This window comes from Microcoleus sp. B5-D4, assembly GCF_036705145.1.
GTDB lineage: Bacteria > Cyanobacteriota > Cyanobacteriia > Cyanobacteriales > Microcoleaceae > Microcoleus.
In genome coordinates this window covers 66,467-122,935 of sequence record NZ_JAUBTV010000011.1, presented here as the reverse complement: position 1 = coordinate 122,935, position 56,469 = coordinate 66,467, and the positions used below count along the sequence as shown (strand labels likewise).

The window sequence follows — 56,469 nt, the reverse complement described above, 5'->3', positions numbered from 1 at the left end:
GCCCGTCTTTTTTGGACGGGCGGGACGCCCATCCCACAATAACAATTAAAATTGTAAGTTATTTAATTCGCGATCCTAACCACCCGCACTCAATCTATCCAAACTTCGTCAAGAATCGGAAAGCATCGAGTACATGACTCGCGCAAACGTAAGGCGAAGTATTGTAAAAAGCTTGCCAAGCCGCCGCTTTATCTTCGTCGTATTTATCCGCTCTTTCCGGGTGTTTTCCTTGCCAATTCAGCCGGACTGCGTGACCGACTAATACATCTAAAACGATGTATTCTTCTACTTGCAAATCTGGGTTACGCTGGGCGATCGCCGCCAACTCCATCAGCGCCTCAATATTAACTTGCCGATATTCCGGTGCGACAATCTTATTCAGCAAATGCTCAATTTGTAGCGCGAAATTCTTTTCCCCCGGCGTCATTTCCGATAAAATGATATGGCTATCTAAGCGATTGCGCCGCTCTAATTTGTCCCCAATAATCAAGCCTTTGCAGTGCCGCAGGAGTCCCCAAACACTCGGATAAAAATCCTTCGGTACGCGATTGACAGTACCTTCCATCTGCCGCTTCCGCCGCCATCCTCCCCCAGGCATTTGCGGTTCTTCGGAAACTGGCGCTACTACCCATTCAATATCTTTTTCCGCCTGTTTGACGCGCAGGGATTCTTGCTGTTTAAGGATTTGATTCATTTCCTCGTATTCTGTCAACACTTGGCGCAGGCGATTTTTGATTTCAAAGGGACTTAGCTGCATTAAATGTTCGTAAGCTTCATTTTGCGTAACTCCCAATTCGCGCGCCAACTCGCTTGTTAACAGCAGAATAAAGTAGCTAACTCTCAGTGTCAGCAAACCTTTAAATAAATGGGGTTCTGCTTTAATTAGCAAGCCGAGGTAGATCAGAACTTCTTGAGTTAGAACTCGATCGCGAATATCTTCTCCGCAGAATTGGCGAATTTTGTCCATCACTTCCGTGTAAGATCCGGGTCTCGCAATTATCGAATCTTCACTGTAAGCTTTCCCCACAGCAATCTGTTTTTGCCGCACCAAAATGTCTGTCACCGCATCGGATAAGCTGATATCAACCTTGTCCAGCAAACCTGCGGCATGGCGGATGACTGCCCATTGGATTTTTGATTGCGAACTTTCTCCAGCTTTGGTATAAACTTCGTTGAGCAAATCCACAACTTTAACTGTTTCTTCTGCACCTCCAAATCCTGTATCAAAATTTAATCCTTTGAGTCGAACTAACGTGTGCAGCAACTCAATTTGTTCGTACAGATTTTCTGAATCGCGCAGGCTAGTTAGCAAGAAGTGAGTATTAGTTTCACACTCTAATTTAAATTCTTGCGTGTGACCCAAAGGCCAAGTTTTTTCAGGATTGTAAGTTAGATATCGGCGCGTTTCTACTGCACCTGTCACCGGAGATTCGGTAAATTCAAAATCGTGCATGAAATCAATTCTTTCGGTGCCAGCAGTTAGCATTAACTGCTTAAGATTTCCGAGTTTAACGGGCGTGTTGTTACAGTGTCCATCCCGGAATTCCTTCATTAATTCTAACAACGCTTCCCGGCCGGTTTCCAGCATCGTGTGAGTCAGCATTAGCGTTACCGTAGGGCGTCCCAACTGATACCAGTGGCGGTGAATGTGAGCTATTTCGCTCTTGATTTGAGCTACTAAAAAATGGTAATCTAAAGTTAAATAAAACTCTTGTCTGTTGAGAAATGAGGGAAGAAATACGATCGCCTCTTCGCGAATTTTAAACACCCTAGAAGTTGTTAAACTCCGCAGACGGCGGACGGGGCGGCCGGTTAAGCCTAATTGGTCGTTGCGTCCAATTTGCGTGTAAATAGCTGATAATTCTTTAGTCTGGCGGACTTGAATTGGTTCTACCTGTTTTGGGGTTTGTGCGGCAATGCCGTTAGCGGCTAATTCTGCTTGCAAATCTTCGTCTTCAGCTAACAGTGCAATTTGCACTAAAGGTTCTCTGTGTTGGCCCACTGACAGGTGCCTTCCTAGCGGATCGATATCGCCAACTGCGATTAATCCTTCATTTAGCAATTGACCGAGAAAATACAAACTTTGCGCCCAAACTAGGGGAATATTTTCATTCGGTAAACGCTGCTGGCTGCTGGGATTCAGCTTTTCTGCTTCTATATTTTCGGCGGGGACGTAGTACAATTCTGGTAGTAGTGGCAAACCAGAGCGATCGACTGCTAAAGATTCCAAACGCTGCTGGTACTCTTGCACTTGGGCTTGATTTCCCTGAAATATGCCGTCCAAGAGCAAATAAGTGAAAAATAGCGGCCACTCGCATTCAATGTGCTCGAACTGCCTTAATTCTGTGGGTTCGTAGTGCAGGCGATCCGCATCTTCCAAAACTGTTTGGTGTCCGTCCCGCAGAAACCGCTTGCAGCCGTATTTTCCTTGCAATTTGTCAATAATCTTATTCCGAGTCCGTTCTATTAATTCTCGGTCTTCAACAGCAAAAGCCGGAAAACTAATCACGCTCAATAAAGCTGCATCTACTTCTTTGGAACTAGATTCGCGAGGCAAAAGTGATTCCAAAGTTATGCGACTTCTGGCAATTTCGTCGGGCAAAACGTGAATAACTGAGGCTTGAGAACCTTTAATTCCGAACAAATCTAACCCATTTATTGCTTCCAGGGCTGCTTTAGCCATGCCAACTGAACTGGCGTTCAATTCTGCATTGCCGCGATTAATTTTATGGCCTCTTTCCCAAATTCCGTAATCCGGAGTGCGGTAGGCTCTACCGATGTAGTAAACTAAATTTTGCACGAAATTGACTTCATCAATTGTAAAAATTACGTGCAGCCCGGAAGCCGTCATTTGAGCAAGAATTAATAAGAATATAGATGTAGCGTCTAACTGTAAATGTCCCCACTGGTCATCACCGACAACAATACTTCCAGTTTGAGTATTGTATTTAGCGTGCAGGGCATCTAGCGGCGACTGAGTATTTTTAAAATCTTCTACTTTGCTCGATTGCTGCATCATCGCAAACAGCAAGCCGCGCATTAGTTTGACTGTGCTGTGTTCGAGTTCAAATGTTCTGCCCTGATCGCCATCAATTTTGCGATAAGCTAAACCCAAACCCCAAACCGCGAGAATGCTGTACACGTTGTCGCGCACCCAGGCATCGGTGTAGTCGCCGTGAGCGTTAACGGCGGTACTCGCGGGCAGCAAACCAGTAATTGGGTTCTGGCGCTTGAGGATGATTGTTTTGATTTGCTCGTAGTAATAATCTAATCTAGTTTGCCGCTGGTTTTTTGCGATCGCCATTTCGTTTTCCTGCTTTTTCCTGATGCGAGTAGATTTGCTGTGAATAGACTTTTAAATATATCAGAGATTAGATCATTTCTCAAGTTATCTAAACACAAAAAGGTAATTGTCATGTCTACCCACAACCACAATAACAACAGCGTTCCTTTCGTAAAAGTTGTCTACTCTACAGTGAAAATTAATGGTAAAATTGAGCTAGTACCCATGGAATGGTACGCAGACGGCTCTGTCAAAAAAATCGAACGCTAATGCTCGATCGCACTTGGCTAGCAAACTCTAATGAAGTTGCGCGACTCGTCGCTTACAAAAACCCGGTTCCTGGGCCACAGAACGATGACTTAACAGACTCTTGGTGGCACAAACCGGGTTTTTTGCGACCAAAACTGGTCTAGCGTCGATCGCCAATCTAAGATAATTTAAATAACTAGGTGTGTAGGAATCTCAAAGAAAAAAATATGGATCGATCGCGCCCGCAATTTTCAGTGCTGGGACTACCAGTTCACATATTAGATGATTATGCAGGTTGGCTGATGGAGCGCCTGCATCAAGGATTAGGAAGTCACGTGGTGACTTTGAATGCTGAAATGGCCATGCAAGCCGAGCAAAATCAGGCTTTAGCAGATGTAATTCGCTCTGCTGAACTGGTTATTCCCGACGGTTCGGGAGTAGTCTTGTACTTGCGGCTGCGTGGCAAACCAGCCCAGCGCTATCCGGGGATTGAATTAGCAGAATCGCTGCTGCAACAAGCCGGAAAATTGCCTGATTCGGAACCACTATTTTTCTTTGGAGGTTCCCCAGGAGTGGCGGCTGCTGCGGCCAAAACTTGGCAGCAAAAAGTTAACGGATTGTCAATTGCTTCTCAACACGGTTATCTTTCCGCAGATGAAGAGAAAGACTTCCGTGAAACCCTCAAAAAAATGCAGCCCAAACTTATTTTTGTAGGCTTGGGAGTGCCGCGCCAAGAATTTTGGATTGCCGAAAACCGACACCTTTGTCCTGATTCGATTTGGGTGGGAGTTGGCGGCAGTTTCGATATTTGGGCGGGGACAAAAACCCGCGCGCCGGCTTGGTTTTGCGACAATCATTTAGAATGGCTGTACCGGCTTTATCAAGAACCTTGGCGGTGGCGCAGAATGTTAGCTTTGCCACAATTTGCCTTGAAAGCTTTGGGGGATTTTCGAGGGTAAGTTAATAGCATCAATCTTCTGTCTGATTCACAATCCTCTCGATCCCCCCTAACCCCCCTTAACAAGGGGGGGACAAGAATGTAGTCAAAATTTTCCTTATTAAGGGGGATTCGAGGGGATTTAGACTCGACTACAAGCGACATAAATCGTGTTATTTCTTCAGTCCGCGTAGGCGGACTTTGTTTGTGTAGTAGCGGTTTCAAGAGACTGTTGGCGAATGAAGAAAGGGTAATACCCCCTCATAGCTCAGAAGTACATAGTGTAGGTTGGGTTGAGGCTTTGCGAAACCCAACTCTTTCAAAATAATGTGTTGGGTTTCGCAAAGCCTCAACTTCGGACAGTTTTTTATTGCCAACGGTATAATAAGGGTTTTAAGGCGATTCAGCAATCGAGTTACCAACGGAAAATCCAGGGTTTCAGACTACGAACGGAAAACTGTCCGGACTATTAATTATTCTAGTGTTATCAATATACATACACCAATATATAGCATATCCTGCTAAGGAGAAAATATGGCTCGACGTAGTTACAAAGTTCGCGAATCTGACTGGACCGAACGATTTTTCCTAGGTCGTGGTGATTATGTTTGTGAGGGGAAAGAAGAAGGAGGTTTTTTTCAACCTAGCAAGTACGAAATAGGAGATGGAAACACTCCTAGTGCTGCCAAAAAGAAAGCTAGAAAAAAACTAGATAAGAACACATAATATCAATTCCGGCTGCACCGGAATGATAGGTCGGACACGGCACTGCCGTGTCCCTACCGCTATCAACCGATCGCCATTAGACAATATAAGGAGAATCGATCGCCTTTGCCCGATTAGTGGCCACCAAAGTCTGATAAATTAAAGCCGAAATCTCAGCGCGGGTAATGTCCCGCAGCGGCGAAAGCCAATCGCGGGAAGGATAATTAACCACAATCTTCAAAGCAGTTGCTGTGCCGATCGCACTCAAAGCATAATTAGGAATTTGAGAACGATCGGTGTAAACTTTCAAAGTATCAGGATTGCCGCCCTTGAGTTCCAAACCGTTAACCAAAGACACGATCGCGTCAGCCTTAGTCAAATTCTGATTCGGGCCGAACTTCAACCCCGGAAACCCCGCCAAAAACCCCCCCCGATTTGCCCGTTCGATCGCACTTCTCGCCCAAAAACTAGCAGAAACATCAATAAAATTTGTAGCCGGCACCCTCGGAATCGGACTAAACGCACTCACCAACAGCGCCGCATATTGAGCACGGTTTAAACTGTCATCAGGCCTAAAAGAACCGTCAGGAAAACCGCTAATTATATTCGCCGCAGCCAAAGCTTCAATAAACTTCTGTGCCCAATGTCCAGAAATATCACTGAACACCGCACCCCCGATATTTGGATTGCCGCCGCCCTTTCTCACCGCAGCTTGCACAGCTTTAAAAGCATTCACTTTCCCGTAACCAAACCAATCGCTGCAGCCGTTGTTAGGATCGTAATTTCCCATGCGATTGCCCAACTGGGGATCGGGATCGGGATCGACAATTTTTTCAGCAGTTTGTTCGAGAATTCCCCGCACTTCCCGCGCCGTCAAACGGGGGTTAGCCGAAAGTATCAACCCTGCAACCCCAGCGACTACTGGAGTGGCGCTGGAAGTACCGCCAAAAGTGTCCGTATAGTCCCCCCAGTCGTAGCCCCGATCGCCCACTCGATCGGCAGTAAACACCCCCAAACCGGGCAAATACTGCGTCACCTCCGGCGGCGTGGCGATAAATCCGGTTTCTGGCAACCAAGTTCCCGGCGGCGCGTTGTTGCTGGGGGCGCAAACCGAGATGCTGGTGCCCCAATTGCTGTAGGCTGCTTTTTTGTTGAGGGAAGTGGAAGCGCTGACGGCAATTACGTCTGGGTGTACGGCAAATCCTGCCAGCCATCTAGTTTGACCGCCCAGGATGTTGTTGGGCCAGCCTTTCTCGTTAATTGTGCCGTTGACTGGGCGGTTGGCATTGCCCGCCGCGAACAGAATAACGCAGCCTCTGCCGCCCCGCCCTTGGGTTGCTGCTTTGGTGATAACGGCACTCTGCCGCAGGGAAAGCGGATAGTAAACTGCCGCAGGCCCCCAACTGCAAGAAATGACGGCGGCCCCTTTTGCGATCGCCCAATTAAATATTTTTTCGACAGAATTGTCATCGAGAAAACCACTGGTACGGATGGGCATCAGGGCGCATCCGGGGGCGACGCCGACAATGCCTTTGCCGTTTTCTTCAGCAACGGCGACGCCGGCACAACTTGTGCCGTGGTTGTCTGAGTCGGCGACTGGCATCGGGGAGGTGTCGCCGTCTTTTAAATCGATGGGTGAGACGATTTTGCCTTGGCCTTGAAAATCTGGGTGAGTGATGTCAACTGAATCGTCGGCGATGGCAATTACGATCGATCGAACTCCGCGAGTCAGGTTCCAAGCTGGTTCTGCATAAATTTGAGCACCGCCGACAAGTTCCTTGCCGCCTTTGTTGTTGAGATACCACTGTTTGGGATAAAGCGGATCGCGGGGCGTGTAATGCTGCTGCGTCTCTACTAAAATGTTGGGTTCTGCTACCAGAACTTCTGGATATCTTGTCAGGCGGTTGGCAATTTTGATCGGGTTTTCTGTTGCTTGTTTGGTGACTTCGCAGACGAAGGTGTTGGGAATTCCTTCTACTGGCCGGACTATTTTTAAAGCTGCTGCATTGGCGATCGCAGTTCGCGATTGTTCGTCTACTTGTTCGCCAAATTGAATTGTAATTTGGTCGGTTAAATAAAAGAATGTACTGGGATTGTTCGCGGGGCAATAGACGTGGCTGGCAAAAGCTACAGCCTCGCTGGCGCGGGCTGTTTGCATTGCTGCTTCTAGGCTAGAGGGCGCCACGAGATATTCTTCGAGATTGCTTTGGCCGATGCGACGGGTGAATTTTGCCCCAGTTGTTGCAGCCCAATCGTTTGAGGCTGATGCTGTTGATGAGGGGCGGACTGTAAAGCGATCGTCCGCTTTTGACAGCAGCAATTCATCGCCGCCGCGTTGTAAAATCAGTGGGAGACTTTCATCGGGAACTCCGATACCTTGATAATTTTGTAAGGTATTTGCGGAAAGTTCGATCGGTTGTGTCATCAGAAATGCCTTTGTTTAATTTTAACTCAATTGGCGTAAGTCCCACGCTGTAATTGTACTCAATTGGGCGTTGGGATATAAGCTTTCGCAAGGTCTATGAAATAATCAAAAATTTCCTGATTTCTCACAAAAAGATGGTATGATATAAGTGGTTGCGACCCACCCACTCGGCTGCAAACAACAGGTCACAGTAGCAGTAGTATGCTTACCAAGGATAACTGCGAGAGAAAGGGGGAAAAGACAGACCGCTGGTTATTGGGATACCTCCTAATGTGAAATACAATCCAAGTTTGTCATACGGAATAGTTTTTTGCCTTGGGAAACAGGGTTTCTGCGTGGGTTCCCTACGAAGGGATAAAGGCTGCAACGCCAGAGATGCTGTGTAAGACTTGGATCGTCTTGAGTGACGAATATTCCGCAATGGATATCCCCAACAGAGCAACGGCAAATGAGACACGAAGCCTACACGCTCACCGCAAGGTTAGTGTTAGGTATTTCACTCCAGTCTTACTATATTCTCAAGAACAGGCAGGATGCCTGTTCAACAAAAACTGAATTTTCTTGTGGGGAGTAGGGGTTGGGCTTCTAGCCCGCCCGTAAAAGGCTTATTAACAATGATGCAGCAAATCCCTCAAACTCACATCTTGCACCATTGTCAATAAACCTTTTCTGAACAGGCAAGATGCCTGTTCCACAAGAAAATTTATCTTTTGTGGAACAGGCATCTTGCCTGTTCTTGAGAATGGTGCAACATCTCAGTCAGATAAACACACCAGGATTAACATTAAAAAATTCTCCCAGCGCCTTAGCTTGCGCCTTGCTAATCGCCCGTTTCCCATTAACCACCTCAGAGACTACTCCTTTGGAACCAATCACGCCCACTAAATCGGCTTGTTTGAGTTCGCGAACTTCCATGAGATGCAATAGAACATCCTGGGGAGTCGCTTCTGGAATTGGGTAATATTTTGATTCGTATTCTTCGATCAACAGCCCCCAGAGACTCAGTAAAGTTTCTTCTTCTACTGTTAATTCTTCCTTAGACATCAGAAAATCGACTTCTGCGAGGGCAAGATCATTATCTTCTTCGTTCAGGATTGGCTTAGGCTGAGATTTAGCCAGCAGTTGACCGTAAGCTGTTCTTTCAATTGCCATATTCATGGTGCGTTCGATTGTTGAATTAGATCGGGACTTACCCATCAAAACCATTGAAACCGGGTTTTCCACCATTTTTAAAGTCTCAAAGGCAGTATTTAGGTAAAAAAACCCCGTTTCTGCGTCCCGGACTAGATTGCCGGGATCTGTCCAATCCCCCGCGATTTCCTTGTTCAATCCAAAATCTAAAATCCAAAATCTAAAATCCAAAATCGATCGCACCCTTTGACATTTCAACAAATTTGGTTTACACTTAGCCGGTTGCGATCGCCAATGGTAAGATCGGCTCAAGCCAAATATTTTTTTAAAGCGCACAGGCGCAAAGTAATTTCATGGTATACTCTGGAACTGTTTGCTGGCTTCGCTCCACTGCCCGGATTACGATCGGGGCGATCGCAGCTTTTACCCTGTTGCAACCGCTCCAAGTCCAAGCACAACAACCTTCTGGGCCAGAGAACCAACCGCAAATCGAGCCCGCCGACGACCCCACAGACCCCAACAATCTTCGCCCTCTGACGCAAGACAGCAGCTTGCTGAGCGTCCCAGGAGGCCAGCGTTTGATGACAGAAGCCAGCAGTGCTATTTCCTCTCAGAATTACGCACTGGCTACTCAAAAACTCCAAGAATCCCGCCAAATTTTCAATCAACTGTCCAACTTCTACCAACAACTGGGTAGCAGTTTTGCCGGAATTGACATCCGCTTGGCGGAAAGCCACCGCACCAAAGCTGTAGAAACGGCCCAAATGCGCGACGAAGCTACCTATCGGCTGGCGTTGGTACACCGGGCGCAAAATAAGCCCGAACTGGCTGTGCCCCTGCTGATTCAGATTATTCGATCGCAGCAGCCAACTCGCGACTTGGGCAAGAAAGCTTACCAGCAGTTACTGGAATTGGGTTTTGTGGATTCGCCCTTTCCCCGGCCTGCCAGCAGTCAACCGAGCTCATCGACAAAATAGTTCCACTAAAATCTAAATTACAGCCGTTTATCAGAGAAACCAATGGTTACACCGTCTCAAGTAGCAGAAATGATTAAGGCAGGGTTGCCCGACGCTAAAATACAAGTTGACGATTTGACCGGTGGCGGTGACCACTACCAGGCGAGAGTCGTCTCTGCAGCCTTTGAAGGAAAAAGCCGAGTACAGCAGCACCAACTGGTATACGGCGCTCTCAAACAGGCAATGGCTAGTGAAGCCATCCACGCTTTGGGCTTGGAAACCTTAACTCCTGCAGAATGGGAAGCGAAAAGTCAAGCTGCTTAATTGTTGAGCGGCAATTGGGTATCACAAGTTTGTGCTTGTGTCAATAGTTGCTTGAAATACAACTGCTGCACTTACCCACAAAAACCAAAGAAACCGGGTTTTTTAACCGGAATCTATGGCTGTAACGAAAGATTTTCCTAAAAAACCCGGTTTCTGCGTCAGTCAACGTTGAAAAATTTTCAAACAATATTAGGACCTACCATGAGTACAACAGCACATCAAAGAATTGACGAGTTGGTTAAGCAAAACAAAATCATGGTGTTTATGAAGGGCAATAAGTTAATGCCCCAGTGTGGTTTTTCTAATACTGTGGTGCAAATTCTCAATACTTTGGGAGTGCCTTACGAAACTGTTGATGTTTTGGCAGACCAGGAAATTCGTCAAGGCGTTAAAGAGTATTCCAACTGGCCGACAATTCCTCAAGTTTATATCAACGGCGAATTTGTTGGTGGCTCGGATATTATGATCGAGATGTATCAAAAGGGCGAATTGCAAGAAGTTGTAGAAGTGGCTTTGGCTTCTTAAATTAGACAGAAAAAACATTTCCCCGACTTCTTAAAGAAGTCGGGGAAATAACAGCAATCGCGTTTTACGTTGAATTAAGTTAACTTACTTAATTATTCGTTATAGCAATACTAAATTATTTGTGAATTTCTTACTCCCTCCCTTTGGTAAGGGGAGGGTTGGGGTGGGGTAAAAAATTTACGACTTCTTTAGGATTGCTATACCAGGCAAAGCCTAGGAACGCAATGCAGTCGGCTAGGCATCGAATTTTTAGGCTCCCAAAGCGAGGCCGAGCCTGTGGACATCGGTTCCGAGGCATAGCCAGGGAACCCGTTAAAATTGCCAATTCCCAATTGCCAATTCCCAATTGCCAATTCCCAATTCCCACTTCCCAAATCATCAAGGGTTTATCAAACCGAATTTGCTATTTAATAGTAGTCTGATTCAGCCTGTGTCTGTGTCTGTGGCATTGCAAAATTGGAGGGGTCGTGAATGTAACGCGCTGCTTCTTCCTCTAGTCTGTGAATCAGATAGGGCTCCAAACTGTTGGAATGCCGCAGGGCTGCTAAATAGCCGTCTAAGTAAAGCCGTAGGTCATCAAAGCGATAACCTCTATTCCACATTTCGACGAGGGCGTCGGTGAGTTTTTGGTAGTGCCGGATTGTTTGGGTGTCTTGTAGCATGGTATGAGCTTGAAATCCTTTGTGGTTTGTATAATGACGGCGGGATTTAGGAACGGCCTCGATTGATGCTGAGTGGCTCAGCTTGAGGCTATTTCTAAATAAAAGTTTTTACCCTGCTCAACAGGCTACCCTCCATAAAAAATTTCACTCGTTGCAATGCAGTTGCTCGACTTTGTGCGCGCACCTAGATAATTCGCTGTGCGTTTAATAAAGTCGGGATGTTGCTGAATTTGGCGGTTAAAGTGGCTGAGTGTTCCGGCTACCGAGCGAACGGTTGGAGGAATTCTAGTTTCACTTGCGCGATTTGTCAACCTCCTGGGAATGGGGGCTGGGTCAGGGGGATCGCTTTTGGCAGGCGGTTGGGGCATGGGATCGATCGGCTTTACACTGTCTTATTTTCATTGTAAGCTTACCGCCAGAATGATTTCACCTTTCTGCAGGCTGACCCTGCCAAATTGACCAAATCTTTAAAATTCCTACCCTGGGTTTGTCCGCTGCTTTAAATGGAGCTAATGCTTGAGTAGCGATGGTTACAAAAGCTTGACAAAAGCTCTGTTAACCTTGTAGCAATTAGTGATATGGGAAGCTCGCCTCTGTGGAATCTGCAAGTATTTCAATTGTTGAAGGGAATCCGCACCTGCGATCGCTCTTGGGCTGGCATCTACAGCAAGTCGGTCACTGGGTGCACCAGTCAGCGGATATCAGTCACGCTAGGGAAATATTTTTCAGCCGCCAGCCAACCCTAGTCATTCTGGATGCCCAATTGCCGGATGGGGACGGTTTGGAATTTTGCAACTGGCTGCAACAGCAACAGCAGTCGCTGATTTTGATGCTGTCGGCGCGGAATTCGGAATCGGATATTGTTGAAGGTTTGAAGGCGGGGGCAGACGATTACCTGACTAAACCCTTTGGGATGCAAGAGTTTATGGCCAGGGTGGAAGCTCTGATGCGCCGTAACCGCACGATGCTACCGCCGGCGACGCTGGAGTGCGGGCTGCTGAAAATTGATTTGGTGCAGCGCCGAGTCAGGTTGTACGACGAACATATTGAGCTGACTCCCCAGGAATTTAGCCTGCTGTACGTGCTAGCTCAAGCTGGAGGAGTGCCGCTGTCGCGCTCGGATTTGCTGCGTCGGGCCTGGCCTGATGCGATTGATAACCCCCGGACGATCGACACTCACGTACTCTCTCTGCGTAAAAAAATCGAAATCGACCCGCGACAGCCGAGCCTGATTCAAACTGTACGGAATGTCGGCTACCGACTAAATCTAGAGTTGTTGAATAATGCCAATCAACCGCATTCCCCAGTGCCTAGGGCGGTGCTTTCTTAAACTACGATCGGGCTATAAGTCGGATTTTATTTTGGGAATTGATTGGCGATCGCATCGGTTTTCGCAGCCATAATAAAGTCATTGCGGTGCAGTCCAGAAATCTCGTGAGTCCACCAAGTAACGGTAACTTTCCCCCACTCGGTTAACAGTGCGGGGTGATGTCCTTGAGTTTCTGCTGCTTCGCCGACGCTGTTTGTAAAGGCGATCGCACTTTTGAAATCCGGGAATTCGTAGGTGCGTTCTATTTGGGGAATGCCATTTTTTTCGATCAAATTCCAGTCGGGAATTTGAGGTTTGAGTTGGACAATTTCGTAAGCTGTGACGCGGGCAGAGTTTGGGTGGCAGGCGGCACAGGGCTCTTTGGCTAAAGGTTCCATAAATTGCTTGTTAGCGATCAGATGCTAAAACATATTATAGACATTTCTAATGTGGATTGTTTTGGATGGGCAACTGTCCTTTAGGATGGACATCTTGCAGCATTTTCAATAAGCTTTTTATGGGCGGGTAGGATCCCCAACCCCTACTCCCCACAAGAAATTCACTGGGAGCATCTCAATGAAAGCAGTTAAGCTAGAAATTGGAGTTAGGAGTCAGGAGTTAGGAGTCAGGAGAAAAGAGTCAGAAGGAAGAAGTCAGGAGCCAGAAGAAGTGTTTTTACAAATATGAAATGCTCCCAATTCACTCTTTCTGGAAGAGGCATCTTGCCTGTTACTGAGAATGGTGCAAGGTAGACATTGCGATCGGAACCGTTCAAAAAACAGATGAGCAATCATTTAAAATTTATGGGAATTATCCTTCACCGTGGAATCGGTTGACCGATAATATCAGGAAGGGGCGGGTTGATTTGGCTATCTCGGTGATATTGTAAACGTTGGCGAACCCGCCCCTCCAAGTGCGCTCAACCGATAATTTTCTTAATCAACTCCAACTTACCCTTATAGGGAGCGTACCGCCATTTTAAGTCAAGTAAAAATGACTTTTGCAGCACGCTTTTGTAATGAGAAAAAGTATCAAAACTTGCTTTCGCGTGATAGCTACCGATGCCGCTTTCACCAACTCCGCCAAAAGGTAAATCTTTTACTCCCACTTGCATAACGGTGTCGTTGAGACAAACTCCCCCCGAAGAAGTTTCCCGCAAAACTCGCTCTTGTTTCTCTTTATTTTTGGAGAACAAATACAAAGCTAGGGGTTTGGGACGGGCGTTGATTTGGGCGATCGCCTCTCCGAAATCATCATACTCCAAAACTGGCAAAATCGGCCCAAAAATCTCATCTTGCATCACCGGCGAATCCCAGGAAACACGATCTAAAACCGTCGGTGCAATATATCTATCTTCCGGCTTAACTTCCCCACCGACGACAATTTCTCCATCTTTGATAAACGCACTCAAACGGTCTAATTGCCGCTGGTTGATAATCCGCGAATAGTCGGGACTTGTTTGCGGATTGTCGCCGTAAAATTCGTGAATTGCTGTTTTAATTGCTGTCATCAAAGCAGGTTTAACTTTTTTATCAACTAACAGGTAATCGGGAGCGATGCAAGTTTGTCCGGCATTGAGAAATTTGCCCCAAGCAATGCGTTTTGCTGTGTATTCAACCTGAATATCTGAGTCTACAATGCAAGGACTTTTACCACCTAATTCTAATGTGACAGGTGTCAGGTGTTTGGCGGCGGCTTCCATGACTATTTTACCGATTTTAGTGCCACCTGTAAAGAAGATGTGGTCAAATTTTTCGGCTAGCAATTGTTGGCTGATTTCGACTCCTCCTTCGACGGCGGCTATATAGGCGGGATCGAAGGTTTTAGATATCATGTCGGCGATAACTTCGGAGGTGTGTGAGGCGATTTCCGAGGGTTTGAGAAGTGCACAGTTGCCGGCGGCGATCGCCCCGACCAAAGGTGATATCATTAACTGAAATGGGTAATTCCAAGGCCCGATGATTAATACTACGCCCAAAGGTTCAGGGTAAATGCGGGCTGATGCTGGGAATTGATCGATCGAAGCAGGCACTTTTCTCGGCTTTACCCATGATTTGAGGTTTTTGAGGGCATAATTAACTTCGGCAATCGATGCGATTTCAAGATAAGCCTCGAATTCCGGCCGACCGAGGTCTGCCTTGACAGCATCGACTATTCGTGATTGATTAAGTTCGATCGCACTTTTAAGTTTTTTCAGTTGTTCAAGCCGAAAATCCACATCTTTCGTTTTCCCAGTCGCAAAAAATTGCCGCTGCTGCTGGATAATATCGCTGACGCTGATTACCATATTTAGTCCTCCATGTCTATAAATAAATGTTACAACAGGAAAACGGAACTTGGGTAAAGTGCGATCGGTGTTAGAGCCCCGACTTATTGAACAAGTCGGGGGTCTTGCCTTTACAAATCATTGAGAAATGCTATAAATTAGAAGCTGATAATTGTGTAACTAAAAAATGAGTTCGATTATGAAAATATCTAAGAACGATTTTTTTTTCTATTCCTGCTGGCTGCTTTGCTTGCTTGCAGTAGCAGGATGTACCTCTAAGCCCCAAAAGCAAGTTGTCATCTGCTCGAAAGACTTTACCGAACAAGTCATCCTCGCAGAAATTTTAGCACGCCATATCGAAGCTAAAACAGATATCAAAGTAGAACGAGAACTGAATCTCGGAGGTTCGCTTTGCCATCAATCCCTAACAGCAGGTAAAATCGATTTGTACGTCGAATACACGGGGACTGCTTACGCCAACCTGCTCAAACAAAAACCGATTTCTGACCCCAAAAAAGTCCTCGATTACCTCAAACAAGAATATCCCAAACAGTTTAAAGCAGAATGGACGGAACCGCTGGGATTTAATAACAGTTTTGCGATTATTGTGCGGGGAGACGATGCCAAAAAACTCAATTTACAAACTCTATCGCAACTTGGGAAAGCTGCACCTAACCTCCGGGCTGGTTTCGGCCCAGAATTTAACGAGAGAGAAGATGGATTTCCCGGATTAGCTAAAACTTACGGGATTAAGTTTCGAGGACAACCGAAGGAGTTGCTGTTAGGATTGCTTTATCAAGCACTGCAACAAAAAGAAGTAGATGTGATTGCTGGTAATACGACGGACGGTTTGATTCAAAGTTTAGGTTTAGTAGTTCTCACAGATGACAAGAACTATTTCCCGCCCTATGAAGCAGTTCCGGTTGTGCGATCGCAAATTTTGGAAAAATACCCCGAATTGCGTCCAGTGCTCGCAGAATTGGGCGGCAAAATCTCTGAGGAAGATATGCGACGACTGAATTATCAAGTTGATAAGCAACAGCAGGAAGCGGGACAAGTAGCGCAGGAGTTTTTGCAGCAAAAGTTGGGCGAGTCAAAGCCAGTAACTCCCGCGAAATAAAGGGTTTAAATTTTAGTAGATTCCCGCGTCAGCCTACTTTTCTTTCGTTGCAAAACAGCAGCTTTTATTGCTTCTATCTGCGACTCTGCAACTTCAACCGTAATTTCTTCGACATTGAAACCCTCTAAGCTATAACCATCTTCTTCACTTTCAGGCATCGGGTAATGCTCAACAATAGTTGCTGTAGCACCTTTTTTTAGATTGTATTTGGGGATGTCTTCGCGCAATGCTACCTCTGAAAAACATTCAAATTTCATGGGATTAACCTTTTGTTAGCGCATGGTAAGATGCCCCGCGCGCGCACCCTACAATACAGTTATATCGTTTCCGGTTGCATCGGAATTATTAGCCAAAATTAGGACACGGCTCTTGGAGTGTCCCTACAATATTATTTTCGGTAGGGACACTCCAAGAGCCGTGTCCTCTATATCATTCCGATGCAACCGGATTTGATATTAGACTTTCCTCTTAAGTCCCTTCGCTCAGCCTCCGCAAATTCAAAATATCGCTCATCTTTTTAATTTGCATACAAGTGCGCTCGAACTGTTGTTTATCCTGGATATCCATGCACAAGTCAATTAATGCCGGCAATCCGGGATATGTTTTGACTTGAGCGCTGCGGACGTTTACTTGGTTGTCCTTTAAATGCGATAAAACATCATTGAGAACTCCCACTCGATCGAGGGCTTCAATTTGAATGTTAACCGGATAAGTGTTGGGTCGAGATTCATTGCGGTTGCTGGAATTCCAACTCACAGGAACCAACCGATCCCCAGGTACGCTTTCAACATTTGAACATCCTTGCCGGTGAATCGAAATTCCGCGAGTGCGAGTCACAACTCCAATAATTGATTCCCCAGGAATTGGACAGCAACAGCCGGATAAATGGTACAGCAATCCCTCTACACCTGCGATCGGCGATTTGCTAGGAGACGAACTTGGTACTGGTTTCGGTGCCGTCGATGCAGGTATTAGCTGGGGCAATTCCTGTCCTCCGGCGGGGGCAGCTTCAATTTTTTGCTGCACTTTTACTAAATCTCGCAGTCGATTTACTACGAGATTTAGGGTGACTTCGCCATAGCCCAAACCGGCGATTAAATCCTCGACGCTGTGGTAGTTGCAGCGCTGAGCCACAGACTGCATGGGTTCAGATTTCAGCAAAGATTCTAAGCCGTTTTTACCTAATTCTTTTTCCAGCAATTCGCGCCCGCGAGCGAGATTTTCATCTCGGTGCGATCGCTTCAACCACTGCCGAATTCTGTTTTTTGCTCCGTTTGTCTTGACAAAATTCAGCCAGTCGGAACTCGGATGACCATTCTTTTGGGTCAATATTTCTACAATATCGCCGTTCTTTAAAACCTTATCTAATGTCACCATTCGCCCGTTGACTCTCGCACCGGTGCAGTGATTGCCAATTTCTGTGTGAATACGGTAAGCAAAATCTACGGGAGTTGATCCGCTATTGAGAGCAATCACGTCTCCGTTAGGAGTAAAAACGTAAATATCTTCGTCGAATAAGTTGTCCTTAATGCTTTGTAAATATTCGCGATCGTCTTTGAGGTCGCTTTGCCATTCAAGGAGTTGTCGCAGCCAAGTAAATTTTTCGTCATCGCCGGTGACTTTTGTGTTAGAACCGCCGGTTTCTTTGTATTTCCAGTGCGCGGCAATGCCGTATTCTGCAATGTGGTGCATTGCTACGGTGCGGATTTGCACTTCGATGGGGCGGCCGCTGGTTCCGATTACTCCGGTGTGCAAAGATTGGTAGCGGTTGGCTTTTGGTAAACCGATATAATCTTTAAAGCGGCCGGGAATTGGGCGGAAAGAATCGTGGACGATCGCCAAAGCGCGATAACAGTCATCATTGGTTTCTACTATGATCCGCACCGCCGCAATATCGTACACTTGCTTAAACCCTTTTTGGCGGCGCTGCATCTTCCCGTAAATCCCGTACAAATGTTTGGGACGGCCGCTAACTTCATAGCATTTAATGCCTAAATTGTCAAGCCTTTCTCGCAAACTATCTGTGACTTCTGCGAGTTGAGTTTCTCGATCTGCCCGCTTCTCGGCCACCAATTCCTGAATTTCGCGGTAAGCTTCCGGTTCCAGGTATTTAAAGGCTAAATCTTCCAATTCCCACTTAAAGCGGCCAATACCCAAACGGTTCGCTAGGGGAGCAAAAATATCTCGGGTTTCTAGGGCAATACTGCGCTGCTTTTCTTCGGACAAATGCTCCAAAGTCCTCATGTTGTGCAGGCGATCTGCGAGTTTGACCACAATAACGCGAATATCTTTAGCCATTGCTAGGAACATTCGGCGGAAATTTTCCGCAAGGCGCTCTGTTTTGCTGGAAAAATTAAACTTAGAAAGCTTGGTGACACCTTCAACCAACTGTCGCACTTCGGCGCCGAACCGCTGTTCTATTTCTTCGAGAGTAATATCTGTATCTTCAACAATGTCGTGGAGGAAGCCCGCGGCAATCATGACGTTGTTGCCGCCCATATACCGGAGTATTCCAGCGACAGCTACCGGATGGCAAATGTAAGGTTCTCCAGATTTGCGGTATTGTCCTTCGTGCAAGTCGCGGGCAAATTCAAAGGCCCGACAAATTAAGCTGTCGTCAGTCGAGCAATTCGGGTTAGAGCCCCCATCAGGCTCCGATCGAGTATTCAGACATTCTTGCAGCCAATCGGGAACTACAGCAGGATCGATCGAAGGAGAGGGAGTCAGAGTGTTCGCGTTCATGGGGTACACCTTTAAAACTTAGAAATACAAATGGTTAAAAGCCGGTTTCCGGTTGAATTGCCGAAATTATGTGTTTAGCTATACTAAACTAATTGAATGCCACAATTTGCAATTCAAAAAAATAGTCGATTTTTCTGTTAACTATACCTATCTAATTCCCAGTCGCCCCCCCTCGGAGGTAGGAAAATATAGTGACACCACTGCCACCGCCGCAGTCTGTCGATCGGGGAAAATCGGGTAAAATAAGCATATTTTGGCGGTAGCAGTTGAGGTGGCGGGCGATCGGCATTTACCGGCAACGCTCAACTAAAAGCAGCAGCCACAAGGGTAGAGTCAGGGCAGAAAATCAAAAAAAGTTCTCACAAAACAGGGAATTGCTCCAAAAACGCACCGCTTCCCTCCAATATGAGCAAACTTAAGTAAGTATCTACTTTGATTATAAATACAAATTTGTTTACAAAATCATGATATTGTCCGAAGACCGCCGCCAGTGCTACCAAGAATTACAGCAAGCACTAGAACAACTACAAACAACTGCTGCACAGGATAATCTGGATGGGGCCGCGCTGGCGATCGAATACAGAAAAGTGCAACAATTTTTCGGAAACCAAATTATGAGAGCCGAAAGCGATGACTTAGACGCCTCAGAAACACCCCCAGAGCAGTCCTATTTGACGGAAATTCACAAGCAACTGCGGTTATTGGGGACAGATGTCTCGTTTTTGCAAGCGTCGCGCCAGCCAGCGACAGCAAAGGCGAGGCAAACTGCGGCGATCGCGCGGCTTAACACGCTAATTGGCTACTGTGGCGCGCTGCTGCAAAAAAATTCTGGTTCTTGAGGGCCCGCCCAGATACAGAATTAATAATTGAATTAACAGGGAATTAATAAGGCAAGGAGAAATAAAGCGGTGGAATGTCCAAAATGTAAACATCCCAATTTAGAAGGCGGTACCTTAGCCGGCCGTATGTCGGTGCAGTGGTGTCCCAACTGTTACGGTATCTGGATTCCAGGCAGAGAATACGAAGCTTGGCAGAAAGAGCAGAGCCAGTGGTACAACAAATCCGAGAAGCCTGATGCGACAGCGACTCTCGGCATAGAATTCACCCCGTCTGTCTACGACAGCAAAGCAGCGCTGTGTCCCGAAGACGGTCACTATCTGTCGCGGGCGAAAGTTCCTTTCAGCAGAGTGCCCTTTTACATAGAGCGCTGTATGTTGTGCGGGGGCATTTGGTGCGATAACGGCGAGTGGGACATTCTCGAAAGTCTGGGATTCCACACCGAGATTGACAAGATGTTTTCTCCGAATTGGCAAGCTAAGGCCCGCGTGCAAGAACTCGCCTCTCGCGAACGTCAAGTGCTGACTGAGAAGCTGGGGCCGGATATCGCCGGATATGTGTTGGAACTCGCGGAAGTTTTAGCAGACCATCCTCACGCAGATTGTGCGGCTACCTACATACTGCGGAGAGCTGAGTTGAAGCGAAAGGAAATTTAGTCAGTTGATGGTTGTCAGTTGTTAGTTGTCAGTTGTCAGTTGTCAGTTATCAGTTGCTCGGTGAATGATGTACTAATAAAAGCTTTGTTGGTAGCTATTTTTATTTGTATTTACAAACAGCAGAGCAGTCTCTTGCCCATAACTAATAACTCTGAAACACTAAGAAGTAACAACTAACAGCCAGTATATTGACCATTAAATAAGAAATAACAACTGACCACTGACCACTGACTACTGACCGAAAGCATCCAGGATACAAGCCCCCGAATTTATCCGTGGGGTTAATGCTTAAATTCTTTAATCTAAAATCCAAAATCTAAAATCTAAAATCGATTGACTAAGGACTAATGACTAATGACTAATGACTCTTCTCTATTTTCCGTTGACAATCTGCGAGTAGCTTATCCTCAGCGGCGGGGCCAATCCGGTTGGGCAGTTGACGGGGTTTCGCTGACGCTGAAACCGGGGGAAAAGCTCGGATTAGTTGGGGAGTCTGGGTGCGGTAAGTCAACTTTGGGAAGGGCGGCGATGCGGTTGCTGCCGGATTCAACGCTGATTGAGGGGCGAGTTAGTTTTGCTGGAGAGTCGGTGTTTGATATGAATGCTTCGCGGCTGAGACGGTTTCGGGGCGAAGCTGTAGCATTGATTTTTCAAGATCCGATGACTCGTCTCGATCCTTTGATGACTGTAGGAGAACATTGCATCGAGACTTTGCAAGCTCACAGACCGAATTTGGATCGCAAGCAAGCTAAGAAACGGGCGATCGAAACTCTGGAAGCTGTGAAAATTCCGGCGTCTCGCTGGTCGCAATTTCCCCACGAATTTAGTGGCGGAATGCGGCAAAGAGTAGCAATTGCTTTGGCCCTTTTGCTCGATCCCAAATTAATTGTGGCGGACGAACCGACTACAAGTTTGGACGTAACTGTAGCTGCCCAGATTTTGCAGGAATTAACCAGACTTTGTGAGGAACGGGGAACGGCTATTTTGTTGATTTCTCACGATTTGGCGATGGTGGCTGAGTATTGCGATCGCATTGCGGTGATGTACGGCGGTAAAGTCGTAGAAACAGGGCCGGTGCAAAACGTTTTTGAAAAGCCGCAGCACGAATATACTCGATCGCTCCTCAAAGCAGCTTTGCACATTCAAGCCGATTCTGACAAAGGGTTAGCATTCGAGGAAATCAGGACTGAAGCGGTTACTGCAAACTCAACAAATTCGCCTCTTTTGACTGTAACCAATTTGCAGCAACACTACAGTTTAGAAAGCAATTTATTAGATCAGTTGTTTTCCAGGAATCGCCAGGTAATTAAAGCAGTAGACGGCGTTAGTTTAGAGCTACAACGGGGAGAAACCCTAGGGCTGGTGGGGGAGTCCGGCTGCGGCAAAAGTACCTTGTCACGCACGATTTTGCAGCTAATTACCGCGACTGGTGGCAAAGTGGAATTTCAAGGAATAGATATAACTGCCCTGAACCGCGATGCTGTGAGGAAGCACCGCCGCGAAATGCAAATGATCTTTCAAGACCCCCACGCTTGCCTCAATCCGATGATGACTGTCGGGCAAAGTATTGCTGACCCTTTGTTTATTCACAAATTAGCTAATGGCAGCGAAGCGAAAAAACAAGTAATCCAAATGTTAGAGCGGGTGGGTTTAAGCCCAGGGGAGGATTTCTTTCGTCGCTATCCGGGGGAATTGTCAGGAGGACAACAGCAGCGAGTTTCTATAGCCCGCGCTTTGATTACTCGGCCGCAACTGATAATTTGCGACGAACCTGTGAGTATGCTGGATGCCAGCGTGCAGACTCAAGTTTTAGAGCTGATGTTGGAGTTGAAGCAGGAATTTAATTTGACTTATCTGTTTATTACGCACGATTTGTGGGTGGCGAGATTTTTTTGCGATCGTATTGCGGTGATGAATGCGGGAAAAATTGTTGAAATCGGTAAGACTAGGGATATTTTTACTAATCCGCAGCACCCTTATACTCAGCAATTATTGCAGGCTGCTCCTTTACTAGCCCGAACTAATTGATTTGGGATTTGGGATTTGGGATTTGGGATTTGGGATTTCGGAAATTTCCGGTTAAATTGGTTAAAGTTAAGGGATACTTTTCAAATCCTTCCACCGACACCAAGCACGATATGGCAGAATCTGACCTAGGCAGTTTTGCGGTGGCACCCGAAGCCTCATTCGCGATCGCACAAGATGAAGACACTGAGATCGATCGTCCCACGGTAACTCGCTCGTCAGCATACAACAACTGGTCTGCCGACGATCCCGTGGGAGCTTTGTTCAAGGAAATGGCTCGCTATCCTCTACTGACTGCCACCGAAGAGGTGGAGTTGGCGCGCCGCGTTCAAGAATTGGTAGCCCTGGATGAACTAGAACAGCGTTTGCAGCAGGAATTAGACAGAGTGCCGACAAAAGCTGAACTCGCAGCGGCTTTGGGGATAAGCGAAACTCAACTGCAACAGCTTCGCCACCAGTGTCAGTCGGCGAAACGGAAAATGATCAGCTCGAATTTGCGCTTGGTGGTTTCGATTGCCAAACGCTATCTTAATCGGGGCGTGCCTTTTCTCGATTTAATTCAGGAAGGAGCTTTGGGTTTGAATCGGGCAGCCGAAAAGTTTGATCCGGAGAAGGGTTACAAGTTTTCTACTTATGCCTATTGGTGGATTCGCCAAGGAATTACCCGGACAATTGCCAATCAAGGGCGGACGATTCGCTTGCCGGTTCACATTGTCGAACAGTTAAATAAACTCAAAAAAGTTTATCGGGATTTGAGGCGTTCTCTTCAACGCAATCCCAGTGAAACTGAACTCGCTAGAGAAATGCAAGTTAGTTGCGAACAGCTTCGCTACCTCCAGCAAGTACGTCGGCAATCTTTGTCTCTCAACCACCGCATCGGCTCCGAAGAAAGTTCGGAACTTTTGGATGTTCTCGAAGATAACGCGACGCAATCTCCCGAAGCTCAGATGAATGAGATGATGATGCGCCAAGATATTTTGGAGGTGTTGGACAGTATTTTGACTGAGCGGGAAAAAGAGATTGTTGCTATGCGTTACGGTTTGCTGACCGGCGAACCTTACACTTTAGAAGAGGTCAGCAGTTTGTTCAATTTGTCCCGCGAACGAGTCCGTCAAATTCAAAATAAGGCAATGCGAAAGCTGCGCCGCCCTCAAGTGACGGAACGATTGAAGGGCTGGTTGAAATAAACTAAAAAACATTGAGTTGGCATTTTGAAAAATCTTAAAATTATTGTGGGGGAAACTCCGATGCTACCGTAAATATGCTGCTTCAAGGTTGAAAAGCTTAATTAAAAATTACAAATTAAAAATGTCTTGATGTGGTATTTTTAATTGTTAATTGTCGCGTACTACTTACTTATTTATGTCTTCTGAGGTAATTTTGCGTCCAGCTACCCGCGCCGACGTGCCGGTGCTGTTTGATTTGATTAAAGCTTTAGCTGAGTACGAAAAATTATCTCATGCCGTTACTGGCAATGCCGTTGATTTGGAGAATCATTTGTTTGGCTCACGACCTTTTGTTGAAGCGATTTTAGCCGAGTGCGAGGGTCGGGTTGTGGGCTGGGCGCTATTTTTTTACAATTATTCTACTTTTTTGACTCAGCCGGGAATTTATTTGGAAGATTTGTTTGTGCTGCCTGAGTTTCGAGGGCGGGGAATTGGCAAGTCTTTGATAGTTTATTTAGCGCAGTTGACAGTAGAAAGGGGCTGCGGGCGTTTGGAATGGAGCGTTTTGGATTGGAATGAATTGGCGATCGGATTTTACAAGGGTATCGGTGCTGATGTGATGCCCGACTGGCGGATTTGCCGGGTTGCGGGCGAGTCTTTGGCAAATTTGGCATCGAAGTAATTCAGGCGTGTGGAACAGGCATCTTGCCTGTGTGTGGAACAGGCATCTTGCCTGTGTGTGGAACAGGCATCTTGCCTGTGTGTGGCACAGGCATCTTGCCTGTGTGTGAAACAGGCATCTTGCCTGTGTGTGGAACAGGCATCTTGCCTGTGTGTGGAACAGGCATCTTGCCTGTGTGTGGAACAGGCATCTTGCCTGTATGTGGAACAGGCATCTTGCCTGTATGTGGAACAGGCATCTTGCCTGTGTGTGGAACAGGCATCTTGCCTGTGTGTGGCACAGGCATCTTGCCTGTGTGTGGAACAGGCATCTTGCCTGTTAACCTAAAATGCCGCACTAGGGTTAATTAATACCGACCTAATTAATTGACAAAAATATAGGAAAATTTAGATAATAGTTAAGTTAATTGGGAGAGTAGATCGTGATTATTTGGGTAAACGAGCAAATCGATCCGTCGGGTATTCTTTATTCTTGCATTGCTTGTTGCGATGAGACTCAAGCGAAGGATTGCCACGAATCTTTTGAGAAGAATTTGACGGCAGAGCAAAAACAGCAGGGCTGGGTTGCTACCTTGCGGACTGTTAGTTCTTGGGATGAGGTGCCTGTTAATGCTTTGAAATTGAATTGATTAGTGCAAGTCATCAGCCACTTTAGTCTCGCCCTGTTTCCGTTCGATCGAAGTGGCAGGAAAACGTTGCACGTCTGTTCGTCCAAGGCAAGATAACTGGGAGCATCTCATATTTGTAAAAACACTTCTTCTGGCTCCTTCCTTCTTCCTTCTTCCTTCTTCCTCTTTTCTCCTGGCTCCTGACTCCTGACTCCTAACTCGAATTTCTAGCGGAGGGCGGCTTTCATTGAGATGCTCTCAGATAACTCGATCGCACATTGGTCAAATTAACAGAGGTTTTGTGAAACAGAAGGCAAAAAGCTACCAGCATTTGGGGCTGCTAGTCTGAGGATTGTGGCCTGGAAGGTGCGGGAATTTGGGCGGAAATTTTCGGGCCTGCAGTGCTGCCAACACGCTAGGACGAAAAAGCGTGCAAGTGCGATCCTCTTCGAGGGTTCCGCTAACGACAATTCGCATTTCTTAAAGTGATTTTAGGATTACTATTAATAGATAGAGGCATTTCCAATTGTCTAGTTAAATTTTTATGATTGAAACCTTATTTCACGCTTATACGCCTCTAGTTATCTGGACGGGCTTAGGACTGCTGCTGTTTCGGTACATCCCAGTTGATTTTCCCAAGCTGCTGAGCCACTTTCTTTTCTGGATTGGGATACCGCTGCAAATTCTAGTTTTAGCCCGTCAGAGCGATTTTTCGGGTGCTGTGGGATTCACGCCGGCGATCGCCATATTCGTGTTATTTCTGAGTACGAGTTGTGCTTGGCTGACTTGGGTATTATTGCGTAGGCTGAGTGCGGCCCACATCAAAAAGCCCTATTTTCAGGGCAAGAATTCTCTGGTAAATTTATTCTTAGTAAATTTTAATTCCCTGAAGCGATCGAGCGAAGGGAGTTTTATCCTAGCTTCGATGTTAGGGAATACGGGCTTTGTTGGATTAGCAATCACCCCGTCTATCATCAGCACCGATAACACCAACTGGGCTGTCTTGTACAGCGTCACTAACAACGTTATTGGAACTTATTGTTTCGGTGTATTTATTGCTAGCTATTTCGGGAACTCGGAGCAAAAAAAACACTGGTGGACTCAGATCCGGGACGTGCTGACAGTTCCCGCTCTCTGGGCATTTTTAATTGGTTTTTATACTAGAAACATCCCCCTGCCCGAAACAGTGGAATCGGGATTGCAGACTGCTGTTTGGGTGGTAATTGCCAGTGCTTTGCTGCTGGTTGGCATCCGGCTGAGGTCTATTAAGAAATGGGAAAGTTTTGAACTGGCGTTAATCCCGTCGCTGTTAAAAGTGGTAATTGTGCCGGTGCTAATCGGATTGGGTGCTAGTTATTTCGGATTGAGTGGCGATCCGAGGTTTGTGTTGGTGTTGATGTCGGGAACGCCCACAGCTCTTTCCGTGCTGATTTTAGCAGAAGTCTACGAGCTCGATCGCGATTTGTTAGCTAGCAGCATCGCCATCACTTCTGTCGGTTTGCTGTTGATGCTTCCGCTGTGGTTAGCTGGGTTTAGTTAATATTAGCTAAAGTTTCAAATCAGATTGCTATAAAATTTCGCAGTACAATGAACAATAACTGCACGGAAAAGACGATGAATGAGACAATAACTGCTACAGGTCTGCCTCCTGCATTCCCCGACCATACCCAACTGCCAGACGAAGACGGTACATTTGTGAAAAATTTTCAGGAGCATCCTCAGAGCATCATTCTGACAGATTCGATCGGGCCGGTTGTAGAGCGGCTGCATCCAGACGGACAATATGCGATCGGGCAAGATTGCGGCATTTACTGGCGAGAAACTGACCCGCCAGAACGAGGTGCAGAAGCACCGGATTGGTTTTACGTGCCGAATGTACCCGCAACACTCGATGGTTTTCGCCGTTCTTATGTACTTTGGCGGGAACACATGGCTCCGTTCATTGCTTTAGAATTTGCTAGTGGTAATGGAGAGGAAGAGCGCGATCGTACTCCGCTTTCTGTGGCGGCCGACGGTACAACAACTAAACCCGGTAAGTTTTGGGTGTACGAGAGAATTATCCGCATCCCTTACTACGGCATTTATGAAATGAGAACGGGCAATTTAGAGGTCTATCACCTAATAGATTTTGGGTATCGAAGGATGGAGCCAAACGAACGCGGTCACTATCCCATTCCTGTACTAGATGTAGAATTGGGACTGTGGCAGGGAAGCTATCAAAATCAAGAACTGCTTTGGCTGCGGTGGTGGGATTCGCAGGGGAATTTGCTGTTAACTGGCTCCGAACAAGTTGAAATTGAGCGGGGCAGGGTCGAACAAGAACGGGAAAGAGCCGAACAAGAACGGGAAAGAGCCGAACAAGAACGGGAAAGAGCCGAACAAGCAGAGCGAAAAGCCGCCCAGTTAGCCGATCGACTGCGAGCAATGGGAATCGATCCCGATGCTGAGGATTGATATCAAATTCCCAAAACTCTCTCTGTAGCGCGAGCATCCCGCACCTTACCTTTTACAATCACAAAAAACCAAGCTGATGGAAACTAAACCACCTCTACCGCCCTTTACGTTGGAAACGGCTAAAGCCAAAGTTCAAGCTGCTGAAGATGCCTGGAATACCCGCGATCCAGAACGAGTAGCCTTAGCTTATACGGAAGATTCTCAGTGGCGAAACCGTGCCGAATTCTTCAGCGGACGGGAAGAAATCAAGGCTTTTTTAAGACGAAAATGGGCAAAGGAATTAGATTACCGTTTAAAGAAAGAACTGTGGAGTTTTACAGATAATCGGATTTCTGTTCGATTTGAGTATGAGTGGCACGATGATTCTGGCTACTGGTATCGCGCCTATGGTAATGAACAGTGGGAATTTGCCGAAAATGGGTTAATGCGAAGACGTGAAGCTAGTATTAATGATGTTCCCATTCAAGAGTCTGAACGGAAGTTTCGATAAGATTTATCGGTGAGTTGTTAGACGCATAAACCTGGTTTTTTAGGAAAATATGCAGGTTTGTAGTAAGGACTTTAGTCATGATTGCCTAGACCTCTTGCAAAAATAGCTGGGACGGGCAAGATGCCCGTCCCACAAAAAGTTTTTTCTCTTGTGGGATGGGCATCTTGCCCGTCCGAAAATTTGATCGAAAGGACTTTTGCAAGAAGTCTACTCAATGCCAGAAAGACGAATAAAGCCCTCACTACTAACGAAAGGTTTGTAGTCAGGACTTTAGTGATGATTAGAACTCTTGCAAAAATACAAGGCACCCCACCCCAACCCTCCCATTGAATCAGGGGAGGAGGCAAGATTATTCTTGTTTCCCCGCTTAATAAGGGGGACTTGCGGGGGGTGAATTTGACTTTTGCAAGAACTCTAGAGAAGTTTATAGAGCATCTGCGATCGTGTACAATCTGAAAAAACAATTTTAATGGAGTTTTGTTGCAAATGAAATTTTTGGCGATCGAAACACTAATTGTTAGTTCTATCCTTCTGTCAATCTCATCATTGTCCTCTGCTCAAAGTAATCAACAGGGCTCTACAATTTTACCCACAGGAGCTTACTACGCTCAAGGAACAATGTTCAATAACTCCCGTAGAGAGATTGCACATCAAAACAATAGAATCTGCATCAAGATCGTCGATGGCCCTGCAAATCCCTACAAAGGCGTCGAATCTATCACAATTAGCAGCGTGTCTTTGGAAAATGGGAAATACTATATTGATGCAACTGGCACGGAGCTAGTATTAAAAAACAATGGAAAAGCATTCTCTGGCGACATTCGCGGTACATGGGAGTATAGAGGTATCTCCCCCGATCGAAGGAGTGAACCCATACAAGCTAAAAAAATGGCAGAATGTGTAGCGGCTCAAGGACGATATGTGGAGAAGATGGAAGGAATATCAATTTCAGGAATCGATTTTCCCAAGCATTAACCATCATTGAAATGGGGAGGGGCGCAACCAAAAGGTGATCTGTGGGATGCAGTAATGGGTAATCGAAGTAAGGTGCGCGGCGCGCACCCTACATCATTAGGTTATTCGTCCCAGACTTTATCCTCAATCGGTAAGCAAACTCGGAGAAGTCAGCACAAAGACATCCCTGGTTCCCACTCCTTCAGATTCCGGTTTAATCGGCGTAGTAAAGTGGAAAAATTCGTGGTCGTTAACTAACAGCAATTCCCCTGGCTGCAGAATTTTATTAAAAACAGGCTTCTCTTTTTTAGCCAAGTACAAATGCGTTTCCCCGCCGACAATATTAGTTCTGTCCACCGAGAAAATCCCGATAAAGTCAGTACCGTCTTGGTGAATGCCTTCCGGTGCGGGGTTGCCGAAATTGTGCGGCGAACAAGTTGTCCTGATTTGATGGATGCCGATTTCAGCTTCAGGGTGAATTTTGCAGGAATCGAAAAAAGCAAAAATCATCTGTTTGAAATTATCGAGGGCGATTAGTCGATCGTCCAATTCGGCAAATTCCCGCCTGATATCACCCACTAGCGGATTGTATGTTTTGCTTTGATACAAATAGCCGTGAGGTAACTTAACTAACTCATTTCCGTTGACTGCAAACCGCGATAATCTTCTCGAACGATACTTACCTTTCACATACGGATCGACAGGCATATCGTCAAAAAATTCCTTGAAACCTTCTAGCTTAATCGAGTTTACTTTTTTGAAAGTAAACATGAAGGCATAATCCAAATGAATGGATTCTAATACGGTTTTCATAGATTTTACTCCCTGAAGCCTTGCTCCCCTCCCTAATTTTGCCTGGAGGAGGTGTATGCTTCTACTCTAGCGCAGGTTTTTTGGATGTGTCGTAAAAGACACTACAAAAATTGCAAAGATATCGTAAAGCTTGCAAGATGAATCCGGGGCTGGTTCTTCTTTTAATCCAAAATCCCCAATCTAAAATCTAAAATCTAAAATCTAAAATCGATTGACTGCTTTCACCAGCGACTGACAGGCCCGCAGGAAAACGGCAACATCGACCCCAAGTGCAACGTACTGAACGCCAGCATCAATCCACTGCTGGGCGATTTCGGGGTTTTCGGCAAAAGTACCGGCGGCTTTGCCTGCTTTGCGGATGGTTTGCACTGCCTCTTGCATCATGTCGATGACTCGGGGATCGCGGACTTGACCGGGAATGCCGATCGACTGTGACAAATCGTAAGGCCCCAGAAAAATCACGTCCACCTCTGGCACAGTAACAATTTCTGCCAGGTTGTCGATGCCGCCTTTGCCTTCGACATGAATCACAACTAAGGATTCTTCGTTGAGTTTGTCGGTGATATTTGTACCTGCAGCGGTGTAAAGCCCCGCCCGCGTAGCGAAGGAAAGGCCTCGCGTGCCCAGAGGACTGTATTTAGCGCTTTTGACAGCGGTTTCGGCATCGATTTTGCTTTCTATTTGAGGTACTTGAACGCCTGCACTGCCGATATCAAGAGCTCGTTGAATTTGCGGCCCGTCGTTTTTGCGGACACGAATAATCGGTGCAATTCCAGTGCAGTCGGCGGCGCGACACAAATCTTCAGCAGCAAGCGGGTTCAGGGGCCCGTGTTCCATATCGATAACGGCGAAATCAAATCCAGCGTGACCGCATATTTCCATGAATGCGGGATAAGCGCAGTTCATAAATAAACCGAGGACTGTTTCGCCTTGTTTAATTTTTTGTTTCAGTTGGTTTTGACGCATAATTTTGGACTTTTTTTTACCGCAGATGAATGCCGATGAACCCAGATTATTTTTAATAATACAACTAAAATATTGCGGTTACAAATTATTTTAGGTTAAGAGTATCGCTAAAAATTTGGTAGCTGCTTTTGCTTCAATCTTAAAGGGAATCAAGCACAAAAGCCAGCCACAAATAAACATTCCTAAGATTGGTAAAAATATGGCTCCCACGGATGGTTCTACTAACCAAGCAAATAAAGAAAACATTCCTATACTGCCAGTTGTCCACAGCCAAAGAATCAGAATTCCTATAACTGTTGTATGTAAACTCATCCTAATTCTGATGGAACAACCGAACTGTTGATTATGTATATCTCCTTGTATAATTGGGAACAATAAATGTCTCCCGATGATGATGCGATTAATTTTGAATTTTTTGCCATAAATCGTTCCTTCATAGGGTTTTGCAGGGGGTTGACCAAAGGGTATAATTATTCTAAAAACTTTGGGAGGAGTAACAACTTCGTCTAACCTGCGTAAAACTTCCGAATAAGTTAAACTGGTGGTAATTGTTAAACTCTCAAAAGGAATGAATGACCTAAAAAATTTGACGATTTTGAGCATAAGGTAGATCCGGCTGTTCAATAGTTGTTGCTGGTATTAATGCCTCTTATCTAAAAAAGTTTTCCCTGACAACACCGCGAAATACCAGTATACTGCAAAATAAACATTTAGATGGGAGGAGTGTTTTTCGGGCTATGTCAAAATTAATTCCACAATCTCCGATGAAACTTCGACAGTATCTATTTTTGCTCAAAGGTCGATCGATCCTTAGCCTCACCCTCGGCATAATTTCCGCGATAGGGAGCATTTCGCCAGTATTTGCCGCACCGGGTCGCAATCCCGACACTGCTGAAACTTGCGACATTCTAGTAGCAGGCGGCGGGCTCTCCGGCGCTGCTACCGCTTACGAAGGTTTGCTGGCGGGGCGCACAGTTTGCCTCACTGAAATTACTGACTGGGTAGGCGGTCAAATTTCCTCCCAGGGAACTTCCGCACTCGATGAAAGAGATACTCAGCGATCGCTCTTATTTTACCCCCGCGGCTACCTCGAATTGCGGGAACGGATCAAGGAACATTACGGCCGGCTAAATCCCGGAGGCTGTTGGGTTAGCTATTCCTGTTTCATGCCCTACGACGGTCACAAAATTCTATTTAACATCTTGCAGGATGCCGCTAGAAAAGGCAAAGGCACGCTGAAATGGTTTCCCAATACAGTTATTAAAGAACTAGCAATTACTCCTGCTGTGGCGGGGAATACGGTTGGGGGTCAACAAATTAAAAGTGCGATCGCCATTCAACACAAACCGGCCCCCAACACCGGGCCAATCAACACCGAAACTCTTTCTCAGACTATCGAAGATGCCTATCGCTACGAAAATTCTCCGCGATTTAACAAAACTATTATTCGGTTTATTCCTAAAGCATCTGGAACCCCCCCTAACCCCCCCTTACCAAGGGGGGGGAATTCCACCAGTTCCCCTTTACAAGGGGGGAATTCCACCAGTTCCTCCCCTTCTGGCAGTAGGGGGGCTGCTGATTGGTACGTTGTAGATGCCACTGAAACAGGTGAATTGATCGGACTTGCCGATGTTCCCTACCGCCTCGGAATTGACCCGCGTTCCCCTCTTGAACCTTCCTCCGCCAGCCCCACCGGCGATGCTTACTGCACTCAAGGTTTTACCTACACCTTTGCAATGGAGGCAACGAAGGAACCGCAGCAGCATCAAGTGCCGTCTTTTTATCAACAATACGCTCCTTACTACAGTTACGAATTGCAGAGATTGGCGAGCTTTCCCTTGGTTTTCAGCTACCGCCAAATCAGGAGCATGAGACCGGATCAAAAGCGACCTTCAGACCCGAAGCAATTCCCGATTTATCCGGGGGATATTTCGATGCAAAACTGGACTTGGGGCAATGACTATCGTCCCGGCAATTCTCAAGATAATTTAATTTACACTCGCCAGCAGTTGGAAGAAGCAGGTCAACTGCAACCGGGGGGATGGATGGGCGGTTTGCGAACGGAAACTTTGCGAAAGGGAGAGGAAAATGCCAAAGGATTTTTCTACTGGCTGGTAACAGGAACTACTGACTCGCAGCTAGGAGAGGGAGTCAAAAAGCCTAATCCAAACAATCGTTTTTTGAGCGGGTTGGATTCGCCGATGGGGACGGTGCACGGACTTTCTAAATATCCTTATATGCGGGAGGGCCGACGCATTATTGGGCGGCCGAGTTTCAATCAGCCTCAAGGTTTTACGGTGTGGGAAGTTGATATGTCTCGCACTGACTTTACGGCTGATTTTTACCGCCAGAATTTGTCGGAGGAAGAGTATCGGAAGTTGTGGTTAGCTGTGGGTGGTTTGAATGCGCCGGCTTTGGCTGTGGGAAGTCAATCTGTTGAGGATACAAAATCGCGATCGCGCGCTACGATTTATCCTGATTCTGTGGGTATTGGTCATTATGCGATCGACTTTCACCCCTGCATGACCAACAGTCCGCCGGAAGCACCAGGAAATACCGAACGCGAAGGCACTCGCAAAGGTCAAGGGCAAGCTTATCCCTTCCAAATTCCGCTGCGGGCAATGATTCCTCAGAAAATTGACAATATGTTAGTGGCGGGTAAAAGTATTGCTGTTAGCCACACAGCGGCCGCTGCTTATCGAGTGCATTCTTTTGAATGGTCTGCCGGTGTGGCGGCGGGAGTTACGGCTGCTTTTTCCCTAGAAAAGGGGATTCTCCCTTATGAATTAGTGGACGAATTGCCATCCCGCGAGCCAAACTTGGAAGTGTTACAGTTGCGGTTGCAACAAAATGCCAATCCCATCGCCTTTCCGGGTACTTCTATTTTCAATAGTTCGTGGCAAAATTGGAAATAATCGCAGTTGGTAATCTGTAGCGCTGGCATCCTGCCCGCCCTACAATAAAATTCACTCTGTGTGGAACAGGGTGGAACAGGCTTTCGGGCCTGTTCCTGACACCCCACAATTAACTGGTTAGCAAGAAGAGTTTGCTAACCCGTATAAAATAACCAATAACAAAATAGCTGATAAACAGCAATTTGTCATCCATCTTTCGATAGAAGCAATCAGACACTGCTTTAGTCGGATAATATCAATAATCTCAAAAATATTCCCCCCTTCCCCTTCAAACTCGTCAAAGGTAACGGTCATGTCAACTGCACAGATAACAAGCCCCAATTCCAATAATGGTTATGCCAAACAGTTACTCAGAACCTTAGTAGCAGTCAAAAAAGGGGACTTTTCAGTTCGGATGCCCATAGACCAGACCGGTCTAGCGGGGAAAATTGCTGACGAACTTAACGACATTATCGATCTCAATGAGAGAATGGCGGCCGAACTCGATCGCATCGGCACAGTTGTCGGTAAAGAAGGCAAAATCGCCCAGCGGGCCACCATCGGCAGCGCCGAGGGGTCATGGGCAGCTAGCGTCAACTCTGTCAATACCCTAATTACAGATTTAGTGCAACCAACCTCTGAAACCGCCAGAGTAATTCGGGCCGTAGCAAAAGGAGATTTATCGCAAACTATCGCCTTAGAAATAGAAGACAGACCCCTCAAAGGAGAATTCCTCCAAACCGCGCAAATTGTTAACACAATGGTAGACCAGTTGAGCTCCTTTGCGTCGGAAGTAACGCGGGTGGCTAGGGAAGTGGGAACCGAAGGGAAATTAGGCGTGCAAGCAGAAGTTAAAGGAGTTGCTGGAACCTGGAAAGATTTAACGGATTCAGTTAACTCGATGGCGGGGAATTTAACAGCACAAGTGCGTAACATTGCCGAAGTGACGACGGCTGTGGCCAATGGCGATTTATCCAAGAAAATTACAGTAGATGTTAAAGGGGAAATTCTCGAACTGAAAAACACGATTAACATCATGGTGGATCAGTTGAGTTCCTTCGCATCTGAAGTAACCAGAGTTGCTAGGGAAGTAGGAACGGAAGGCAAATTAGGGGTGCAAGCTGAAGTGCGGGGAGTTGCTGGAACCTGGAAAGATTTAACGGATTCAGTTAACTCAATGGCCGGCAATCTTACCGCACAAGTACGGAATATTGCCGACGTGACGACGGCTGTGGCAAATGGTGACTTATCTAAAAAAATTACAGTAGATGTTAAAGGTGAAATTCTGGAGTTAAAAAACACTATTAACATCATGGTGGATCAGTTAAATTCCTTCGCATCTGAAGTAACCAGAGTTGCTAGGGAAGTAGGTTCCGAAGGCAAACTCGGCGGTCAAGCTGAGGTGAAAGGAGTTGCCGGAACTTGGAAGGATTTAACGGATAGCGTTAACTTCATGGCAGGCAGTTTGACAGCACAAGTGCGGAACATCGCTGAAGTGACAACCGCTGTGGCCAAGGGCGATTTATCTAAGAAAATTACCGTAGATGTTAAAGGCGAAATTCTCGAACTGAAAAACACCGTCAACACGATGGTTGACCAGTTAAATTCCTTCGCATCTGAAGTAACCAGGGTTGCTAGGGAAGTGGGAACGGAAGGGAAATTAGGCGTACAAGCAGAAGTGCAAGAAGTAGCAGGAACCTGGAAAGATTTAACGGATTCAGTTAACTCAATGGCCGGCAATCTTACCGCACAAGTCCGCAACATTGCTGAGGTGACGACGGCGGTTGCTAACGGTGACTTATCTAAAAAAATTACGGTACAGGTTAAAGGCGAAATTTTAGAACTAAAAAACACCATTAACGTGATGGTGGATCAGCTTAATTCCTTCGCATCTGAAGTAACCAGGGTTGCCAGAGAAGTGGGTTCGGAAGGTAAACTCGGCGGTCAAGCGGATGTGCGAGGCGTAGCAGGAACTTGGAAGGATTTAACGGATAGCGTTAACTTCATGGCGGGTAGTTTGACCGAACAAGTACGGAATATTGCGGCTGTTACGACTGCTGTGGCAAATGGCGACTTGTCGAAGAAAATTACTGTAGATGTTAAAGGTGAAATTCTGGAGTTGAAAAACACCGTCAACACGATGGTGGATCAGTTAAATTCCTTCGCCTCTGAAGTAACCAGGGTTGCGAGGGAAGTGGGAACGGAAGGGAAATTAGGCGTGCAAGCTGAAGTTAAAGGAGTTGCGGGAACTTGGAAAGATTTAACGGATTCAGTTAACTCGATGGCGGGGAATTTAACAGCACAAGTGCGTAACATTGCCGAAGTGACAACCGCTGTGGCCAATGGCGATTTATCCAAGAAAATTACAGTAGATGTTAAAGGGGAAATTCTCGAACTGAAAAACACGATTAACATCATGGTGGATCAGTTGAGTTCCTTCGCATCAGAAGTAACCAGAGTTGCTAGGGAAGTAGGAACGGAAGGTAAATTAGGTGTGCAAGCTTACGTGCGGGGTGTAGGGGGAACTTGGAAAGATTTAACCGATAATGTTAACTTGATGGCGGGGAATTTGACGGCGCAGGTGCGGAATATTGCGGAAGTGACGAAAGCGGTGGCAAATGGCGATTTGTCTAAGAAAATCACCGTCGATGTCAAAGGCGAAATTCTGGAGTTGAAAGATACTATTAACGTGATGGTGGATCAGCTTAATTCCTTCGCTTCTGAGGTGACGCGGGTGGCGCGGGAGGTGGGGACTGAGGGTAAATTGGGCGGTCAAGCTGAGGTGAAAGGAGTTGCGGGAACTTGGAAAGATTTAACCGACAACGTAAACTCGATGGCGGGGAATTTGACAGCGCAAGTGCGGGGTATTGCTAAGGTTGTGACGGCGGTGGCGAATGGCGATTTGAAGCGCAAATTAATGCTGGAAGCTAAGGGAGAAATTGCGACTCTGGCAGATACGATTAACGAAATGATTGATACGCTGGCGACGTTTGCCGATCAAGTTACTACAGTGGCGCGGGAAGTGGGAATTGAAGGGAAATTGGGCGGCCAGGCGAAGGTTCCGGGCGCGGCGGGGACGTGGCGAGATTTGACGGATAATGTGAATGAGTTGGCGGCGAATTTGACTACTCAGTTGCGGGCGATTGCAGAAGTGGCAATTGCTGTTACCAGAGGCGATTTAACGAGGTCAATTTCCGTCGCCACGGAAGGAGAAGTTGCCATTGTTAAGGACAACATTAACCAGATGATCGCCAATCTCCGGGAGACGACGCAGAAGAATACTGAGCAAGATTGGCTGAAAACAAACCTTGCTAAGTTCACTCGAATGCTACAAGGTCAGCGGGATTTAGAAACTGTTTCTAAACTAATTCTATCAGAATTGACGCCGCTGGTGTCTGCTCAGCATGGCGTCTTCTTCATGATGGAATCTGTCGAACATGATCCGTTTCTCAAACTGTTAAGTACCTACGCATACCGCGAACGCAAACAGTTAGGAAATAGATTCCATTTAGGCGAAGGTTTGGTAGGACAGTGCGCCCTGGAAAAGGAACGCATACTGTTGACAGAAGTGCCGGAAAACTACGTTAAAATTGGATCGGGACTGGGAGAATCTACGCCGTTGAATGTGGTGGTTTTACCCGTACTATTTGAGGGACAAGTGACGGCAGTAATCGAGTTAGCTTCGTTCCGCCGCTTCAGCGAAATACACTTGACATTCCTCGACCAACTTACAGAAAGTATCGCAATTGTCTTAAATACAATTGCGGCGAGTATGCGGACGGAAGAGTTGCTGAAACAGTCACAGTCTTTGGCAGAAGAGTTACAAACTCAGCAAAAAGAACTAACGGAAACTAACAAGCGTCTCGAACAGCAAGCGCAGTCACTCCGCGCATCTGAGGAACTGTTGAAGAGTCAGCAGGAAGAGTTGCAACAAACGAATGAAGAACTAGAAGAACAAGCTGAATTGCTAGCGCTGCAAAATAAGGAAGTTGAGCGGAAAAACCGAGATATCGAACAGGCGAGGGGGTTGTTGGAAGAAAGAGCCGAACAGTTGGCTCTAACTTCTAAGTATAAGTCGGAGTTTCTGGCAAATATGTCTCACGAGTTGCGAACTCCGCTAAATTCGCTGTTGATTCTGGCTCGATTGCTTTCTGACAATACTGAAGGCAATTTGACTCTGAAGCAAGTTGAATACACGCGCACAATTTACTCGGCGGGAAATGATTTGCTGGGGCTGATTAATGACATCTTGGATCTCGCTAAGATTGAATCGGGCACGATGTCCGTGGAAATTGAGCAAGTGTTGTTTACGGACTTGCGAGATCATTTGGATCGGACTTTCCGCCAAATCGCCCAGGATAAGAAGTTGAGTTTTAAAATAGAGCTTGAGGCTGGGTTGCCAAAAGGTCTCTATACTGATGCTAAACGCCTGCAACAAGTTTTGAAGAATCTCCTCTCTAATGCGTTTAAGTTTACAGAGCGAGGTGAGGTGAAATTGCGTGCGGAAGTAGCGCGGGAAGGGTGGAGTTTAGAGATAGAAAGTTTAAGGAGTTCCCCTACTGTTTTGGCTTTCTCAGTTAGCGATACCGGGATTGGGATTTCTGCTGAAAAACACAGGGTTATTTTTGAGGCTTTCCAACAAGCAGATGGTAGCACTAGCCGCAAATACGGGGGAACGGGTTTGGGTTTGTCAATTAGTAGAGAAATCGCTAATTTGTTAGGTGGAGAAATTAAATTGACAAGTCGCCCTGGTGAGGGTAGTAGGTTCACGCTTTATCTGCCACAAACTTACCAAGAATCGCGAATAATGAATGAAACGGGTTCGGGGACGGGCAAGCAAACGCCTCAATTACCCCCTGCTAATTCTCCCGCACTTCCTTTGCCGAATTTCCACTTGCCGATCGCGCCTTACCCCTCACCTTTAATCTCTGATGATCGAGAAAATATTGAGAGTGACGATCGCGTGCTTTTGATTATTGAAGATGATGTAAACTTCGCTCGAATTCTGTTGGATATGGCGCAGGAACAGGGTTTTAAAGGTTTGGTGGCTTTGCGGAGCGATATCGGTTTGGCGATGGCGCGAGAGTTCAAGCCAACTGCGATTATGCTAGATCTAAATTTGCCTGTGATGGATGGCTGGACAGTGCTCGATCGCTTGAAGCACGACCCAAGTACGCGCCACATTCCGGTTCACATTGTATCAGTTGAAGAAGGGCGGCAGCGTAGTTTGCAGTTAGGGGCGATCGCCTACTTACAAAAGCCTGTCAGTCGCGAAGCATTGAGCAAAGCTTTGACTGATATTAAGGGGTTTGTGGAGCGGCCAGTGAAGAATTTGCTAGTCGTGGAAGACGACGAAACGCAGCGTCTGGGCATTGTGGATTTAATCGGCAATCACGATGTTTCTACAACGGCTGTGGGGAGTGGTGCAGAGGCGCTAGCAATTTTGAAATCGGGGCATTTTGACTGCGTTGTACTCGATTTGGGACTACCAGATATGACGGGTTTTGAACTGATAGAGCAGATCAAGCAAGAGGCTACTTTGAAAAGTCTGCCGCTTATTATTTATACGGGCAAAGAGTTGACACGATCCGAAGAAACTCAACTCAAGCGCATGGCCGAAACAATCATTGTTAAAGATGTGCGATCGCCAGAACGTTTGTTAGATGAAACAGCTTTGTTTTTGCACCGAGTCCAAGCAAATTTGCCGGAACCGAAGCGCCAAATGCTAGAGCAATTGTATCAAACAGATTCGACGCTGGCGGGCAAAACAGTCTTGATTGTTGACGACGATATGCGGAATATTTTCGCCCTCACGAGTATGCTGGAGCGCCATAAAATGAAGATTGAGTATGCTGAGAATGGCAGAGAGGGCATTGCTAAATTGCAAAATACCCCTGGCATAAATATTGTGTTGATGGACGTGATGATGCCAGAGATGGACGGTTACGAAACCATGCAAGCAATTCGTAATATGCCTCAATTTGCTTCCTTGCCAATGATTGCTCTTACTGCGAAAGCTATGAAGGGCGATCGGGAAAAATGTATCGAAGCTGGTGCGTCTGACTACATTACCAAACCTGTTGATACGGAACAGTTGCTCTCGCTGCTGCGTGTCTGGCTTTATCGATAGGAAGAAGTCATTAGTCATTAGTCATTAGTCATTAGTCATTAGTCATTAGTCAGCAGTCAACAGTCAGCAGTCAACAGTCAACAGTCAACAGTCATTAGTCATTAGTCAGCAGTCAACAGTCAGCAGTCAACAGTCAACAGTCAACAGTCAACAGTCAACAGTCAACAGTCAACAGTCATTAGTCATTAGTCAGCAGTCAACAGTCAACAGTCAACAGTCAACAGTCAACAGTCAACTATGCCCAATAACCAATTAGTAATTAAAAATGCCCCAAAGCCATGAACTTGAAACAATCGAAATTCAACTCCTACTAGAGGGAATGTTTCGCTATTACGGATTTGATTTTCGCAATTATGCTCTTGCCTCTCTCAAGCGCCGTATTTGGAACACTATTCGCTCGGAACGGCTCACCACTGTCTCTGCCCTTCAGGAAAAGGTACTTCACAATCCTGCTTACCTAGATCGTTTACTGCTGGATATTTCTGTCAATGTAACGGCGATGTTTCGCGATCCCAGCTTTTACATTAGTTTCAGAAATAAAGTGGTGCCGCTACTGCGTACTTATCCTTTTATTCGGATTTGGCACGCTGGATGTTCAACGGGCGAAGAAGTCTATTCTATGGCAATCTTGCTGCAAGAAGAAGGACTGTACGACCGTTGTCGGATTTACGCTACGGACATGAATGAATTAGTTTTGAAAACCGCCAAAACAGGGATATTCCCGCTGAAACAAATGCAAGAATATACGCAACTATACCACCAAGCGGGGGGCAAGAAAGCGTTTTCTGAGTATTACACTGCTGCCTATGAAAATGCGATTTTTCGCTCTTCACTTAAAGATAATATTGTCTTTGCTCACCACAACCTAGCAACGGATAATTCTTTTAATGAATTTAATGTTATCTTGTGCCGTAATGTGCTGATTTATTTCAATTCAAACCTCCAAGAGCGGGTACACAAGCTTTTTTATGAGAGCCTGGGAATGTTTGGAGTTTTAGGACTAGGACATCAGGAGTCTATGACTTTTACACCTTATGAAAAATACTATGAACCAATTGAAAGTAGTGATAAACTCTACCGAAGAGTTAAATAAAAAAAATTTTGAAATAGTGGTTGTGGGCACGTCTTTGGGAGGGCTACAGGCTCTGACTGTGCTGCTGGCAGATTTGCCACAAAGCTTTCCTTTGCCTGTAGTTATTGTCCAACACCGCCATAAGAGTTCTCAGAATAGGCTCACGGATGTTTTACAACAGCAAAGCTCTCTCCAAATCACAGAGGCCGAAGACAAAGAGGAGATCGTACCTGGACGGGTTTACTTGGCTCCTGCTGACTATCACTTGCTAATAGAATCGCCCTCTGACGAGGAGTTTAGCCTGTATGAAAACAACTTTACAGAATGGGGGAGCGTGGCAGTGGAGTCAATCCATAATTCAAAATCCCCAATCCCCAATCGCGGAACTCCTAAATTTGCACTATCAACTGAGGCTCCTGTCTCCTACGCGCGGCCCTCAATCGATGTGCTGTTTGAGTCTGCTGCGGATGCCTTTGGGGAGAAAGTGATCGGGATAATTTTAACGGGAGCTAATTCGGATGGTAGTAAAGGGCTGGCAAAAATTAAAGCTGAGGGAGGATTGACATTTGTGGAGGAACCGGCTTCAGCTCTATGCCCGACCATGCCAGCGTCGGCGATCGCAAATGTTGAAGTAGACTGGATTTTACCCCTCTCTAAAATCGCTCCCTGTTTAGTCAATTTGCTAAGAATTAAAGATTAAAAAATTTATGAATCTGCAGTCCCCCCATCGAGTAAATGTCCTTTTAGTTGACGATCGCCCAGAAAATTTGGTAGCTCTAGAAGCTATCCTCAACAGCCCCTCTTATCATCTAGTACAAGCTAATTCGGGCGCGGAGGCTCTGAGATGTCTGCTTAATGAAGATTTTGCGGTAATTTTGCTTGATGTGCAGATGCCGGGAATGGATGGATTTGAGACAGCAACATTGATTCGCTCTAGAGATCGATCGCGAGCGACTCCGATTATTTTTATCACAGCATTCAGCAGTAATGACACCCACGTGTTTAAAGGTTATTCTCTGGGTGCGGTGGATTACCTGTTCAAACCCTTGGAACCCGAAATATTGACATCGAAGGTGGGGGTTTTTGTGGAATTGTTCCAAAAAACCGTCGAGGTGAAGCAGCAAGCAACACAGTTAGCTGCTGTTAATAGTGAACTAAGTAAAAGTGAAGAGCGGTTTCGCACTTTGTGTGCTTGTTCGCCACTGGGAATTTACTTAGCTGACGTTGAAGGCCGCTGTACTTACATTAATCCCCGTTGTCAAGCGATTTGCGGGTTAGCTTTGGACGAAAGCTTGGTAGAGGTTTGGCAGCGGGAAGTTCATCCAGAAGATCGCGATCGCGTAGTCACAGATTGGTTAGCTTGGATTAAAGAAAGTCAGGAATATTCTAACGAGTTTCGATTAGCTGGTAGCGAAAGTGTGCGTTGGGTTCACGTGCAGTCGTCACCAATGTTTTCGGATTTGGGAAAACTTATCGGTCATGTGGGCACGGTTAGAGATGTCACAGACCGCAAGCAAGCAGAGGAAGAACGCGGGAGACTAATCCGCGAACAAGTGGCGCGGCAAGAAGCGGAGAGAGCTAACCAGATGAAGGATGAATTTCTAGCTATTCTCTCTCACGAACTCCGCACTCCTTTAAATGCAATTCTCGGCTGGTCTAGGCTGCTTCGTACCAAAACATTTGACCAAGACACTATTGAGAAAGCCCTAGAAACAATTGAGCGCAATGCTAAATCTCAAGCTCAACTCATCGAAGATATTTTAGATGTTTCGCGGATTCTGCGGGGGAAACTAAATTTAAATAAGCATCCGATTCGGTTGGAATCTGCGATTAAGCTGGCAATAGATTCTTTGCAGCCGCTGACTGAGGAAAAATCAATAGTCATAGAATTAACGTGCAGTCCCAATGTAGGTGAAGTTATCGGCGATCCCGATCGGTTGCAGCAAATTGTGTGGAATTTGCTGTCAAATGCGATTAAGTTTAGTCCGCAAGAGGGTAAAGTAGAGGTGCGGTTAGAGTCAGTTGGAGATGAGGCTCACATTCAGATAATTGATAGCGGCATTGGTATCGCTCCTGATTTTTTGCCTTATGTTTTCGATCGCTTCCGCCAAGCTGATAGCAGCACAACTAGGTCTTACGGGGGTTTGGGACTGGGATTGGCGATCGTCCGTCACTTGGTTGAACAGCACGGCGGTAAGGTGTATGCAGAGAATAATCCGGGCGAGGGTGCGAAATTTACGGTGGCTTTACCTATTGCTCAGAGGAAGACCGGAGGTGCAGGGGATGCTTGGTCGGAACTCAATGACGGGACAGAGGCTCTGCCCAGTCTGGCTAATTTGCAATTGCTGGTGGTGGATGATGACGATGACACGCGGGAGTTTTTGATTGCTTTACTCGAAGACGAAGGAGCTATGGTGCGATCGGCGGCATCGGTGGCCGGGGCTCTAGATGCACTGGAGAGTTATTGGCCGGATGTGCTGCTGAGCGACATTGGAATGCCCGAAGCAGACGGCTACGAGTTGATCGCGCGGGTGAGAGAAATGGAAGTGCTTAGGGGTGGAAAGATGCCTGCGATCGCTCTGACGGCCTACGCCAGAGAGTCCGAGCGCAAGCAAGCGCTGGAAGCGGGTTTCCAGATGCACTTATCTAAACCAGTTGACATAAATAAGTTAATTGCCGCAATTGCTAACCTCACAGGAAGACTCGGAAATCCCGCTCCAACTGATATCTTGCACCATGCTCAAGAACAGGCAAGATGCCTGTTCCACAAAGAGTAAATTTTCTGGTGGGGAGTAGGGGTTGGGCAGGAGAGCCCGTGCGTGAAGGCTGATTGACCCCCCAATTTCGTGCCGATTACTGAGAAAAATATTAAGCTAGCTAAAAGGATACGCGATCGACAGTTCGGAACAAGACACTCGTTTTTCCACAAAAAACTGGATATTTGCCGTTTTTTGCTTCAACCTGCCGTCCAAGTACAAAATTACTCGCCAATCAATTCATGAATATTTTTAGCAGTCTGCTTTCTAGCCCAACTCAAGCACCCCAAGTCAAAAAACAGCGTCGAGGCATTGAAATTAAGTCGGAACGCGAAATCGAAATTATGCGGCAGGCAGCGAAAATCGTTGCAACGGTACTCAAAGAAATTTCCCTAATGGTGAAACCGGGAATGACTACTGCTGATTTGGATGCTTATGCCGAAAAACGCATCCGCGAAATGGGTGCAACTCCCAGTTTTAAAGGCTATCACGGTTTCACCGGTTCGATTTGCTCTAGCATTAATAACGAAGTTGTTCACGGCATCCCCAGCGCCAAAAAGGTAATTCGGGCAGGAGATGTTCTCAAGGTAGATACGGGGGCATATTACCAAGGTTTTCACGGCGATTCTTGCATCACGATCGCAGTTGTGGAAGTGACTCCCGAATCGGCAAAATTAATCCGAGTTGCAGAAGAAGCTCTCTACAAAGGCATCGAACAAGTGAAGGCTGGAGCCTATTTGCTCGATCTGGCTGGTGCGATCGAAGATCATGTCAAAAGCAACGGTTTTAGCGTCGTTGAGGAGTTTACCGGCCACGGTGTCGGGCGAAATTTGCACGAGGAACCGTCGGTTTTCAATTTCCGCACGCGGGAAATGCCGAACGTGAAATTGCGAGCGGGCATGACATTGGCGATCGAACCAATTCTGAATGCCGGTTCTAAATACACTCGGACGCTTTCTGACAAGTGGACTGCTGTAACCGTTGACAATGCTATGTCGGCTCAGTTTGAGCATACTGTGTTGGTGACAGAAACTGGCTATGAAATTTTGACAGATCGTTCAAAAGTTTAAGTGGAAGGGTTCAACAATAATTTTGAGTTTTGAGTTTCGAGTTTTGAATTAAAGATTTAAACACTTTTTAATCGTTAGATCAAAACCTAACTCAAAGCTCTTGAGTTGGACAACAAGTTTTTAACTTCCTTCGAGGGATGGAGTGACAATAAGACTTAAATGCGGCTAAATTAAAAAATAGTGGTAAAGCGTAAAGGTAACAACTATGTCAGCACGATTATTATTGGTAGATGATGAACCGGGCTTGCGGGAAGCAGTACAAGCTTATTTGGAAGATAGCGATTTTGCGGTTGAGGTGGCCAGTAATGCTCGCGATGGGTGGGAACTCTTGCAGCAGACTAATCCAGATTTGGTGATTTCAGACATTATGATGCCCCAGGTGGACGGTTATCAATTTCTCAAGCAAGTGCGGGAAGATCCTCGCTATAAGGCTTTGCCGGTGGTGTTTTTGACTGCTAAGGGGATGACGAGCGATCGCATTCAAGGCTATCAAGCAGGCTGCGATGCTTATCTTTCTAAACCCTTCGATCCCGACGAATTAGTAGCAATAGTAACCAATTTGCTGGCCCGCCGCGCGGCTGCTAAGGAGACGAGCGAAAATCCTGAAAGTCCAGATATTGCTGCTTTGACAAGCCAAATGGCGAGAATTGAGTCTTTGCTGAGCGGGCGGAGTTCGATCGCCCAAAGTCCTTCGCCGATTAAAATTGATTTGACTCCGCGAGAACAAAGTGTTTTGGATTTGGTTGCTCAAGGTTTGATGAATAAGGAAATTGCCCGCCGCTTAGAAACTAGCGTGCGTAATGTGGAAAAGTACGTCAGCCGTTTGTTTAGCAAGACGGGTACTAACAGCCGTACTGAGTTGGTTCGCTTCGCTCTCGAACACGGCTTGACGAAATAGGAGTCCTCTCGACTTGGCTGGAGGCTCTGCCTCGCCGAGCTGCGTTACCAGGCTCTTCCTGGTAACGAGAATTATGCAAAAAATTAGAAATGTTAAGATATAAGTATTGACAGATATTCCGTGGCTGTGGTATGTCACATCAGCTTGCTGGTGGCAGCGCGGGTGTGCCAAAACTGGTGTGCGAAAACGGGTGTGCGATTCCCTACGGGATAGCTACGCACGCGCGGACTTCTCACCCACTTTGCTTCGAGTCTGAGATGAACACTCGCAAACACCGGGGAATTACTTACCGGGAAAACCTGACTGTTTAAGAGTTTTCACGTAGTAAATACAAAGGCAAACAGTTGACCGGATATGCTCCGTTAAGCAAACTTGCCACAAACAGTCACAGATAAGGTTATCTCCTGTGGAAAAACAAGCCACTATTAATTACAGTCCTGGACGCACTCCGACAAAGAAACCGGGTTTTTTACCGAATTTACGGTGTGTAACGCATCTTTAGGCAAAAAAACGCGGTTTCTCGGCCCCCAGGCATAAAATTTTAGACCCTAGTTAATGCTCTCAGATTCATCTGTGGAGTCAATCTAAAATCTCAAATCTAAAATCGACTCACAGCGCTCTAAAGTAGCCGCAGATGTTGAATGTATAGCAGTACCAAAGTTTAGTTTATATCAGGAGGATACCATGAGGAAAATCACGGCGCGACAAACGATAAGTGTTATAGTAGCACTGCCGATCGTACTAATAGCCAATACAAATCAAGCTTTTGCCACTGATACCAGTCAGAAAATAGATCCAATTAAGAAAGTTTCGGATTTTGGCGATGAGCTAGATTTTGATATTGGGCCACCAACAACAATTAGCATTGAAGAAAGCGAGGATTGGGATGAACCTGATTTCGCAGCTACTTTAGATATGGAGATTAGTAAATTTATGACAAAAAATCTTCAAGCTGTAATTGATGAGCCGCCCCCGGTAGTTTATCTCAGTGCGGCCAGGGGCCAGTCAACCCGAGAATGCCGGATTTCTGGGATCTGCGAATAACTGAATCGGATTTGTGCGATTTTGGCGATGGCTGGGACTCCCGCAAACAAAGACTCATTTGCTGGGTAGAATTGGAGCAATTATCAAGATTTCAGTAAACTCCGGTTGATTTTGCTGGGAATATGCGAATAACAGAGTATGTATTTTTTTGGGTATGCTTTAATTGCGATCGGCTAAAATAATAAGTATGCAGGCTGAAATAAACTTAATTAATTGATAGTTCCCAGTGATGGGAAATCGCCAAAAAGGGCAAAAATAAAATTAATCATGTGATTCTTCGCTGTGATTGGCAAACGTAACAACGGGTAAAAGTAAACTTAGTTAGAGCAACCGCCACAACGGTTAGGAAGTTCTTAATTGCACTTTCCCCCTGCCGTCGAGTCCTTCCATCCGTTACATCCATTAAAAAATCCGTTGCCGAACTTCCATCCGTTACATCCGTTACATCCGTTAAAAAATCCGTTGCCGAACTGCCATCCGTTACATCCGTTACATCCGTTAAAAAATCCGTTGCCGAACTTCCTTTTTTCGGCAGTTGACAGCACCTATCCTCAGAAACTTTTTCAAATATTAATTATGATTAATTCCCACTGCCAGCAAGACACCGCAGCACAGCAAAACAAAAGTTCGCTGCAAACTCTCACCCGGACTCTCTCGATGTCTCAGGGGCAATTTTCCCTGATTTTGGTGCGGTGCAATTACAGTGCGATGAGAGAGGAAATTGTAAGGCAATTGCGGGAGGAGTCTGATATCGAGATTCGAGAAATTGTCCTCCCGCCATCTGTTAAAACTCTTTACACGACGATAGAAACCAAAATTTCCTGCAGCCATCCGCCAGCTTTAATGGTGTTTGGATTAGAATCGGTAAGTGCGATCGATCGACTGCTGACATCTACCAACTACGTGAGGGAAGAATTTCGGAATAATTTTCCCTTCCCGGTGGTGCTGTGGGTGACAGACAAAATCTTAAAAAAACTGATTCGGTTAGTAACAGATATCGAAACTTGGACGACAAGTGTGGAATTTGTGATTGGCCCCGACGACTTGGTTGATTTCCTGGGCAAAAGTGCCGATCGCATTTTTTCCAACATTTTAGAAAGTGGCAATTGGCGTTTAACTAATTCTGCCATTCTCGGAGCCAATTCTTTGAGTGAACTAGAGTCGGCTAGCCAAGACTTGCAAACTTGCAACATCAGGTTAGAACCAGCTATTGAAGCGAGTTTGCAATTTATTCGCGGTAGGCACGAATATGCTTGTCACCGCATCCCTACGGCTATTGAATTGTATCAAAAAAGTCTCAGTTTTTGGAAGTATCAAGTAGCATTTATTGGGCCAAAAACAGAATTTAGCGATTTGTTATTTACCGTTCACCCTGCACCGGTGTTAGAGGGAATGCTGCTATTCCACATCGGTCTTTGCTACCGCTTCCAAGCCGAAAAACACCGCAGCGGCAACCGTCCTTACTGGACGGAAGCTAAGAATTATTTTCAGGAATGTATTGATGTTTTAGAACGGGCGGGACGGCCGGATGCCGTTGGTATATTCATCAATCAACTTGGCGAAGTATTGCAGCATTTAGAAGATTGGGATGCACTCTGGAATTTAGCTATCAAAGCTCGGAGGTTACATGAAAATATGGAAAATTCAGCAGTTAATTTGGCTCAAGATTACGGCTTTTTGGCTAGAGTAGCCTTAGAGCAAAAGAACTGGCCAGGGGCGAAAGAATGGGCTTTAATCGCTCTAGACGTTCTCAACTCAAATTTAGAAGCGACGGGACAGGGAACGCCTGTAAAGTCGCAGCATCTAGGCTTGTATCTGTTAATTTTAGCAGAGGCCCAGAGTCAGTTGGGTGAGGTGCAGGAGGCGATCGCAAATTTAGAGCTTGCTCGCTTGGAAACCGAACCTTGCTACAACCCGCAACTGTATTTGCGGGTTTTAGAAATGCTGCGATCGCTCTATTTTCAGCGGGGAGAATATCTCGAAGCATTTCAAATTAAGCAAGATTATCGAGCAGTGGAACACACGTATCGGTTCCGAGCTTTTATTGGAGCCGGAAAATTGCAGCCGCACAGAGAAGCGGTTAATTCCGTCGCCGAAACTATTGCCGGCGCTGCTACTATTGCTGACGAAATTACAGCTTCCGGCAGAGAGCAAGACCTCAACCGCTTGATATATAGGATGAACAATACCCCCGACAAACTGACAGTAATTTACGGTCAGTCTGGAGTTGGCAAAAGTTCAATAGTCACGGGAGGATTAGTACCAGCTCTCAAACAAAAAAAAATAGAAATGCGGACTGTTTTGCCCGTAGTGCTGCAAGTTTACAACAACTGGCCGCGGGAATTGACCAGACAGTTATCTGCTGGGAAAGCTGAAATATTCGATCCGGAAATTTCCGAAGCCTTACCAGAAAATGATCCGGTAGATTTTCCTGTAGAAGCAGGTGCAGTCAAGGGAAATCATATTTCGGGATTTCACGGTGACTCGACTGGGAATAATGAGGAGAGAAGGGAGCAGTCACAGCCAGTAGAATTAATCATACAACAACAGGCGATCGAATACGAAAACATTATCAAGGAGCTGCAAATAAATTCAGAACATCTAGTGACTGTTCTGATATTTGACCAATTTGAAGAATTTTTTTTCGTGTGGAAAGAGCCAGCGGAACGACAAGTATTTTTTGATTTTTTGCGGGAATGCTTGAAAATCAAATATTTAAAAGTCGTCCTGTGTTTGCGGGAAGATTACTTACACTATTTGCTGGAATTTTCCCGACCCAAAAACCAGACAGGATTCGTTAACAATGATATTTTAGAGGACATTCTCAGCAAAAACATTCTGTTTTATTTGGGAAATTTTTCGCTGGTCGATGCGCGATCGGTAATTCGCACTTTAACTGAGCGAGCGCAGTTTTACTTAGAACCGGAGCTGATCGAAGAATTAGTCCAAGATTTAGCTGGAGAATTGGGAGAAGTCCGCCCGATAGAACTACAACTTGTCGGCGCTCAACTGCAACAAGAGAACATTAGAACTTTAACTCAATATCAGGAACTTGGCAACAATCCGCAACAAAAATTAGTCGAAAGATTTCTCGAAGAAGTCATCAAAGATTGCGGCCCGGAAAATGAAGTAGCGGCGCGCCGAGTTTTGTATTTGCTGACAGATGAAGATGAGATCCGTCCCCTAAAAACCCGCGCCGAATTAGCCTCTAATTTAGCGACATTTGCCGAAGCTGACAAATTAGATTTAGTCTTAGAACTGTTAGTAAACTCTGGTTTAGTTTTTCGCTGGACGGAACTGCCTGCAGAGCTTTATCAGCTCGTTCACGATTATTTAGTTAGCTTCATTCGCCAGCAGCAAGAATTAGATAAAAAAGCAGAATTTGAGGAACTGCGAAAGCAAAATCAAATTAACCGAGATGAAATTGAACAAATTCGCAAAGACAGAGAGCAAGATGCTTTGCTGTCGGAAGCTAGAGACAAACAGTACCAAGCGGAAGCTCAACTTTACCAAACTCGGAGATGGCAATTGCGGGCGGCAGTTCTAGGAGTGCTTGTACTCGCAGGTGTTTCGGGGATGGCTTTCGAGCAAGCAAAATTAGCAGAAAGCGCACGGCAGGAAGCAGAAACCAGTCGGACTGATGCCCTAAATTCGGCGTCGGAAGCTTTGGTGCTTTCTAATGAAAAAAATCAATTAGGAGTGTTGGGAAATAGTATCAAAATTGGTCGTGATTCTCTGAAAAGTACAGCGCTGCCTGTGGAAACTAAAAATCAAATTGCTGAAAGACTCAGACAAGCCGTTTCCGGGGTGCAAGAACGCAACCGTTTCGAGCAGCACAGCAAGTTTGTTTTGGATGTGAGTGTCAGTCCCGATGGCAATTCAGTTGCTTCGGCAAGTGCTGACAAAACTGTTAAATTGTGGAGCAAAGAAGGTAAGTTATTAAAAACTTTCAATCACCCAGATAGCGTGACGAGTGTTAGTTTTAGTCCTGATGGGAAAACGATCGCTACTGGTTGTGCCGATCGCATAATTAGAATTTGGCAAGTAGATAACGACAAAAGTGCTAGTGGTATTTTATCCGGCCACCGCGATATCGTCACCAGCGTCAGTTTCAGTCCCGACGGCAAAACCCTAGCTTCCGCGAGTCACGACAACACCGTCAAAATCTGGAACCTTGCGAACAAAAAATTGCTGCAAACCTTAACCGGACACAAAGACTGGGTGCTGGGCGTCACTTTCAGTCCCGACGGCCAAACAATAGCCTCAGCAAGTGTTGACAAAACTGTCAAACTTTGGAACCGAGAAAGTAAAACGCAGAAATTTAGAATTAATCCCAAAACATTAACCAAACATTCGGACATTGTTTACAGCATTAAGTTCAGTCCAAACAGTCGAGAACTCGTCTCGGCAAGTGCCGACACCACAGCAAAAGTTTGGAACCGAAACGGTGAGGAAATCAGAACTCTCAAAGGACACAACGATGAAGTTGTCAGCGCGAGTTTCAGTCGCGACGGCAAAAAAATTGTCACCGGCAGTGCAGACGATACGGTGAAAGTTTGGAGTCGCAGCGGCACTTTGCTCAACACTTTTCGAGGACATCAAGACGACGTAAGAGCCGTAAGTTTCAGTGGCGACGGCACTATTGCTTCCGCAAGTAAGGACAAAATAGTGAAAATTTGGAAACCGGACAGCACTCCGCTGAATAAGATTTTATCGGGACACGGAGACTGGGTTTACAAAGTCAGTTTTAGTGCTGACAGTAAAACAATTGCCTCTGCTAGCGGTGACAAAACAGTGAGACTTTGGCGTGCTGACGGCAGTTTATTCAAAACCTTAGAAGGTCACAAAGATTCTGTTACCTGGGTGAGCATTTCGCCTGATGATAAAACTGTTGCTTCTGCCAGCGATGACAAAACAGTGAAAGTCTGGAGTTTAAACGGCAAACTGTTAAATACCCTCAGCCACAGCGGCATTGTTAGAAGCGTGAGTTTTAGTCCAGACGGAAAGATAATTGCCGCCGCAAGTGCCGATCGCAAATTGTACCTCTGGCGCTGGAACGGTTCTAAAGCAACTTTGTTGGCCAAACTCGATCATAGCAATCCAGTAATTAGTGTTAGCTTCAGTCCCGACGGCAAAACTATTGCTACTGCTACCGCTGCTGAGGACAAGGCAAGCGGGAAGAAAAAGGCTTTTGAAATTACGGGAGAAAAAAGAGTTTACCTGTGGCAATTTAACGGTTCGTCGGCAAAAATTATGAAAACTCTCGACCACGAGGACAGCGTTAAAAATGTGAGTTTTAGTCCCGACGGCAAGACTATTGCTGCTGCTTGCGCTGACAAAAAAGTTTACTTGTGGGAGTTTGATGGAAAGGTTGCCAATTTAACTGAAAAACTCGACCACAGCGATACTGTAGAAAGCGTGAGTTTTAGTCCCGACGGCAAGTTGATTGCGGCGGCGAGTGGGGGAAATACTGTTAAGCTGTGGGATTTTGACGGCAAGAAGGCGCTGCTATCGAAGACTTTGGAATCGAGCGATCGCGTGTTGAGCGTTACTTTTAGTTCTGACAGCAAAACTCTGGCTTTTGCTAGTAGGGATAGGACTGTAATTCTGTTGCCTGTGGAGAATTTGCAACTGAATAATATCATTGCTCGGAGTTGCGAGTGGTTGGGAGATTATTTGCAGAATGACCCGAATGTTGCTGAGGGCGATCGACTGCTGTGTCTTGGGTTTGGGAAACAGGCGTTAAATAAGAGGAAGCGATAAAATTGATAGCGGTAAGTTGCGGGCGGCGCACCCTACATAATTATATGTTGCTAATTCTCATCAACATAATTTTATGGAAAAATTCTGTATATGTCTCGGCGGTGCGCTACTCGCTGACAAATTAAAGTTTTTGTCGGTGCATCAACTGTGAGTCCAATACGGTAGTCACCAACACGAATTTTATATTTATCTGGATAACCTTTCATTTTTTCCAGATATCCTAATGCAAAGGGATTGTCTGATTCTAAGAATTGAAAAACTATAGGTTCTATCCTACTTCTAATTTCAGCAGGTAAAGCAGCTAGTTCTTTGAGGAACCGATTTGTATATTCAACTTGCCACATTATTTTGTTTGATTGAGTTATAATACTTTAGTGCTTGTTCTTTTGATAATCTATCATCACCTTCAGTTTCTTCTATAAGTTTAGCCAGACCATAGTTTTCCAAAATTTCCTCGATTTTCTCAAATTGTTCAAGGGGGATTTGAACAGCAATCGGCTGCTGATTTTCGTCGATTACATAACTTTTATGTAGTTCTAGCATTTTGTAGTGTTTATATCTGAGTATATGAATTATTATAATAGATACATTTTTTTTGTCAAGAGGCGATCGCGTCTGCCTGTCGAGTTGCTCAACCGATCGCTTAAACAAATCTATCTACTGGCTAATTGTGTTGGCAGTAAAATTGCGCTAAAATTCCACTGACAAGCTTAACCTTTTTGGCAATTCCCCACCGAATTAACCAGCAATCAAAACCCGAGGTAAACCAGATGGATGTCAACTCCCAAAATGTCCAACCAATCCCGCCATTCAACGAGACAAACGAGGAAACACCAGAGATAGGTGGCGGTTTACCCGTAATTGAATATTGGGCCGAACATACATTGTCCCCGGAAGGGCCGAAGCTTTGGAAAACTTTGCTCCACAAAAGTGCTTGTTTGTCCTGTTCTTGGGGCACGGGCGGGCAGAAAGGAGGTTTTACAAATGAAGAGGGCGAAAAACTTCAGCGGTGCATGAAAAGCGTCGAAGCAATCTCCGCTGAAATCAAGCCGGCTATCTCAACTCAATTTTTTGAAAAGAAGAGTATTGCAGAACTTCAGCAATTAACTTCAATGGAAGCCGATAGGTTGGGAAGGCTGAGTTTTCCGATGATTTTGCGGGCTGGTTCATCTCATTACGATCGCATTTCTTGGGAAGAAGTTTATCAAATTGCCGAAGCTGCTTTTCGCAAAACCCCCGAACGAGTGGCATCTTACAGTTCCGGTCGCTCTTCCAACGAAGCCGCTTTTCTGCTGCAATTGATGATGCGGGCGATGGGTTCTAATAACTTAGCAGATTGTTCCGATCTGTGCCACGCTCCCTCGACAATCGGGTTAAGCGAAATGTTTGCCACCCGCACCTCGGTAGTGAGTCTAGAAAACTTGAAGGAAGCAGATTGCGTCGTACTCGCGGGCAGCAATTCTTCCTACAACCATCCCCGCTTGATGAACGAATTGATTAAAATTCGCGACAAAGGCGGTAAAATAATTGTAATCAATCCGGTGATGGAAATCGGGTTAGTCAAGTTTGGTTCTCCCGCATTTCCCGTCAAGTCGCTCATCCCCGGTTCCGATATTTCGTCCTTATACTTGCAACCAATTCCCGGTAGCGATACAGCCCTATTTGTCGGGATTCAAAAGTCTTTAATCGAACAAGGTTTGCTGGACGAAAGCTATTTGCGAGCTCATACAGAAGGTTGGGAATCAGTAGTACAGCACGCCCGCGAAACCGATTGGGAAACTATTACTAAAACCTGCGGAGTTTCCCAAGCAGAAATTGAGGCTGCAGCCCGAATTATTGGCACGTCCCAGCGAGTAGTCTTTGGTTGGGCGATGGGAATTACCCAACAGGATAACGGTGTAGATAACGTTTTCAGCATTGCCAATACTGCCTTAATGACAGGAAATGTCGGCAAAGAAGGGGCGGGATTAATGCCCGTCAGAGGACACTCAAACGTCCAAGGATTCGGCTCTATGGGCGTCACTGTGAAGCTGAAAAAAGAAATTCAACAAGCTTTAGAAAAGTTATTGAATCGTCCCCTGAGTCCTGTGAAGGGCTACGACACTCGATCGCTCATTGAAGCAGCAGAAGCAGGCAAAGTCGATACGCTAATCTGTCTGGGCGGTAATTTGTACGGGGCGAATCCAGATTCAAATCAGGCAAAACGCGCTTTAAGCAATGTTGAAACAGTTATCTACCTCGCAACCAAACCGAATTTAGGGCATTTTCACGGATTGGCAAAGCACAATACAATTGTGATTCCGGTACTGAATCGCTTTGAAAACCCCCACAAAACAACGGTGGAATCTGGGAATAACTTTGTGCGTTTAAATGATGAGGGCGAAACTCATCTCCAGAATTCTGATTTGATTCCTGAAGTGCATTTTTTAACAGAATTAGCCAGCCGAATTCACGGTAATTTTCCCGTTGATTGGCGCCAACTTCAAGACACAAAATACGTTCGGCAATTGATTGCTAAAACTATTCCTGGCTATGAAAAAATAGCGACAATTGATGAAACACAAGAGGAATTTACCATCAGCGGTCGCATTTTTACAGAACCTAAATTCCCTACAGAGTCTGGGAAAGCGAAGATGTTTGTCACGCCTTTACCTAAGCTGAGATTACCGGAAGCGAAAGAGTTTGGAGTATCGGAGTCAACACAGGGTATTGTTGTGGCATTGATGACGGGACGCAGCTATTCTCAGCACAATACTGTCGTCTACAAAATTGATGACAAATACCGGGGAATGCCGCACCGCAACTGCATTTTGATGAATCGTGCGGATGCAGAAAGCACGGGTTTTCAAGAACATCAGCGGGTTACAGTGCAGGGAAATGTGGGGAAAATGGAAAATGTGGAGGTGATTTACGGGGCGGTTCGTGAGGGTGCTGCTTTGATGTTTTATCCTGAAGTTAATGTGATTTTTCACCCGGAGATTGAAAGGCGATCGGGCACGCCGGCTTACAAGCGCGTACCTGCTTTTGTATACGCGGAAGTTCGGCAACGGATTCTGTAACGGATGTAACGGATGTTATGATTAGCTCTGCCTTCTGTCTTCTATAACTCACATTTTAGATGATTTTTAAGAACAGGCAAGATGCCTGTTCCACAAGGAGTTAATTTTTTGTGGGGAGTAGGGGTTGGGCATCTTGCCTGCCCATATGCAAGTCTTAATTAACTCTTAATTTGCAAAGTTCTACCGCGCCAAGTCCATCCCCAACCAGTTTCAGTTTTAATTGCAGAACCGATCGCCATCGCCGCCACTAACGCACCTCCGAAACCTCCCAACCACCAGTATTTCGTCGGACAGTCAGAAATCTCGGCACCCAAGCGGCGCAAAGTGTAATGCTGCCAAATTACGATTACGGATAAACAGATAGTTAACCAGGTAATTGGCAATTGGTAATTGGTAATTGGTAATTGGTAATTGGTGATTGTCAGAATTTCTGCGAAGTCCCCGTTTGCCAGCAAGATAGCTAATGCCAACCACGGCATCGGATAAAGAAAAAACATAATTGCAGCCATGTAAACCATCAGCCCCCAACTGCGGTTAGCGCCGAGATACAAATTCTTTGTCCAGCCTTCCCACAATGCGTTCCAAGACCGATACATCCGCACGGATGCCAAATTTGACCCGGAATAAAGTCCGAGCTTTAAACCCGCACGTTTGATGCGTCTAGCTAATTCCACATCTTCCACAATAACGCTTGCAACGGCTTCGTGACCGCCGATTTTTTCGTAGCCCGATCGCCTAAATAACATGAATGGCCCGCCGGCAAAAGCACTGTCTGTTTGCGAGGGATCGTTGACGGCGGTAAAGTCGTAGCAAACTGCTAGGTGATTGAACATTATCGGCTGTACTAACCACTCGGCAAAACACTCACAAACCAGTGCTGGCATACAGGTGAACAAGTCTATTTTCTCGGTTTCGGCTGTGGCGATAGCGGTTTCGATCGCCCCTGGTTTGAGTCGCACGTCGGCATCGATAAATAATAAGAAGTCTCCGGTTGCTATTTGAACAGCTTGGGCGCAGGCCCAGTTTTTGCCCGCCCAATATTGGTTGGTTGGTCGCGGCTCACCTGCTAATATTTTAAGCCGGGGGTCGTTGAGCTGCTGTTGCAGGGTTTGCCCGATCGCCTTGGTGTCGTCTGTCGAGCGATCGTCTACAATCAAAACCTCTAAGTTGTCCACAGACAGCGGTGTACTCTCCAAAATGGCGATCGCGCAATCCCGAATATTCTCTGCCTCGTTGTATGCTGGTACGATTACCGAAACTTTAGGGAACTGCGCGGCGGACTCCGGTGAGGGCCTCGCGGAACTTCTGTCGGTTCGAGGCGCATTTTTGACCGATCGGCGCAAATTCTTAGTGTAAGCTCTACTTACAATCAGAGAAAAAATTAGCAGGGTTAACAATATCAAAGCGAACTGACCTCAAAATTTCGGTACAGGATTTGTCTCCCTAAATATTAAAAAATATTAAAACAAAAAGCTAGTCGATCGCCCGAAAAGTTATTT

Annotated in this window: 43 protein-coding genes; 29 read left to right on the top strand and 14 right to left on the bottom strand. The window is 46.0% G+C overall.

Annotation, left to right across the window (positions count from 1 at the left end; all coding sequences use genetic code 11):
- Positions 1–94 precede the first annotated feature (94 nt).
- Complete coding sequence (locus tag QUB10_RS08025; protein WP_333201096.1) at positions 95–3,304, bottom strand: glycoside hydrolase family 15 protein; 3,210 nt, start codon at positions 3,302–3,304, stop codon at positions 95–97.
- 111 nt (positions 3,305–3,415) lie between these two features.
- Here QUB10_RS08025 and QUB10_RS08020 point away from each other — a divergent pair, with 111 nt between their 5' ends.
- A complete protein-coding gene (locus tag QUB10_RS08020) occupies positions 3,416–3,553 on the top strand; it encodes a hypothetical protein (RefSeq protein WP_333201093.1) in 138 nt (45 codons plus the stop codon).
- A gap of 206 nt (positions 3,554–3,759) precedes the next feature.
- Positions 3,760–4,491 (top strand): WecB/TagA/CpsF family glycosyltransferase, encoded by a 732-nt coding sequence (locus QUB10_RS08015; protein ID WP_333201092.1) that lies wholly within the window; start codon positions 3,760–3,762, stop codon positions 4,489–4,491.
- 780 nt (positions 4,492–5,271) lie between these two features.
- Here the strand turns inward: QUB10_RS08015 and QUB10_RS08010 are convergent.
- Both QUB10_RS08010 and QUB10_RS08005 read right to left on the bottom strand, forming a co-directional pair.
- Positions 5,272–7,599 (bottom strand): S8 family serine peptidase, encoded by a 2,328-nt coding sequence (locus QUB10_RS08010; RefSeq protein WP_333201090.1) that lies wholly within the window; start codon positions 7,597–7,599, stop codon positions 5,272–5,274.
- Between the two features lie 759 nt (positions 7,600–8,358).
- Positions 8,359–9,042, bottom strand: coding sequence for a hypothetical protein (locus QUB10_RS08005; protein ID WP_333201088.1), 684 nt, complete (start codon positions 9,040–9,042; stop codon positions 8,359–8,361).
- A gap of 41 nt (positions 9,043–9,083) precedes the next feature.
- Here QUB10_RS08005 and QUB10_RS08000 point away from each other — a divergent pair, with 41 nt between their 5' ends.
- The 3 genes from QUB10_RS08000 to grxD all read left to right on the top strand — a co-directional run bounded on the left by QUB10_RS08000 (position 9,084) and on the right by grxD (position 10,535).
- A complete protein-coding gene (locus QUB10_RS08000) occupies positions 9,084–9,707 on the top strand; it encodes a hypothetical protein (protein ID WP_333201086.1) in 624 nt (207 codons plus the stop codon).
- A 42-nt stretch (positions 9,708–9,749) separates the two neighbouring features.
- Complete coding sequence (locus tag QUB10_RS07995; RefSeq protein ID WP_333052524.1) at positions 9,750–10,010, top strand: BolA family transcriptional regulator; 261 nt, start codon at positions 9,750–9,752, stop codon at positions 10,008–10,010.
- A 201-nt stretch (positions 10,011–10,211) separates the two neighbouring features.
- Positions 10,212–10,535 (top strand): Grx4 family monothiol glutaredoxin, encoded by a 324-nt coding sequence (gene grxD / locus QUB10_RS07990; RefSeq protein WP_333201083.1) that lies wholly within the window; start codon positions 10,212–10,214, stop codon positions 10,533–10,535.
- 407 nt (positions 10,536–10,942) lie between these two features.
- On the opposite strand, the gene QUB10_RS07985 is transcribed toward grxD, so the two are convergent.
- Positions 10,943–11,197 carry a DUF6761 family protein gene (locus QUB10_RS07985; protein WP_333101986.1) on the bottom strand — a complete coding sequence of 85 codons (255 nt, stop codon included), beginning with the start codon at positions 11,195–11,197 and terminating at the stop codon, positions 10,943–10,945.
- 595 nt (positions 11,198–11,792) lie between these two features.
- Between QUB10_RS07985 and QUB10_RS07980 the strand changes: the two genes are divergently transcribed.
- Positions 11,793–12,527 (top strand): response regulator transcription factor, encoded by a 735-nt coding sequence (locus QUB10_RS07980; protein WP_333201081.1) that lies wholly within the window; start codon positions 11,793–11,795, stop codon positions 12,525–12,527.
- Positions 12,528–12,553: 26 nt separating this feature from the next.
- Here the strand turns inward: QUB10_RS07980 and QUB10_RS07975 are convergent, their stop codons facing one another.
- Positions 12,554–12,904 carry a 4a-hydroxytetrahydrobiopterin dehydratase gene (locus QUB10_RS07975; RefSeq protein WP_333201079.1) on the bottom strand — a complete coding sequence of 117 codons (351 nt, stop codon included), beginning with the start codon at positions 12,902–12,904 and terminating at the stop codon, positions 12,554–12,556.
- A 521-nt stretch (positions 12,905–13,425) separates the two neighbouring features.
- Positions 13,426–14,793, bottom strand: coding sequence for an aldehyde dehydrogenase (locus QUB10_RS07970; protein ID WP_333201077.1), 1,368 nt, complete (start codon positions 14,791–14,793; stop codon positions 13,426–13,428).
- A gap of 178 nt (positions 14,794–14,971) precedes the next feature.
- Here QUB10_RS07970 and QUB10_RS07965 point away from each other — a divergent pair, with 178 nt between their 5' ends.
- Positions 14,972–15,892, top strand: coding sequence for a glycine betaine ABC transporter substrate-binding protein (locus QUB10_RS07965; RefSeq protein ID WP_333201075.1), 921 nt, complete (start codon positions 14,972–14,974; stop codon positions 15,890–15,892).
- Between the two features lie 5 nt (positions 15,893–15,897).
- Here QUB10_RS07965 and QUB10_RS07960 read toward each other — a convergent pair whose 3' ends face one another.
- Together QUB10_RS07960 and QUB10_RS07955 are read right to left on the bottom strand one after the other, a co-directional pair.
- On the bottom strand, positions 15,898–16,149 hold the full coding sequence (locus QUB10_RS07960; protein WP_333201073.1) for a DUF4926 domain-containing protein: 252 nt from the start codon (positions 16,147–16,149) through the stop codon (positions 15,898–15,900).
- A gap of 211 nt (positions 16,150–16,360) precedes the next feature.
- On the bottom strand, positions 16,361–18,634 hold the full coding sequence (locus tag QUB10_RS07955) for a bifunctional (p)ppGpp synthetase/guanosine-3',5'-bis(diphosphate) 3'-pyrophosphohydrolase (protein ID WP_333201071.1): 2,274 nt from the start codon (positions 18,632–18,634) through the stop codon (positions 16,361–16,363).
- A 464-nt stretch (positions 18,635–19,098) separates the two neighbouring features.
- Between QUB10_RS07955 and patD the strand changes: the two genes are divergently transcribed.
- The 11 genes from patD (at position 19,099) to QUB10_RS07900 (ending at position 28,526) form a co-directional block, all read left to right on the top strand.
- Positions 19,099–19,473 carry a heterocyst frequency control protein PatD gene (gene patD / locus QUB10_RS07950; protein WP_333201069.1) on the top strand — a complete coding sequence of 125 codons (375 nt, stop codon included), beginning with the start codon at positions 19,099–19,101 and terminating at the stop codon, positions 19,471–19,473.
- Between the two features lie 69 nt (positions 19,474–19,542).
- Entirely contained in the window at positions 19,543–20,127 is a 585-nt protein-coding gene (locus QUB10_RS07945; RefSeq protein ID WP_333156811.1) for a zf-TFIIB domain-containing protein, read from the top strand.
- Between the two features lie 354 nt (positions 20,128–20,481).
- The gene (locus tag QUB10_RS07940) at positions 20,482–22,155 is read left to right on the top strand and encodes an ABC transporter ATP-binding protein (RefSeq protein ID WP_333201067.1); all 1,674 of its coding nucleotides are present in this window, start codon (positions 20,482–20,484) and stop codon (positions 22,153–22,155) included.
- A 110-nt stretch (positions 22,156–22,265) separates the two neighbouring features.
- Positions 22,266–23,339 (top strand): RNA polymerase sigma factor, RpoD/SigA family, encoded by a 1,074-nt coding sequence (locus tag QUB10_RS07935; protein ID WP_333201065.1) that lies wholly within the window; start codon positions 22,266–22,268, stop codon positions 23,337–23,339.
- 175 nt (positions 23,340–23,514) lie between these two features.
- Positions 23,515–24,000: a GNAT family N-acetyltransferase gene (locus tag QUB10_RS07930; protein ID WP_333201063.1), complete on the top strand. Its 486-nt coding sequence runs from the start codon at positions 23,515–23,517 to the stop codon at positions 23,998–24,000.
- A 23-nt stretch (positions 24,001–24,023) separates the two neighbouring features.
- Positions 24,024–24,350, top strand: a complete 327-nt coding sequence (locus QUB10_RS07925; protein ID WP_333201061.1) for a hypothetical protein — start codon at positions 24,024–24,026, stop codon at positions 24,348–24,350.
- 71 nt (positions 24,351–24,421) lie between these two features.
- On the top strand, positions 24,422–24,628 hold the full coding sequence (locus QUB10_RS07920) for a glycogen debranching protein (RefSeq protein ID WP_333038077.1): 207 nt from the start codon (positions 24,422–24,424) through the stop codon (positions 24,626–24,628).
- 523 nt (positions 24,629–25,151) lie between these two features.
- Entirely contained in the window at positions 25,152–26,147 is a 996-nt protein-coding gene (locus QUB10_RS07915) for an AEC family transporter (RefSeq protein WP_333201059.1), read from the top strand.
- Between the two features lie 74 nt (positions 26,148–26,221).
- Positions 26,222–27,061, top strand: a complete 840-nt coding sequence (locus tag QUB10_RS07910) for a Uma2 family endonuclease (protein ID WP_333201098.1) — start codon at positions 26,222–26,224, stop codon at positions 27,059–27,061.
- 76 nt (positions 27,062–27,137) lie between these two features.
- Complete coding sequence (locus tag QUB10_RS07905) at positions 27,138–27,551, top strand: nuclear transport factor 2 family protein (RefSeq protein WP_190657739.1); 414 nt, start codon at positions 27,138–27,140, stop codon at positions 27,549–27,551.
- Between the two features lie 618 nt (positions 27,552–28,169).
- A complete protein-coding gene (locus QUB10_RS07900; protein ID WP_333201057.1) occupies positions 28,170–28,526 on the top strand; it encodes a hypothetical protein in 357 nt (118 codons plus the stop codon).
- 123 nt (positions 28,527–28,649) lie between these two features.
- On the opposite strand, the gene QUB10_RS07895 is transcribed toward QUB10_RS07900, so the two are convergent.
- The 3 genes from QUB10_RS07895 to QUB10_RS07885 all read right to left on the bottom strand — a co-directional run bounded on the left by QUB10_RS07895 (position 28,650) and on the right by QUB10_RS07885 (position 30,887).
- On the bottom strand, positions 28,650–29,318 hold the full coding sequence (locus tag QUB10_RS07895) for a 2OG-Fe dioxygenase family protein (RefSeq protein ID WP_333201054.1): 669 nt from the start codon (positions 29,316–29,318) through the stop codon (positions 28,650–28,652).
- A 201-nt stretch (positions 29,319–29,519) separates the two neighbouring features.
- Entirely contained in the window at positions 29,520–30,284 is a 765-nt protein-coding gene (locus tag QUB10_RS07890) for an aldolase/citrate lyase family protein (RefSeq protein ID WP_333201052.1), read from the bottom strand.
- Positions 30,285–30,374: 90 nt separating this feature from the next.
- Positions 30,375–30,887, bottom strand: coding sequence for a hypothetical protein (locus QUB10_RS07885; protein WP_333201050.1), 513 nt, complete (start codon positions 30,885–30,887; stop codon positions 30,375–30,377).
- Between the two features lie 161 nt (positions 30,888–31,048).
- Here QUB10_RS07885 and QUB10_RS07880 point away from each other — a divergent pair, with 161 nt between their 5' ends.
- From QUB10_RS07880 to QUB10_RS07835, 10 genes are all read left to right on the top strand, one after another.
- Positions 31,049–33,199 carry an FAD-dependent oxidoreductase gene (locus QUB10_RS07880; protein WP_333201048.1) on the top strand — a complete coding sequence of 717 codons (2,151 nt, stop codon included), beginning with the start codon at positions 31,049–31,051 and terminating at the stop codon, positions 33,197–33,199.
- A gap of 292 nt (positions 33,200–33,491) precedes the next feature.
- The gene (locus QUB10_RS07875) at positions 33,492–39,308 is read left to right on the top strand and encodes a HAMP domain-containing protein (protein ID WP_333201046.1); all 5,817 of its coding nucleotides are present in this window, start codon (positions 33,492–33,494) and stop codon (positions 39,306–39,308) included.
- Between the two features lie 265 nt (positions 39,309–39,573).
- The gene (locus QUB10_RS07870) at positions 39,574–40,401 is read left to right on the top strand and encodes a protein-glutamate O-methyltransferase CheR (RefSeq protein WP_333201044.1); all 828 of its coding nucleotides are present in this window, start codon (positions 39,574–39,576) and stop codon (positions 40,399–40,401) included.
- Positions 40,355–41,080: a chemotaxis protein CheB gene (locus tag QUB10_RS07865; protein WP_333201042.1), complete on the top strand. Its 726-nt coding sequence runs from the start codon at positions 40,355–40,357 to the stop codon at positions 41,078–41,080. Before QUB10_RS07870 ends, QUB10_RS07865 begins: the two co-directional genes overlap by 47 nt.
- Positions 41,081–41,087: 7 nt before the next feature.
- Entirely contained in the window at positions 41,088–43,157 is a 2,070-nt protein-coding gene (locus QUB10_RS07860; RefSeq protein ID WP_333201040.1) for a response regulator, read from the top strand.
- A 221-nt stretch (positions 43,158–43,378) separates the two neighbouring features.
- Positions 43,379–44,206, top strand: coding sequence for a type I methionyl aminopeptidase (map, locus tag QUB10_RS07855; RefSeq protein ID WP_333201038.1), 828 nt, complete (start codon positions 43,379–43,381; stop codon positions 44,204–44,206).
- Positions 44,207–44,411: 205 nt separating this feature from the next.
- Positions 44,412–45,104, top strand: coding sequence for a response regulator transcription factor (locus QUB10_RS07850; protein WP_333052586.1), 693 nt, complete (start codon positions 44,412–44,414; stop codon positions 45,102–45,104).
- A gap of 131 nt (positions 45,105–45,235) precedes the next feature.
- Entirely contained in the window at positions 45,236–45,415 is a 180-nt protein-coding gene (locus tag QUB10_RS07845) for a hypothetical protein (RefSeq protein WP_333201036.1), read from the top strand.
- 373 nt (positions 45,416–45,788) lie between these two features.
- Entirely contained in the window at positions 45,789–46,148 is a 360-nt protein-coding gene (locus QUB10_RS07840; protein ID WP_333201034.1) for a hypothetical protein, read from the top strand.
- A 576-nt stretch (positions 46,149–46,724) separates the two neighbouring features.
- On the top strand, positions 46,725–51,911 hold the full coding sequence (locus QUB10_RS07835; protein ID WP_333201032.1) for an nSTAND1 domain-containing NTPase: 5,187 nt from the start codon (positions 46,725–46,727) through the stop codon (positions 51,909–51,911).
- Positions 51,912–51,982: 71 nt separating this feature from the next.
- Here QUB10_RS07835 and QUB10_RS07830 read toward each other — a convergent pair whose 3' ends face one another.
- Together QUB10_RS07830 and QUB10_RS07825 are read right to left on the bottom strand one after the other, a co-directional pair.
- Positions 51,983–52,255, bottom strand: a complete 273-nt coding sequence (locus QUB10_RS07830) for a type II toxin-antitoxin system RelE family toxin (RefSeq protein ID WP_332980082.1) — start codon at positions 52,253–52,255, stop codon at positions 51,983–51,985.
- Positions 52,242–52,454, bottom strand: a complete 213-nt coding sequence (locus QUB10_RS07825) for a hypothetical protein (protein ID WP_332980081.1) — start codon at positions 52,452–52,454, stop codon at positions 52,242–52,244. Before QUB10_RS07825 ends, QUB10_RS07830 begins: the two co-directional genes overlap by 14 nt.
- Before the next feature lie 227 nt (positions 52,455–52,681).
- On the opposite strand from QUB10_RS07825, the gene QUB10_RS07820 reads away from it, so the two are divergent.
- On the top strand, positions 52,682–54,970 hold the full coding sequence (locus tag QUB10_RS07820) for an FdhF/YdeP family oxidoreductase (RefSeq protein ID WP_333201029.1): 2,289 nt from the start codon (positions 52,682–52,684) through the stop codon (positions 54,968–54,970).
- A 158-nt stretch (positions 54,971–55,128) separates the two neighbouring features.
- Here QUB10_RS07820 and QUB10_RS07815 read toward each other — a convergent pair whose 3' ends face one another.
- On the bottom strand, positions 55,129–56,373 hold the full coding sequence (locus QUB10_RS07815) for a glycosyltransferase family 2 protein (RefSeq protein ID WP_333201027.1): 1,245 nt from the start codon (positions 56,371–56,373) through the stop codon (positions 55,129–55,131).
- Between the last annotated feature and the right edge of the window lie 96 nt (positions 56,374–56,469).

Bases quoted from the DNA above. Each gene is read 5' to 3' on its own strand.
- QUB10_RS08025 (WP_333201096.1), bottom strand. From the start codon at position 3,304: ATGGCGATCGCAAAAAACCAGCGGCAAACTAGATTAGATTATTACTAC.
- QUB10_RS08020 (WP_333201093.1), top strand. From the start codon at position 3,416: ATGTCTACCCACAACCACAATAACAACAGCGTTCCTTTCGTAAAAGTT.
- QUB10_RS08015 (WP_333201092.1), top strand. From the start codon at position 3,760: ATGGATCGATCGCGCCCGCAATTTTCAGTGCTGGGACTACCAGTTCAC.
- QUB10_RS08010 (WP_333201090.1), bottom strand. From the start codon at position 7,599: ATGACACAACCGATCGAACTTTCCGCAAATACCTTACAAAATTATCAA.
- QUB10_RS08000 (WP_333201086.1), top strand. From the start codon at position 9,084: ATGGTATACTCTGGAACTGTTTGCTGGCTTCGCTCCACTGCCCGGATT.
- QUB10_RS07995 (WP_333052524.1), top strand. From the start codon at position 9,750: ATGGTTACACCGTCTCAAGTAGCAGAAATGATTAAGGCAGGGTTGCCC.
- grxD (WP_333201083.1), top strand. From the start codon at position 10,212: ATGAGTACAACAGCACATCAAAGAATTGACGAGTTGGTTAAGCAAAAC.
- QUB10_RS07985 (WP_333101986.1), bottom strand. From the start codon at position 11,197: ATGCTACAAGACACCCAAACAATCCGGCACTACCAAAAACTCACCGAC.
- QUB10_RS07975 (WP_333201079.1), bottom strand. From the start codon at position 12,904: ATGGAACCTTTAGCCAAAGAGCCCTGTGCCGCCTGCCACCCAAACTCT.
- QUB10_RS07970 (WP_333201077.1), bottom strand. From the start codon at position 14,793: ATGGTAATCAGCGTCAGCGATATTATCCAGCAGCAGCGGCAATTTTTT.
- QUB10_RS07965 (WP_333201075.1), top strand. From the start codon at position 14,972: ATGAAAATATCTAAGAACGATTTTTTTTTCTATTCCTGCTGGCTGCTT.
- QUB10_RS07960 (WP_333201073.1), bottom strand. From the start codon at position 16,149: ATGAAATTTGAATGTTTTTCAGAGGTAGCATTGCGCGAAGACATCCCC.
- QUB10_RS07955 (WP_333201071.1), bottom strand. From the start codon at position 18,634: ATGAACGCGAACACTCTGACTCCCTCTCCTTCGATCGATCCTGCTGTA.
- patD (WP_333201069.1), top strand. From the start codon at position 19,099: ATGATATTGTCCGAAGACCGCCGCCAGTGCTACCAAGAATTACAGCAA.
- QUB10_RS07940 (WP_333201067.1), top strand. From the start codon at position 20,482: ATGACTAATGACTCTTCTCTATTTTCCGTTGACAATCTGCGAGTAGCT.
- QUB10_RS07935 (WP_333201065.1), top strand. From the start codon at position 22,266: ATGGCAGAATCTGACCTAGGCAGTTTTGCGGTGGCACCCGAAGCCTCA.
- QUB10_RS07930 (WP_333201063.1), top strand. From the start codon at position 23,515: ATGTCTTCTGAGGTAATTTTGCGTCCAGCTACCCGCGCCGACGTGCCG.
- QUB10_RS07915 (WP_333201059.1), top strand. From the start codon at position 25,152: ATGATTGAAACCTTATTTCACGCTTATACGCCTCTAGTTATCTGGACG.
- QUB10_RS07910 (WP_333201098.1), top strand. From the start codon at position 26,222: ATGAATGAGACAATAACTGCTACAGGTCTGCCTCCTGCATTCCCCGAC.
- QUB10_RS07905 (WP_190657739.1), top strand. From the start codon at position 27,138: ATGGAAACTAAACCACCTCTACCGCCCTTTACGTTGGAAACGGCTAAA.
- QUB10_RS07900 (WP_333201057.1), top strand. From the start codon at position 28,170: ATGTTCAATAACTCCCGTAGAGAGATTGCACATCAAAACAATAGAATC.
- QUB10_RS07895 (WP_333201054.1), bottom strand. From the start codon at position 29,318: ATGAAAACCGTATTAGAATCCATTCATTTGGATTATGCCTTCATGTTT.
- QUB10_RS07890 (WP_333201052.1), bottom strand. From the start codon at position 30,284: ATGCGTCAAAACCAACTGAAACAAAAAATTAAACAAGGCGAAACAGTC.
- QUB10_RS07885 (WP_333201050.1), bottom strand. From the start codon at position 30,887: ATGCTCAAAATCGTCAAATTTTTTAGGTCATTCATTCCTTTTGAGAGT.
- QUB10_RS07880 (WP_333201048.1), top strand. From the start codon at position 31,049: ATGAAACTTCGACAGTATCTATTTTTGCTCAAAGGTCGATCGATCCTT.
- QUB10_RS07875 (WP_333201046.1), top strand. From the start codon at position 33,492: ATGTCAACTGCACAGATAACAAGCCCCAATTCCAATAATGGTTATGCC.
- QUB10_RS07870 (WP_333201044.1), top strand. From the start codon at position 39,574: ATGCCCCAAAGCCATGAACTTGAAACAATCGAAATTCAACTCCTACTA.
- QUB10_RS07865 (WP_333201042.1), top strand. From the start codon at position 40,355: ATGAACCAATTGAAAGTAGTGATAAACTCTACCGAAGAGTTAAATAAA.
- QUB10_RS07860 (WP_333201040.1), top strand. From the start codon at position 41,088: ATGAATCTGCAGTCCCCCCATCGAGTAAATGTCCTTTTAGTTGACGAT.
- map (WP_333201038.1), top strand. From the start codon at position 43,379: ATGAATATTTTTAGCAGTCTGCTTTCTAGCCCAACTCAAGCACCCCAA.
- QUB10_RS07850 (WP_333052586.1), top strand. From the start codon at position 44,412: ATGTCAGCACGATTATTATTGGTAGATGATGAACCGGGCTTGCGGGAA.
- QUB10_RS07845 (WP_333201036.1), top strand. From the start codon at position 45,236: ATGTCACATCAGCTTGCTGGTGGCAGCGCGGGTGTGCCAAAACTGGTG.
- QUB10_RS07840 (WP_333201034.1), top strand. From the start codon at position 45,789: ATGAGGAAAATCACGGCGCGACAAACGATAAGTGTTATAGTAGCACTG.
- QUB10_RS07835 (WP_333201032.1), top strand. From the start codon at position 46,725: ATGATTAATTCCCACTGCCAGCAAGACACCGCAGCACAGCAAAACAAA.
- QUB10_RS07830 (WP_332980082.1), bottom strand. From the start codon at position 52,255: ATGTGGCAAGTTGAATATACAAATCGGTTCCTCAAAGAACTAGCTGCT.
- QUB10_RS07825 (WP_332980081.1), bottom strand. From the start codon at position 52,454: ATGCTAGAACTACATAAAAGTTATGTAATCGACGAAAATCAGCAGCCG.
- QUB10_RS07820 (WP_333201029.1), top strand. From the start codon at position 52,682: ATGGATGTCAACTCCCAAAATGTCCAACCAATCCCGCCATTCAACGAG.